This is a genomic window from Mycobacterium sp. NGS64, assembly GCF_059812245.1.
In genome coordinates, this window is sequence record NZ_JCALCI010000007.1 from 57,672 (window position 1) to 114,507 (window position 56,836).

Genomic DNA, 56,836 nt, shown 5'->3' on the forward strand with positions numbered 1-56,836 from the left:
TCGGCGCGATCATCGGGGCCGCACCGCAGGGTCTGGTGCCGATGCCGCGGCCTATCCCGCCCACGCCGGCGTTCCCGCCGCCGGCCGCGCCGCCGCCGGCCGTCGGGGCGCCGCTGCCTCCGGTGGAGGTCCCGCCGCCCGCCCCGCCGCCACCACCCCCGCCGCCGGTGACGATCACCCTCGTTCCGCCACCGCCACCGCCGCCGCCCCCACCGCCTCCACCCCCCGAGGCCGGCGCGATGGCTCCCTCCAATGGACCGCCCGACCCGCAAACCGAGGACGAACCCGCGGTTCCGCCGCCCCCGCCGGGAGCACCCGACGGGGTGGTCGGGGTGGCCCCGCACGCGACCATCATCTCGATACGCCAGTCGTCACGAGCCTTCGAGCCGGTGAATCCCGCTCCGGCGGACCCGAATTCGGATGAGAAGGTCAAAGCCGGCACCCTGAATACTCTGGCCCGTGCCGTCGTCCACGCGGCGAACATGGGCGCCAAGGTGATCAACATCTCGGTGACCTCGTGTCTGCCCGCGGCGTCCTCGACCGACCAGCGGGCGCTTGGCGCCGCACTCTGGTACGCGGCGACCGTCAAGGACGCAGTGATCGTCGCCGCGGCCGGCAACGACGGGGAAGGCGGCTGCGACAACAACCCGATGTACGACCCGCTGGACCCGGCGGATCCGCGGGACTGGCACCAGGTAAAGGTGATCTCGTCGCCGTCGTGGTTCTCCGACTACGTCCTCTCGGTGGGCGGCGTCGACGCCGGCGGAGCGCCGATCGACAAGAGCATGTCGGGTCCGTGGGTCGGTGTGGCGGGGCCCGCGACGCACATCATGGGCCTATCGCCCCAGGGCGGCGGACCGGTCAACGCCTACCCACCGTCCCGGCCGGGCGAAAAGAACATGCCGTTCTGGGGCACCAGCTTCTCGGCGGCGTACGTCAGCGGCGTCGCGGCGCTGGTTCGCGCGAAATACCCTGAGCTGAGCGCACATCAGGTCATCAACCGGATCGTGCAGTCGGCCCATAACCCGCCCGCCGGCGTCGACAACAAGGTGGGCTACGGCCTGGTGGATCCAGTCGCCGCGTTGACGTTCAACATCCCTCCCGGCGACAAGATGCCCCCGGGCGCGCAAACCCGCGTGATCACGCCGGCCGCACCCCCGCCGCCCCCGGATCATCGGGCGCGCAACATCGCGATCGGCTTCCTCGGTGTCGTCATCGCCGGTGTGTTGGTCGCGGCGATCAGCGCGCGACTGCGGAGGGCGCGATGAGGTCGCGCTTGACGGGCTTCAACCCGGGCAGCAACCGGCGGGTCGTCGGGATACTGGTGGTGTTCCTTCTGGCGCTGGCCGGTTGGGCGGTCGGCGGTTACGTCGGCGCCGCGGTGGCCGCGGTGCTGGGCGTCGCGGTGGTGTTCGTGCCGTGGCGGGGGCAGCCGACGTGGTCATGGGCGGTCCTGTGGCGGCGGGGTCGGCGGCCGATCTCTTGGAGTGAGCCAATCACGGTGGCCAGCAACCGATCCGGAGGCGGAGTGCGCGTCGAAGACGGCGTGGCGGTGGTGGCCGTGCAGCTGCTCGGCAGGGCACACCGGGCCACTACGGTGACAGGCTCGGTGAGCGTCGAGACCGAGAACGTGATCGATGTCGTCGACCTGTTGCCGCTGCTGCAGCACCCGCTGGGCCTGCAGCTCGACTCGATCAGCGTGGTCTCGATCGGGTCGCGGTGCGGCAACGTGGGCGACTACCCGCGGGTCTATGACGCGGAGATCGGCACCCCGCCCTACGCGGGCCGCCGCGAAACATGGTTGATCCTGCGGTTGCCGGTGATCGACAACACCGATGCCTTGCGGTGGCGCACAACCCTTGGCGCTACGGCCATTTCGGCGGCTCAACGCATCGCCGGATTGCTGCGTTGCCAGGGTTTGCGCGCCAAGGTCGCCACCGCGACGGATCTCACCGAGCTCGATCGTCGGCTGGGCTGGGATGCGGTGTCCGGCACGACGCAAAAGTGGAAGGCCATCCGCGGTGAGGCAGGGTGGAGGACGACGTACGCCTACCCGGCCAATGCGATCAACTCCCACGTGCTCGCGCAGGCGTGGACGCTACGCGCCGATGAGGTCATCCAAAACGTGACGGTGTATCCGGATGGGGAGTGCACCGTCACGGTCACGGTGCGCACACCGACGCAGGCGCCGAGCCCGCCGAGCGTGGTCCTGCGCCGCCTCAACGGCGAGCAGGCCGCCGCGGCGGCCGCCAACATGTGCGGCCCGCGCCCGTTCCTGCGGGGACTGCGGCGAACTCCGTTGCCGCAGAGCCTGATCCTGGAAATCGGGCCGTCGGGGGTGTTGGTGGGCAAGTTGAGCAACGGCGACCGACTGATGATTCCCGTCACCGATGCCGGGGAGTTGTCACGGGTGTTCGTCGCCGCCGACGACGCGATCGCCAAGCGGATCGTGATCCGCACCGCCGGCGCCGGCGAGCGGGTGTGCGTGCATACCCGCGACCTGAAGCGTTGGGCCAGCGTGCGGATGCCGGTGGTCAGCGTCGTCAGCACCCCGCGGCCGGCGCCGCGCACCACCGTCAGCGTCGTCGAGCTCGCGCGTCCGGACGCCAGGGACGTCGCGATCTCGCCCGCGCCGCGGCCGGCCACCGTGATCACCGTCGCGCCGGCCGGCACCGCGCTACCGGACGGTCACGGGCATGCGTTCGAGGTAGCCATCCAGCAGGTGAGTGGTGCGACGGTGCGAGTGACCGCGGCCGGCGAGACATGGCTGGTGGACATGGACCTGTTCCGTGCGGAGAACCGCTATGTCAACCTCGAGTCGGTCGCGATGTCGTTCGCGACCTAGCCAGGACGGTGCAGACAATGGGGGACTTGCTCACGGCGCGTAGGCATTTCGACCGCGCCATGGCGATCAGGGACCGGCAGGGGCCCGCCGCGGCGCTGCCGGAGTTCATCGCCGCCACCGAAGCCGACCCGTCGATGGCGGACGCCTGGCTTGGCCGGATTGCCTGCGGCGACAACGATCTGGCCTCGCTGAAGCGGCTCAACCATCATCGCGAATGGCTGCACCGGGAGACCACCCGGATCGGCCGCACGCTCGCTGCCGAGATGCAGTTGGGCCCCTACATCGGCATCACGGTCACCGACGCGTCCCAGGTGGGGCTGGCGCTGTCCTCGGCGCTGACGATCGCCGGCGAATACGCGGAGGCGGACAAGCTTTTGGCCAACCGCGAGCTGCTCGACTCGCGGGTCAACTACCAGTGGCATCAGCTGGCGCGAGCTTTCCTGATGTATGCGACGCAGCGCTGGTCGGATGTGTTGCTGACGGCAGCGGAAGAGCTGCCGCCGCAGGCGATCATCATGTCGGCGGTGACGGCGTCGATCTGCGCGCTCGCCGCGCATGCCGCCGCACACCTCGGGCAGGGCCGGGTGGCGCTGGACTGGCTGGATCGCGTCGACGTGATCGGCCAGAACACGTCGTCGAGCCGGTTCGGCGCCGAGGTGTTGACCGCCTCGATCGGCCCGGCCGACATTCCGCTGCTCGTAGCGGATTTGGCGTACGTGCGCGGCATGGTGCACCGCCAGCTGCACGAGGAGGACCGCGCCCAGATCTGGCTGTCCAAGGCGACCATCAACGGGGTGCTGACCGATGCGGCGAAGGCCGCGCTGGCCGACCCGAATCTGCAGCTGGTCGTAACCGACGAGCAGGCCATCGCCAGCCGCACCGACAAGTGGGACGCCTCGACGGCGAAAAGCCGCGAGCAACTGGACGACGCCGACGCGGCCGAGCGGCGCGCCGAGCTCCTGGCCGAGGGCCGGCGGCTGTTGGCCAAACAGGTGGGCCTGGCTGCGGTCAAGCAGGCGGTGTCGGCGCTGGAGGACCAGCTCGAGGTGCGCATGATGCGCCTCGAGCACGGGCTACCGGTGGAGGGACAGACCAACCACATGCTGCTGGTTGGTCCACCGGGAACCGGCAAGACGACCACCGCCGAGGCGCTGGGCAAGATTTACGCCGGGATGGGCATCGTGCGCCACCCCGAAATCCGGGAGGTCCGCCGGTCCGACTTCTGCGGCCACTACATCGGGGAGTCCGGGCCCAAGACCAACGAGCTGATCGAAAAGTCGCTCGGCCGAATCATTTTCATGGACGAGTTCTACTCGCTGATCGAACGCCACCAGGACGGCACACCCGACATGATCGGCATGGAGGCCGTCAACCAACTGCTCGTCGCATTGGAAACCCATCGATTCGACTTCTGCTTCATCGGGGCCGGCTACGAGGATCAGGTAGACCAATTCCTCACGGTCAACCCGGGTTTGGCGGGCCGGTTCAACCGCAAGCTGCGATTCGAGTCGTACTCTCCGGCCGAGATCGTGGAGATCGGGCAACGCTACGCCAACCCGCGGGCCAGCCTGCTCGACGACGGCGCCCGGGAGGCGTTCTTGGCGGCGGCCACCACGATCCGCAACTACACCACTCCCGGCGGTCAGCACGGGATCGACGCCATGCAGAACGGCCGGTTCGCCCGCAACGTCATCGAGCGCGCCGAGGGGTTCCGCGATACCCGGGTCGTCGCCCAGAAGCGGTCGGGCCGGCCCGTGACCGTCGAGGACCTGCAGATCATCACCGCCGCCGACATCGAGGCGGCCGTGCGCAGCGTGTGTTCGGACAACCGCGACATGGCCGCCATCGTCTGGTAGCCGGCTGCCGACACCGGCCGCTACCCGACGAAGTCCGCGCTGTCCGGAAACCTGCCGGTGGCCTGGAAGATGACCCGCCTGGCGATTTCGACGGCGTGGTCGGCGAAGCGTTCGTAGAACCTGCCCAGCAGGGTCGCATCGACCGCGGCGGCCACGCCGTGTTGCCATTCGCGATCCATCAGCTCGGTGAACAGCTCGCGATGCAGGTCGTCCATCGCGTCGTCTTCGACGTTGATGAGGCGAGCCTTTTCGGGGTCACCGGTGCGCAACACCTCTTCGGCGGCACTGCCCAATCCGACTGCCACGCGGCCCATCTCAGCGAAATAGCCGTTGGCCTGTTCGGGCAGCACGTGTTCGGGATGACGGCGGCGAACGATCTTTGCGACGTGGGCGGCCAGGCCGCCCATTCGTTCGACGTCGGCGCAGAGCCTGATCGCGGTGACCACGGCTCGGAGGTCGCCGGCCACCGGCGCTTGCAGGGCAAGCAGCACGAACGCTGAGTCTTCGGCGGCGCCGCTCATCTTGGCGAGCTCGCCCTTCTCGGCGATGACCTTTTCGGCCAGCGCAAGGTCGGCCTGCAGTAGGGCCTGGGTGGCGTCCTGCATCGAAGCGCCGGCCATTGCGCACATATCGGCGAGCTGCTCATTGAGGGCGGCTAGCTGCTCGTGGTAGGCCGTGCGCATTGCCCTAGGTTACGTCCGGCCAGGTTACGCGGGTGTTCGGGGTTAGCTTCGCCAGGGACCGGACGGCAAGCTCGGACAGGGATGCGGCGAGACAGGTTGCGACGGGTCCCGATTGGACTCGGCGCGCAGGTCAGCCCGCGCCGCGATTGCGTCGTTCGCTCAGAAACTTTGACCAGGACGGCATCTCGGGATGCCGCTGGAGGAGGGCCCGTCGTTGGCGCTCGGTCATGCCGCCCCAGACACCGAATTCCACCCGGCTGTCCAACGCTTCCGCTAAGCACTCCTGCATGACCGGGCAGCGGCGGCAAACCGCCGCGGCCTCGCGCTGCGCGGCACCCCGGACGAAGAGTGTGTCGGGGTCGATGGTCCGGCAGAGGGCTCTGGACACCCAACTTGTCTCTTCCGCCGCCGCCGCCGCGCTGCGCAGCGCCCCTCGGGAAACCCCACCTTGCCGCCTTCGACCGGCTTCTTGTGATCCTGACATCGGCCTTCTCCCCGGCTCAACATCCCTCACCGCAACAGAACATGCTGCCCTGATTCCCGGGAGGTCACCGCTGAAAACCCGGCAATGCAGCGATTCGTCTGCTTGCAATGTAGCCGTTCCCTGCAGTTGGCGTGCGGTTACCGCGGGCGGATCAGCGAAGTCGTGTCGAAGGGCTGACGAGGGATGAATCGACCCACCGGACAAGGGATCAGGCGTGGAGCCGGGTGACCAGGACGTCTACGGACTGGGCGACGGCCTGCCGGGGTGGGCGATCGGGTCGATGGCCTCTCGCCGACACACAGCGCGAGAAAATCAACGGGATTTCTCGCGCTGTTTGACGTTCGGCTCGAACCGGAATACGGCGACGCGGCCCGCCAGTGCCTCGAATTCGTCGGCGGTTCCGTCGCGCACCATCCCCGAGCGCTTCGCGAACGCCACCCCGACGGGCACCTCGGTGGCGAACGCCCGCAGCACCGGACGCGCCTCGTCGGCGTCGAGTTCGATAATCCTGACCTCGCGCGAGCGTCGGCCCCGGCTCAGCGTGCCGCTGCCCGCGGCGCGGGCGTTGGCCGCCCAGTCGGCACCGGGGTAACCGGCCACCACATAGAGGCCGCCGCGAAATTCGAAGGGTGTCATCGGCGTGCGGCGCCGCTGACCCGACTTGCGACCGGGCACCGTCAGCACCATGGCGGGCCCGGTGGGGATCCCCAACCGCTGGACCGCCATCATCACCTTGTTCATGGGCTTGAGGTAGCGCGGCGGGCGTGGTTCGGACACGTCAGGCTCCTTTCGCTTGGGCGAACAGGTCACGGTGCTCCGAAACCCAATGCGCGATCGGCGTCGCCGGCCGGCCGAGGATCTTCTCCACGTCGTGGGTGACCAGCGCGGGCTTGTCGAGCGTCTCGGCCAGCATGGCGATGTAGGCGTCGGCGAAGTCGGCGCCGAACCCGATGGCGATGAACCGCTGCCGCACCACTTCCGTCGGCGCCTCCTGGTAGCGCAGCGACCGACCGAGGACGTCGCCGATCGCCGCGGCCAGCTCGGAGTTGGTGAACGCCTGCGGACCGGTCAGCGGGATCCGCTGGCCGACAAGGTCATCGGTGAGCAACGCGCGCGCCGCCACCGCCGAGATGTCGCTCTCGACGATCGGTGCCGTCGACGCCGCCGCGTAAAGTCCGGCCACCACATCCCCGGCGCGGATCTGCGCCCCCCACATGCCGGCGAAATTGGTCACGAAGACCGACGGCCGCAGGCTCACCCACTCCAGACCGGATTCGACGGCGAGCTGTTCGACCTCTTTGTTGCGGTCACCGCGAAAACGCGACGGCTGCCGCGAGAAGTCGTCGTCGGCGTTGATCGCCGACAGCGCAACCAGCTTGGTGACTCCCGCGCGCCCACATTCCGCGACCACCCGGGACAGGTCCGGGCCCAGCGCGCGGGAATTGAGGAAGACGGCCGAGGCGCCCGGGAGCGCGTCGGAAGCCGAGCGGACCGCCTCGACGCCGGCCGGAAGCCCGGCGGCATCGGGTGCGCGGGTTACGGCGCGGACGTGGGCGCCCGCGGCTAGGAGTTCGGCAACGAGCGGGCGCCCGACGTTGCCCGTCGCTCCGGTTACGACGATCGTCATGGGGAGGGTCCTTCCGTGAGGTTTCAGTGCTGCACCAAGGACGGCCCCGGGGGTGGGAAAGTTACAGTCGAAACACGTAACTTTTTGCGGAACCAAATCGTCGAAGGTTCATGAGCCAGTCGCAGTCGTCCAGCGACCAGGTCGCCGAGGCCTGGCGCAGTAATCGCCCGTATCTGGTGAATCTCGCGTATCAGATGCTCGGCGACGTCGGCGACGCGGAAGACGTTGCGCAGGAAGCCTTCTTGCGCCTCTCGCGTGCCGATTTGAACGAGATCGACGACGTCCGCGGCTGGCTGACCGTGGTGGCGAGCCGGATCTGCCTCGACCAGCTGCGTTCGGCGCGCGCCCGCTACGAGCGGCCGGGCGAGGTCGAGCCGCAGCCGGCGTCGCCGCGCCTGGACCCGGCCGACCGGGTCACCCTCGACGACGAGGTTCGTACCGCCTTGCTGGAGGTCTTACGCCGGCTCAGCCCCGGTGAGCGGGTCGCGTTCGTGCTGCACGACGTGTTCGGCGTCCCGTTCGACACCATCGCCGAGACGGTGGGCCGTCCCGTCGGCACCTGCCGTCAGCTGGCGCGGCGCGCACGCAGCAAATTCACTGTGGCGCAACCGAAATTAAACGAGGTGGCCCCAGCCGAGCACCAGCTCGTCACGGAGAAGTTCATCACCGCGTGCGCCAACGGCGACATCGCCGCATTGACCGCGGTGCTGGACCCGACGGTCTGGGGGGTGGGCACGGTCCTGGCCGAGCCGGCGCCGCCCCCGCAGATCAACCACGGGCCGGACGCGGTGGCCACCAACCTGCTGCGCTATCTCGGCCCGGAAGTGACCCTGGTCGTCGGGCCCGCGGGAGGACCCGCGGTGTTGGCCTTCGTCGACCGCCGGCTCTTCGCGTCGATCGTGCTGACGATTCGCGGTCGCCTGGTGACGAAGATCGAGGCCATCGCCGATCCGTGGGCGCGCCTGGGTGCCGGTCAGCGGCCTTAGTGCGCCGCACGGGGTGGCCGGGCGGCGAAATACCCCGCGACCGTCGCCGTGACCTCGAGAAACCTGCGCCGGGCCGCCGGGGACATCTCGCGGTCCACATCGATGACGCCGCCCGGCCGTAGGTGGGGATCGAAGGGCACCTCGACCACCGGCTGCCCGTGTTCGACGAATTCGCGCGCCAGCAGCTCCCGGGTGCGTTTGTCCGCGTGGCCGTCGGAGTCGTTGAGCACCACGATGGTGCGGCGCAGCAGGCCCGTCAGGCCCCTCTCCGACAGCCATTCCATGGTCCGCGCGGCCGCGGATGCCCCGTCCGCCCACGGCGAGGACACCACGATCAGCGCATCCAGGTCGCGCAGCACCTCCTGGGTCACCGGCGCGTCCATGGTCGAGCCGCAGTCGATGACCGAGACCGTGAAGTGGTGGTCCAACCGCAGCGCGGCCTCCCGGTAGATCGCGGAGTCGAGCACCCGGCGCGGCCCGGACGCCGGCTCGCCGCCGAGCACGTGCAGGCCGGCGGAGTTACGGCCAAGGCGCCCAACCACATCCGCGAACGACCGCAGGTTCTTGTCGGCGGTCAGTTCCCAAAAGGAGCCGGCCGATCGCGGATCGATTCGGCTGCTCAACCGGCCGAACGCGGTGTCGGCGTCGATCGCCACCACATGGTCTTGGCGGCGCAGCTCGGCGAAAAGCGATCCGACGCTGGCGGCCACCGATGTCTTGCCCACCCCGCCCTTGCCCAGCACGCCGACCTTGTAGTTGCCGTGCAGGGGGGTTCGGATGGCCGCCTCGTACTGAGCCTCCTGGCGCTGCGCGGGCGACGGGCCCAGCCTGACCAGGCCGAAGGTGGCCAGCCGCAGGACGCGTCGCCAGCCACGCTCGGGTAGTTCCGCCGCGGCGGTCGGTGCGGGCTGCTGTGGCGGCGGGACCGGGGGAGGGGCCGGGCGGGGCGGCGGATGGGGCGGACCCGCGGGGCGCTGCGGCGCCGCGGGTGGGCGCGGCGCCGCGGGTGGCGGAGGCGGCGCGGGCCGGGGCGGCTGTGGTCGCGGCGCCGGCGGACCGGCTGTTGCCGGGCTCGAGCCGGGTGGGGGCGGGGGAGCGGGTGGGCGTGCGGCGGGCGCACCGGGCTGGTCGGGCTGCAGACGGTCCCGCAGGAATTCGTCGCGCTCGTTCATGGGCTCCTCGAGTGCCGGACCGGTACCCGTCCAGTATCGGCCACCGGCCGCCGGCGGACCTTCACCCGGTGTGCGCAAACTTTCGCGCGATCGGCCACCGCCCGGCTGCGATTCGGTCCGCCGACCGCTGAGCACGCGGGTGAGTAGGACCGGCGCGGACCCCGCGGCACGTGGGCGCCATCACAGCAAACTTGGCCGAATTGGTGATCACCCCCGCCGGTCGGCTAGAATCGACGCCGGGGTCGGGACAGTCGAAGCCCAAAACTCCCATGTCGGCGCCGTCGTCGACCGCCCGCCGCGACGAATTTACGCCGCCGCCGGTTGCCGGTTAGACTTAACGAAGTTGGCATGTCAGGCGGGTATTGTCATATCGTTTTACGACTTGTCGAAACCAGCTTCAGGCCACCGTTCAGCGCTGCACGGACGAATCTCCAACAACGGATCATCCCGCCTGGGGCACAGCCTATCGGCAAGACCGAAGGGGCCAACGGGTCCGAGACCCGCAACCCTCTCGGGTTGCGGCCCCACCGGAGCCGCTCGTAACGGCAGCGAAGAACGTTTGGTGAAGGGTCAGGTGCATATGACGCCCAAGCGCGTCGGGTTATACAACCCCGCGTTCGAGCACGATGCGTGCGGGGTAGCCATGGTCGTCGATATGCACGGCCGCCGCAGCCGCGACATCGTCGACAAGGCGATTACCGCGCTGCTCAACCTCGAACACCGGGGTGCCCAGGGTGCCGAGCCGCGCAGCGGTGACGGCGCCGGCATCCTGATTCAGGTTCCGGATGCGTTCCTGCGCGAGGTCGTGGAGTTCGAGTTGCCCCCCGCGGGCAGCTACGCCACCGGCATCGCGTTCCTGCCGCAGTCCTCCAAGGACGCCGCGGCCGCGTGCGCGGCGGTGGAGAAGATCGCCGAATCCGAGGGCCTGCAGGTGCTGGGCTGGCGGAACGTCCCCACCGACGACTCGTCGCTGGGCGCGCTGTCGCGCGACGCGATGCCGACCTTCCGGCAGGTGTTCATGACGGGCGACTCCGGCATGGCGCTGGAGCGGCGGGCCTACGTGGTGCGCAAGCGCGCCGAGCACGAACTGGGGACCAAGGGCCCGGGACAAGACGGCCCCGGTCGCGAAACCGTTTACTTCCCAAGCCTTTCCGGCCAGACATTCATCTACAAGGGCATGCTGACCACCCCGCAGCTCAAGGCGTTTTACCTTGACCTGCAAGACGATCGGCTGACGAGCGCGCTGGGCATCGTGCACTCCCGCTTCTCCACCAATACCTTCCCGTCCTGGCCGCTGGCACATCCCTTCCGTCGCATCGCGCACAACGGCGAGATCAACACCGTCACCGGCAACGAGAACTGGATGCGGGCCCGCGAGGCGCTGATCAAGACCGACCTCTTCGGGGACGACGTGGAGAAGTTGTTCCCGATCTGCACCCCGGGCGCGTCCGACACGGCGCGCTTCGACGAGGCACTCGAGCTGCTGCACCTGGGCGGCCGCACCCTGGCGCACGCGGTGCTGATGATGATTCCCGAAGCGTGGGAACGCAACGAGTCGATGGACCCCGCGCGGCGGGCGTTCTATCAGTACCACGCTTCGCTGATGGAGCCGTGGGACGGCCCCGCGTCGATAACGTTCACCGACGGCACCATCATCGGAGCCGTGCTGGACCGAAATGGCTTGCGCCCCTCCCGGATCTGGGTCACCGACGACGGCCTGGTGGTGATGGCCTCCGAGGCCGGCGTGCTCGACCTGGACCCGGCCAGGGTGGTCCGCCGGATGCGGCTGCAGCCCGGCCGGATGTTCCTGGTGGACACCGCGCAGGGCCGCATCGTCGCCGACGAGGAGATCAAGGCAGAACTGGCCGCCGAGCATCCCTACCAGGAGTGGCTGGACAAGGGCCTGGTTCCGCTCGACGACCTGCCGCAGGGCGAGTACGCCCGGATGCCGCACGAGCGACTCGTCAAGCGCCAGTTGACCTTTGGCTACACCTACGAGGAACTCAACCTGTTGGTGACGCCGATGGTGCGCTCCGGTGCCGAGCCGATCGGCTCGATGGGCACCGACACCCCGGTCGCCGTGCTGTCCCAGCGCCCGCGGATGCTCTACGACTACTTCCAGCAGCTGTTCGCGCAGGTGACCAACCCGCCGCTGGACGCTATCCGCGAGGAGGTGGTGACCAGCCTGCAGGGCACCACCGGCGGCGAGCGCGACCTGCTCAACCCCGACGAGTTCTCCTGTCACCAGATCGTGCTGCAGCAGCCGATCCTGCGTAACCACGAGCTGGCCAAGCTGGTCAACCTCAACCCGGACGACAAGGTCAACGGCCGCCCACACGGCATGCGGTCCAAGGTGATTCCCTGCCTGTACCCGGTCGCCGAGGGCGGCGCCGGGCTGACCGCCGCGCTCGAGGAGGTGCGCGCGCAGGCATCCGCCGCGATCGCCGACGGCGCGCGGGTCATCATCCTGTCCGACCGCGGCTCCGACGAACAGCTGGCGCCGATCCCGTCGTTGCTGGCGGTGGCGGCGGTGCACCACCACCTGGTGCGCGACCGGACGCGCACCCACGTCGGCCTGGTGGTCGAGACCGGTGACGCCCGCGAGGTGCACCACATGGCGGCGCTGGTCGGGTTCGGCGCGGCGGCGATCAACCCGTATCTGGTGTTCGAGTCGATCGAGGACATGCTCGACCGCGGGGTCATCGACGGGATCGACCGCGACAAGGCGCTGAACAACTACGTCAAGGCGGCTGGCAAGGGCGTGCTGAAAGTGATGTCCAAGATGGGCATTTCGACGCTGGCCTCCTACACCGGCGCGCAGCTGTTCCAGGCCGTCGGCATTTCCGAGGACGTGCTCGACGAGTACTTCACCGGGCTCTCCTGCCCGACCGGCGGGATCACCCTGGAGGACATCGCCGCCGACGTCGCCGCCCGCCACAAGCTGGCCTTCCTCGACCGGCCCGACGAGCGCGCCCACCGCGAGCTCGAGGTCGGCGGGGAATACCAGTGGCGCCGGGAGGGCGAGTACCACCTGTTCAACCCGGAGACCGTGTTCAAGCTGCAGCACGCCACCCGCACGGGGCAATACAAGATCTTCAAGGAATACACCCGCCTCGTCGACGACCAGAGCGAGCGGCTGGCGTCGCTGCGCGGGCTGCTGAAGTTCCGCGGCGACGTGCGGCCTCCCGTCCCGCTGGAAGAGGTCGAGCCCGCCAGCGAGATCGTCAAGCGCTTCTCCACGGGGGCAATGAGTTACGGCTCGATCTCCGCCGAGGCGCACGAGACGTTGGCGATTGCGATGAACCGCCTCGGCGGCCGGTCCAACAGCGGCGAGGGCGGCGAGGACGTCAAGCGATTCGACCGCGACCCGAACGGGGACTGGCGCCGCAGCGCGATCAAGCAGGTCGCCTCCGCCCGCTTCGGGGTGACCTCGCACTACCTGACCAACTGCAGCGACATCCAGATCAAGATGGCTCAGGGCGCGAAACCCGGTGAGGGCGGCCAGCTTCCGGGCCACAAGGTGTACCCGTGGGTGGCCGAGGTGCGGCACTCCACGCCCGGCGTCGGGTTGATCTCGCCGCCGCCGCACCACGACATCTACTCCATCGAGGACCTGGCGCAGCTGATCCACGACCTGAAGAACGCCAACCCGGCCGCGCGCGTGCACGTCAAGCTGGTCTCCGAAAACGGGGTGGGCACCGTCGCCGCCGGTGTTTCCAAGGCGCACGCCGACGTGGTGCTGATCTCGGGGCACGACGGCGGCACCGGCGCGACGCCGCTGACGTCGCAGAAGCACGCGGGCGCCCCGTGGGAGCTCGGACTGGCCGAAACGCAGCAGACCTTGCTGCTCAACGGGTTACGTGACCGGATCGTGGTCCAGGTGGACGGGCAGCTCAAGACCGGCCGCGACGTGATGATCGGGGCGCTGCTCGGCGCCGAGGAATTCGGCTTCGCCACCGCCCCGCTGGTGGTGGCCGGCTGCATCATGATGCGGGTGTGTCACCTCGACACCTGCCCGGTCGGCGTCGCCACCCAGAACCCGGTGCTGCGCGAGCGGTTCACCGGCAAGCCCGAGTTCGTCGAGAACTTCTTCATGTTCATCGCCGAAGAGGTGCGGGAGTACATGGCGCAGTTGGGCTTCCGCACCTTCAACGAGGCCGTCGGCCAGGTGGGGTCGCTGGACACGACGCTGGCGCGGGCGCACTGGAAGGCCCACAAGCTGGACCTGGCGCCGGTGCTGCACGAGCCGGAGTCGGCGTTCATGAACCAGGACCTGTACTGCAGCTCGCGGCAGGATCATGGCCTGGACAAGGCGCTCGACCAGCAGCTGATCGTGATGAGCCGCGAGGCGCTGGACTCCGGCAAGCCGGTCCGGTTCTCCACCACGATCAGCAACGTCAACCGCACGGTGGGCACCATGCTCGGCCACGAGCTGACGAAAGCGTATGGGGGCCAGGGCCTGCCGGACGGAACTATCGACATCACCTTCGACGGGTCGGCCGGCAACAGCTTCGGCGCCTTCGTGCCGAGGGGCATCACGCTGCGCGTGTACGGCGACGCCAACGACTACGTCGGCAAGGGGCTGTCGGGCGGCCGGATCGTGGTGCGGCCGTCGGACAACGCGCCGGCCGACTATGTCGCCGAGGACAACATCATCGGCGGCAACGTGATCCTGTTCGGCGCCACCAGCGGGGAGGCCTACCTGCGCGGCGTCGTCGGCGAACGGTTTGCGGTACGCAACTCCGGCGCCCACGCGGTGGTCGAGGGCGTCGGCGACCACGGCTGCGAATACATGACCGGAGGCAAGGTCGTGATCCTCGGCCGCACCGGCCGCAACTTCGCGGCGGGCATGTCCGGCGGCGTGGCCTACGTATACGACCCGGAGGGCGAATTGCCGAACAACCTCAACGCCGAAATGGTCGAGCTCGAGGCGCTCGACGAGGACGACCTGGAGTACCTGCGGGGCACCATCCAGGCGCACGTCGATGCCACGGATTCCGCTGTCGGCCAGCGCATCCTCGCCGACTGGCCCGGCCAGCACCGGCACTTCGCCAAGGTGATGCCGCGCGACTACAAGCGCGTGCTGCAGGCAATCGCCGAGGCGGAGCGCGACGGCATCGACGTCGACAAGGCGATCATGGCGGCCGCGCATGGCTGACCCCACCGGCTTCCTGAAATACACACATCGGGAACTGCCGAAGCGCCGGCCTGTCCCGCTGCGACTGCGCGACTGGAACGAGGTCTACGAAGACTTCGACGACGAGACCCTGCGCCATCAGGCAACCCGTTGCATGGATTGCGGTATTCCGTTCTGCCACAATGGATGTCCGTTGGGCAATCTGATCCCCGAATGGAACGACCTGGTGCGCCAGGGCCGTTGGCGCGACGCGATCGAACGGCTGCACGCCACCAACAACTTCCCGGACTTCACCGGCCGGCTGTGCCCGGCCCCGTGCGAGCCGGCGTGCGTGCTGGGCATCAACCAGGATCCGGTGACGATCAAGCAGATCGAGCTGGAAATCATCGACCACGCCTTCGACGAAGGCTTCGTGGTGCCGCTGCCCCCGGACAAGCTGACCGGAAAGACCGTCGCCGTGGTGGGTTCCGGCCCCGCGGGCCTGGCCGCCGCCCAGCAACTGACCCGCGCCGGCCACAGCGTGACCGTTTTCGAGCGCGACGACCGCATCGGCGGGCTGCTGCGCTACGGCATCCCGGAATTCAAGATGGAAAAGCGCGTCCTGGACCGGCGGCTGGACCAGATGCGGGCCGAGGGCACCGAGTTCCGTGCCGGCGTCAACGTCGGGGTCGACATCACCGTCGAACAGTTGCGCGGCGACTTCGACGCGGTGGTGCTGGCCGGCGGCGCCACCGCCTGGCGCGACCTGCCCATCCCCGGCCGGGAGCTGGACGGCATCCACCAGGCGATGGAGTTCCTGCCCTGGGGCAACCGCGTCCAGGAGGGCGACGACGTCCTGGGTCCCGACGGCGAACCGCCGATCACCGCCAAGGGCAAGAAGGTCGTCATCATCGGCGGCGGTGACACCGGGGCCGACTGCCTGGGCACCGTGCACCGGCAGGGCGCGATCGCGGTGCACCAATTCGAGATCATGCCGCGTCCGCCGGAGGCGCGCGCCGAGTCGACCCCGTGGCCGACCTATCCGCTGATGTACCGGGTGTCATCGGCGCACGAAGAGGGCGGCGAGCGGGTGTTCTCGGTCAACACCGAGGAGTTCGTGGGCAAGGACGGGCACGTGACCGGCCTCAAGGCTCACGAGGTCACCATGCAGGACGGCAAGTTCGTCAAAGTCGAGGGCACCGACTTCGAGCTCGAGGCCGACCTGGTGTTGCTGGCGATGGGATTCGTCGGCCCCGAGAAGGAGGGCCTGCTCACGGATCTCGGCGTGAAGCTCACCGAGCGCGGCAACGTCGCGCGCGGCGCCGACTTCGACACCTCCGTCCCCGGCGTCTTCGTTGCCGGCGACATGGGTCGCGGCCAGTCATTGATCGTTTGGGCGATTGCTGAGGGCAGGGCTGCGGCGGCGGGGGTCGACCGGTTCCTGATGGGTTCGACGGCGCTTCCGGCGCCGATCAAGCCCACCGCGGCCCCGCTGACGTAGTCACATCAGTCACACCAGAAACAGAAGAATTCAATTCGGCGTTTCTGCCCACGTTTGCCAGACGATTGTTGTCTAATGGTTCGTTGTGGGCCTCATCGGGTAGCAGTTACGGGGGGTGTCCCGCAGGAACGGACCGATCGCAGGAGTGGTCACTGTGCATGTCAACCCAATGCCCCGATCGAGGATGGGGCGAATCGCCTGGTCATGGTTGCGTCACCCGGTAAAGAGCCGCGAGTTCCCCGCAAAGCATGAACGTCTGATCACCGCCGAAGAGCTGATGCTGTTCGGGGTGTGAGCACCAGGCTCACGCGCCGGCGGCGCACAATTTAGTTTGCTCGGCATGAGGCCGGCAAAGCGACCTCACTTATCTCTCACTTATCCAGCAGTCCGGAATCGCGAATCGCCTCCGCCAACGGCTCCAGCACGGCGGGGTCGTGCGGCGGGGGAAGGTAGACGATGCCGAGGTCCAGCCCTTCGGCACCCAGCGCCGCCGCGTCCTCGATGACCTTTTTGTAGTTGAGGTCCGGCTCCAGGCGCAGGTGCGCCGACAGGGTGATCTCCTTCGGGTCGCGCCCGATGTCCGCACAACGGGCGACCAGCACGTCGCGCTTCTGCGCGAACACCTCGGGCGGACCGCCAACGAAGTTCCAGTGCTGGGCGTAGCGCGCGGTGATCGGCAGCGTGCGCTTCTCGCCGCTACCGCCGATGCAGATCGGCGGGTGCGGGCGCTGCACGCCCTTGGGCTCGTTGCGGGCGCCCTTGAGTTGGTAGTACTTGCCGGCGAAGTCGGTCGTCTCTTCGCTCAGCAGGCTGATCAGCACCTGGCAGGCTTCCTCGAACCGGTCGAAGCGCTCCCGGACGGAGCCCAGCTCGATGCCGTAGGCGCCCGACTCCTCCTCGTTCCAACCCGCGCCGATGCCGAGCTCGAGGCGCCCGTTGGAGATGACGTCGAGCGCGGCGGCCATGTTCGCCAGCACGGCGGGGTGGCGGTAGTGGATGCCGGTGACGAGGGTGCCCAGCCGCAGCCGCTTGGTCGCCTGCGCCAGCGCGGTCAGCGTCGTCCACCCCTCGAGGCAGGGCCCGCTGCTGTCGGAGAAAATCGGATAGAAGTGGTCGAACGTCCAGCCGGACTCGAAGACCTCGATATCGTCGGCGGCCTGCCAGACGGCGAGCATGTCGGCCCAGGTGGTGTTTTGGGGTGAGGTTTTGAACGCGAATCGCATGCAACCGACGTTAGTCGATCTTTATGAAGCGCAACTAAACTCCTCGGGACGATGACCGGCCCGCTCGGAATCGACACCAGGATCACGCTGCTGGCCGCCGGCCTGATCTTCCTGCTGGCGCTGGTTCTCGGCGTCTGGAAGTACCGCCAGATCATGACCGCCGACGATCATCGCGCCCATCCGTACGTCGACATCGCGCACCGGGCGGCGTTGCTCTATTCGTTCGCGACGCTGCTGCTCGCGGTGTTCGTCGAACTCAGCGCCTGGCCGGCGTGGGTCAACTTGACCGCGGCGGCGTCGCCGTCTTCTTTTTCGTCGCCGCCATCTTCGGCTACATCACCCACGGCGCGCGCCGCGACACCGTCAACCAATTCGAGAACCCCGGCCGCGGCCTGCAAGTGACGATGGTGCTGCTCATCGCCGGCGAGATCGGCGGCTTCGGCGTGCTGCTCGCGGGGTTCGTCGCCGGCCAATTCTCGTGAGCGGGCGGGGCACACTGGAGCCATGGACCCGGTAGCCGCGCTGCGGCAGATCGCCTATTACAAGGACCGGAGCCGCCACGACCCCCGGCGCGTGATGGCCTATCGCAACGCCGCCGACATCATCGAGGGCCTCGACGACGCCGCGCGCGAGCGGCACGGCCAGGCCAACAGCTGGCAGACGCTGCCGGGCATCGGGCCCAAGACCGCGAAGGTGATCGATCAGGCCTGGTCCGGCCGCGAACCGGACCTCCTCGTCGAATTGCGCTCGGCGGTCGAGGATCTCGGCGGCGGAGACCTCCGCGCCGCGCTGCGCGGGGACCTGCACCTGCATTCGAACTGGTCGGACGGGTCGGCGCCGATCGAGGAGATGATGGCCACCGCGTCGGCGCTGGGTCACGAATACTGCGCGCTGACCGACCACTCGCCGCGGCTGACCATCGCGAACGGCTTGTCGCCCGAGCGGTTGCGCAAGCAGCTCGACGTCATCGACGGGTTGCGCGAGCAGTTCGCGCCGATGCGCATCCTCACCGGGATCGAGGTCGACATCCTCGAGGACGGCAGCCTGGACCAGGAACCCGAACTGCTCGAGCGCCTCGACGTCGTCGTAGCGAGCGTCCATTCGAAGCTGTCGATGGATTCGGCCGCGATGACTCGCCGCATGGTGCGCGCGGTTTCCAATCCGCACGCCGACGTGCTGGGCCACTGCACCGGGCGGCTGGTCTCCGGCAACCGCGGCATCCGTCCCGAGTCGAAGTTCGACGCCGAGGCGGTGTTCACCGCCTGCCGCGAACACGGGACCGCGGTCGAGATCAACTCCCGCCCCGAGCGCCGCGACCCGCCGACCCGGCTGCTCAAGCTGGCGCTGGAGATCGGCTGCGTGTTCAGCATCGACACCGACGCGCACGCGCCCGGTCAGCTCGACTTCCTGGGTTACGGCGCCCAGCGCGCGCTGGACGTGGGCGTGCCCGCGGAACGCATCGTCAACACCTGGCCTGGCGAAAAGCTGCTGGAGTGGACGGGGTCAGTCGGGTAGCGGTCGCATGTCAGGGCTGACCGGTGCCCCCGTCATTGCCGAGGGCGCCCAAGCCGAGCCCGCCGGAGCCGCCAGCGCCGACGGCGCCCCCGTGACCTCCGTCGTTGGCACCAGGATGGCCGCCGGCGCCGCCTGCCCCGCCCCCGGCGCCGTCAGTGCCGACGACGCCAGGCGTGCTGCTCGTGTTGACAAGGCCGCCGCCGCCACCGCCGCCGCCCGTGGGGGTACCGCCGTTCCCGCCGAGAGCGCCGGCAGCCAGCGGAACGGAAGCGTTCGACGCGAAGCTTCCCGCGCCTCCCGCTCCGCCCTTGGCACCAGCGGTAGCGCCGCCCCCGCCTCCTCCGCCGCCGCCGCCCGCGGCCGCGGTCAGTTGGGCGGTGGCGCCTCCACCACCGCCGCCGCCGGCGCCGCCCGCCCCGCCGCCGGCCGCGCCGTCGCCGCCGGTGCCACCGTCGCCGCCGATCCCCAAAGCCTGCAGGGTTCCATTCGTTGTCGAGGCGGCGCCGCCGTCACCACCGGTCCCGCCGGTGCCGCCGGTGCCGCTGCCGCCTCCCGCGCCGCCGACGCCGACGTGGCCGCCCGCGCCGCCGGCGCCACCGCCACCGCCGCCGCCGGCGAAGATTTCGTTGCCGCTGACGGAGTCGGTCTGGCCGTTACCTCCGGTGCCGCCGGTGCCGCCCTGACCGCCGCCGCCCCCGGTGCCGTTGGCTCCGCCGCTCGAGTTGCCGCCGGCCCCGCCGGCGCCGCCCTGGCCGCCGATGCCGCCCTGCCCGCCGTAGGCGTGGGCGAGGGTGCCGTCGGCAAGGCCGCCGGTCCCGCCCTGACCGCCCTGACCGCCGGTACCACCATGTCCGCCGCTGCCGGCGTGGCCGAGGAACAGCCCGGGTGCGCCGCCGGCCCCACCGGCGCCGGCGTCGCCGCCGATCCCGCCGCCACCCCCGGTTCCGCCGTCGTTACCCGAGCCGTCGCCACCGGACCCGCCTTGGCCGCCCTGGCCGCCGTCACCGCCCAGGCCGCCCGTTCCGCCCCACCCGCCCAATAGGGAGTGGTTCGCCCCGCCGGCCCCGCCGGCGCCGCCGGTCCCGCCGTGCCCCCCGTGCCCGCCGGTGCCGCCAGCTGTGGGGTTGTTGAAGCCGACGCCGCCCCCGCCACCTAGGCCGCCGGCTCCACCGGCCCCGCCGGCCCCGCCGAACAGGGACAACAAGTGCCTGTTGGCCCCGCCGGCCCCGCCGGCGCCACCTTGCCCTCCGCCCCCGAGGATGCCGGGCCCGCCGTTTCCGCCGGCACCACCGGCCCCGCCGGGACCACCACCGAGGTACCCATTGACCCCGCCGGCTCCGCCGTTCCCGCCCGCGCCGCCGACCACGCCGCCGCCGCCGTTTCCACCGGCGCCGCCGTTACCGCCATGGCCCCACAGGCCCGCCGCGCCGCCCGCCCCGCCGGCCTGCCCGGCGCCGCCGGATCCACCGTTACCGCCGTCCCCGATCAGCCAGCCGCCGTTGCCGCCGGCCTGCCCGGTCCCCGGCGCCCCGTTGGCGCCATTGCCGATCAGCGGGCGCCCCGTCAGCAACTTGACCGGCCCGGGCGGCAATCCCGCGGTCAGGCTCCGCAGTTCGCCGGCCAACGCCGTCAACGGGTCGGCGTTGGCCGCCTCGACGGCCGAATATTGCCCAGCACCCGACGTCAACGACTGAACGAATTGGTCATGAAAAGCCGTCGCCTGCGCGCTGAGTGCCTGAAACTCCCGGGCGTAGCTGCCGAACAACGAGGAAATCGCAGCCGAAACCTCATCCTGTCCCGCCGCCAATAGTGATGTCGTCGAACCCGCCGCCGCCGCATTGGCGGACCTAATCGATAATCCAATGCCACTTAGATCCGACGACGCTGCGGTAACGACCTCGGGAGAGATCAGGACGAAAGACGGCATCTGCGGCTCCTCTGGGATGTGAACGGGGCGAACGAAACACAAGTAATCGAAAATCTACGCTTTCAGTTGGCGTCCGGAAGTGATTTCACCAATCGGAATGGCGTGTGGCGCCATTTTGTGGCGCCACGCTGGCCCGGGTAGTAAGCGACTGGTATAAGCGGCCGCATTCGTCATCGTGCGGCGGTCCGGAAGGGCGCCCGTTTCAAATGCCGGAGCTCGGCCGATGAACACGGATATCACACCGACTGCCCGTCGCCGCCGCCATTCCCGCCAATGATCAATGCCTCGGCACCGGAACCGGCCACGCCGGTGGCGCCGCCGTCACCGCCGAATTGGCCGACCCCACCGCCCGCGCCTCCGGTCCCGCCGAAGTCACCCTTCGCGCCGGCGACGCCAGGGACGGCGTTGGCCGGGTAGGCCCAGGCGCCGCCGCCACCGCCGCCGCCGGGGCCGGTGCCGCCGGCTCCGCCGCCACCTCCGAAAGCGAGCGGCGATGCGGTGGTGATCGCGTTACCGCCTGCGCCCCCCGCTCCGCCGGCGCCGCCGGCGTACGCGGCCCCACCGCCGCCTCCGCCGCCGCCGCCGATACCCATGTCCCCGGTCGACACCCCGAGCGCGCCACCGCCGGCACCGCCGCCACCTCCGGTGCCGCCCGCCCCGCCGTTGGGGGCACCGGCGCCACCCGCGCCGCCGTCCCCGCCGAGTCCGAGCGCGACGGGTTGACTGAGTTGCGTCGAGGCTGCGCCGCCGGTACCGCCGTCCCCGCCGGCGCCGCCGGTGCCACTACCGCCGCCGATGCCGCCGACACCGACCTGGCCGCCCTTGCCACCCGCGCCGCCGCCGCCCCCGCCGCCGCCGTAGGTGGAGTGGTTCGTGCCGGTTCCGGTCACGCCGTTCCCGCCGAAGCCGCCGTCGCCGCCGGCGCCACCGCCGCCGCCGTTGCCGTTGTGCCCGCTGCCGCTGGAATTGCCGCCGGCTCCGCCGGCGCCGCCGTGGCCACCTTGCCCGCCCTGGCCGGCCACACTGCCGAAGACGTTTCCGCTGACGTTGCCCCCGGTGCCGCCGGTACCGCCGCCTCCGCCGGTGCCGCCCGAGCCACCGCTGCCGGCCTGCCCGAAGAGTCCTCCCCCGGTGCCCCCGGACCCGCCGGCGCCGGCGGCCCCGCCGTCGCCGCCGACACCGCCGGTTCCGCCTGTCGCGGTGCCGCTTCCGCCGCCACCGCCATGTCCGCCGTGTCCGCCGTCGCCGCCGAGGCCGCCCGCGCCCGCGGCCCCGCCCAGCAACGCCTGATTGGCGCCTCCGGCTCCGCCATGGCCGCCGGCACCGCCGTGGCCACCCGGCCCGCCGGTACCGCCGGCCACGGCGTTGTCAATTCCGGCTGCGCCCTGGCCGCCGAGGCCGCCGGTGCCGCCGGCTCCGCCGGCGCCGAACAGTGAAAGCAGTTGCCGATTCGCGCCCCCGGCGCCCCCGTCTCCGCCGTGGCCGCCGGTCCCGCCGAAGAGGCTCGAGCCGCCCATCCCGCCGGCTCCGCCGGCACCGCCGGGACCACCGCCGATCCATCCGCTGGCGCCACCGGCGCCGCCGTTCCCGCCGGCGCCGCCGATCAGGGCCTTGCCGTTTCCGCCGGCCCCGCCGTCACCACCGTGGCCCCACAGTCCCGCCGAGCCGCCGGCCCCGCCGGCCTGCCCGGCCCCTCCGGACCCACCGTTGCCGCCGTTGCCGATCAGCCATCCGCCGTCGCCGCCGGCCTGCCCAGTGCCCGGCGCACCGTTGGCCCCGTTGCCGATCAGCGGCCGTCCCGTCAGCAGTTTGACCGGGCCGGGCGGCAACCCCAGGCTCTGGAACTCACCGACCAGGGCCGTCAGCGGGTCGGCGTTGGCCGCCTCGGCGGCCGCATACTGCCCGCCGCCCGAGGTCAGCGACTGCACGAATTGGTCGTGGAAAAGCGCCGCTTGTGCGCTGAGCGAATGAAACTCCTGGGCATAGCTGCCGAACACCTGAGAGATCGCGGCCGAGATCTCGTCCTGCGCCGCGGCCACCACCGACGTCGTCGAGGCCGCCGCCGTCGTATTGGCCGCCCTGAGCGCGGACCCGATCGCGTCCAAGTCCGCCGACGCGGCGGTGAGAATCTCCGGGTCTACCTGCACGAAAGAGGACATCTACGGCTCCTAATCCCTTGTGGGGCCGTAGATTAAAGTCGGCGATTTGCGAGATTCTTGCGGCTGCTCGGCTTGAACCCGCCTCGCGGACGACTTGGTTAGGGCTGCCCGGTGCCCCCGTCATTGCTGGAAAGAACCACGCCGTGCCCGCCGGAGCCGCCAACGCCAGCGGTGCCCCCGTCACCTCCGCTGTTATGGAATACACCGTTGTTGGCGCCGATGCCGCCCGTCCCCCCGGCGGCACCGTCTGTGCCGACGTTGCCGGGGAAGGAGCTCGCGTTGGCGACCGCGGCGCCGCCACCGCCGCCGCCGGTGCCGTTGCCGCCGCCGCTTCCCCCGAAACTAAGCGCAGCGGTCTGAGTGAGGTTTAACGCGGAGCCGCCGACGCCTCCATCTCCAGCGGTGCCGCTGGCGGTAGCCGCGCCGCCGCCGCCGCCCCCGCCGCCGCCCGCGGCGTTGGTCATTATCGCGGTACCGCCCGCACCTCCGCCGCCGCCGGCGCCGCCTGATCCGCCGCCGGTTGCGCCGGCACCGCCGCTGCCACCCTCACCGCCGACTCCCACAGCCTGGGGGAGACCTCCAGCCGTCGTTAAGGCGATGCCGCCGCGGCCGCCGGTCCCGCCGTCGCCGCCGGTGCCGCTGCCGCCCCCGAGCCCGCCGGCACCGACGTGGCCGCCCGTGCCGCCGGCACCACCGCCACCCCCGCCGCCGGCGAAGACCTCGTTGCCGCTGACCGGGTCGGTTTGGCCTTGACCGCCGCTGCCGCCGGCGCCGCCGTGGCCCCCGCCGCCGCCGGTGCCGTTGATTCCGCCGCTGGAGTTGCCGCCCGCGCCACCGGCGCCGCCATGCCCACCTTGGCCGCCTTGGCCGGCATAACCCTTGGCCAGGGCGCCGTCCGCGGCGCCACCGGTGCCGCCGGTGCCCCCGTCGCCCCCGGTGCCGCCTTGGCCACCGGCGCCGACCTGCCCGAGCAGGAACGCTCCATTGGTGCCGCCGGCCCCACCGGCACCGGCATCACCGCCATCGCCACCGATTCCCCCGCTGCCACCGAGAAGGGTGGGTAGGTTGTTGACGCCGTCCGCGCCGGTGCCGCCGGAGCCGCCCAGGCCGCCGTTGCCGCCCGGTCCGCCCGCCCCGGCATGCCCGCCGAGCAGCGCCAGGTTCGCGCCGCCGGCCCCACCGTGGCCGCCGGCTCCGCCATGCCCGCCAGACGCGCCTTGACCGACTACGGGACCAGGTGGGAGCACTCCGCCGTACCCCCCTGCCCCGCCCGCCCCGCCGGCCCCGCCGACGCCGCCGTTCAGCGAGAACAGCTGTCGATTGGCCCCGCCGGCGCCGCCGTCCCCGCCATGCCCGCCGCCGCCGAACGCGGCAGTGATGCCAGCGCCGCCGGCGCCGCCTGCCCCGCCTGGACCGCCGCCGAGCCAACCATTGGCTCCTCCCGCCCCGCCGTTCCCGCCTGCGGGGCTGGTGAGGGGCTTGCCGTTTCCGCCGGCCCCGCCGTCACCGCCGCGGCCCCACAGGCCCGCCGACCCGCCGGCCCCGCCCGCCTGCCCGAGCCCGCCGGATCCCCCGTTGCCGCCGTTGCCGATCAGCCATCCGCCGTCGCCGCCGGCCTGCCCAGTGCCCGGCGCACCGTTGGCGCCGTTGCCGATCAGCGGCCGTCCGGTCAGCAGCTTGACCGGCCCGGGTGGCAACCCGAGGCTCTGGATTTCACCGAGCAATGTCGTCAGCGGGTCCGCGTTGGCCGCCTCCGTGGCCGAATACTGCCCCACCCCCGACGTCAACGACTGCACAAACTGATCATGAAAAAGCGTCGCCTGGGCGCTGAGCGCTTGAAACTCCTGGGCGTAACCGCCGAACACCTGAGAAATCGCCGCCGAAACCTCATCCTCGGCCGCGGCCAATACCGATGTCGTCGAGCCTGCCGCCGCCGCGTGGGCGGATTTGATCGCCGATCCGATCTCGCTTAAATCCGACGAAGCGCTGGTGACGACTTCGGGAGATATCAGGACAAACGACATGCACGGCTCCTTTGACACAGGGAACTGCCACGAAGATCTACGGGTAGCCGAAAATCTACGCTTTCAGTTGGGAGTTTGGAAGCAGTTTCGCGTAGCAAACTGCGTCGAATTTGTTGTGGCACCGCGGTCGCATGGACGGTTCGCGAAATGGCCGACTTGCGGCAGTGCACGGCTCAAATGAACTGGGCCGGCGCGTGACGAATGCCGGATCGCGTCGGCTGATGGTTCGTTGCGTGAAGCCCTAAATAAAGCAGGCACCCGCGGAGCCCCCACCTTTTTGACTTTTGGGCCCCGCACTGCTGCGGTATTGACGACCGGCGACGCTCACGTTCAACGGCAAACTGGCAATCGACGCCGAGGCGCATATGTCGTGGCTACATAGGCAGAAATGACTCCGCGCCGTAGAAGCACAATTAGTCGGGGAGATGGGGCATTTCAAAGCCTGGGTCACGGCCGACCAATACGGCGAGAGTGAGAGCGGATTTGCCGTATCGGCGGCGCACCCGGTCGATCGCGTCGTCGATCTCGAGTCGGCCCGCGTCCTCGCCGAACGGCAGCGTCAGCTGCTGAGCGCCGCTGCGATCGATGCCCGACACCGCGAAGCCGACCAACGTCAGCCCGCGCTCCGCGATCAGGGGCGCCGCGGACGCGACGAGCTGGCGGGCGGCGGCCAGGATGGGCTGCGTCGACGAGGTGGCCCACGGCAAGGTGTGCGAGCGCGTCGCCCGGCCGAAGTCGTCGAAGCGCAGGCGCAGTACCACCGTGCGGCCGGTGCGGCCCGCCGTGCGCATCCGGGCGGTGATCCGGTCGATCAGGTTCACCACCACGGCGTCGACCTCGGCGGCCGACATGCGATTGCCCGCGCGGCCCAGCGCCCGCTGCGCGCCCACGGACCGCCGTCGCACCCCGGTGGTCACCCGGCGCCGGTCGATGTTGCGGGACAGCGCATACAGCTGGCGGCCCATCGCGGGCCCCAGCAGTGACGCCAGCGTCGACTCGCTGAGCTCGGCGACGTCGGCGACCGTCGCCAGGCCGTGCGCATGCAGCTTCTCGGCGGTCACCGCGCCGACGCCCCACAGCCGGCGCACCGGCAACGGGCGCAGGAACGCCAGCTCCTGATTGGGCGGCACCAGCAGCAGCCCGTCGGGCTTGGCCTCCTGGCTGGCCACTTTGGCGAGGAACTTCGTCCGCGCGATCCCGACGGTGATGGGCAGCCCGACGCGACTGCGCACGTCGGCCCGCAGCCGGTGCGCGATCTGGGTGGGGGTGCCGGAGACCCGGCGCAGCCCGCCGACATCCAGAAACGCTTCATCGACCGACAGCGCCTCCACGACCGGTGTGCAGTCACGGAACACCTCGAACACAGCGTCGCTGGCGCGGCTGTAGGCGTTCATCCGGGGCGGCACGACGACGGCGTGCGGGCACAGCCGCCGCGCCTGGGACCCGCCCATCGCCGTGCGGACGCCGTAGGCCTTGGCCTCGTAGCTCGCGGCCAGCACCACGCCGCCGCCGACGATCACCGGCCGGCCGCGCAACGTCGGGTCGTCGCGCTGTTCGACGGACGCGTAGAACGAATCCAGGTCCGCGTGCAGGATGGACGCATCGCACCGCACGAACATATGTTCGCACGGCGGTCCGACGGCTTAACCGGTCTGGCCGTAGATGCTGGTGACCCAGATGTGGGTGAGGGTGTCGACGACCCGGTCCTCGTCGACGGCCGGCTTCTCCGCCGCCAGCGCGGCCATCATGGTGCGTTCGTTCATCTGGTTCAGCGACGTAGCGAGGTCGGCGGCGGGAATGGTCTCCGGGGCGGCGCCGCGCGCCCGCTCCGCGGTGATCATCGCCGCGGTCTGGTCGATCCATTTCTGCATGAATCCCAGCCACACCGACCGGAGCTCGGAGCTGGTGGCCAGCGCCTCCGTCGCGGCGCGCGCCAGCGTCCGGTGCGTGCTGAACGCCGTGTAGAACGCCTTGATGCCGTTGCGCCACACGCGGCGGGGATCCTCGGGGAGGCGCTGCACGGCGCCGTCGAACTCGGAGTCGGCGCGCGCGATGACCGGCTCGAGCAGCGAGAGCAGCACGTCCTCCTTGGACTTGAAATAGAAATAGAAGGTCGGCCGCGAAAGGCCGGCGCCCTTGGCCAGGTCGTCGACCGAGATGCCGCTGAACCCCCGCTCCTCCAGCAGCCGCTCGGCGGTCGCCAGGATCGCCTGCTCACGGTCGTCACCCGAGGTGCGCAGGGCGCGGCGACCGCGGAGCGCGCGGGTTGTTCCGGCGGTAGTCACGGCCGCCACTTTACATGGAGTTGAAAGTTTCGACACACTGTTGACCACCTCAACACTGTGTTGATAGCGTGGCCACATGACTGAGCACCTCGACGTCGTCATTGTGGGAGCCGGCATCTCCGGCGTGAGCGCCGCCTGGCACCTGCAGGACCGCTGCCCGACCAAGAGCTACGCCATTTTGGAGAAGCGCGCGGCCATGGGGGGCACCTGGGATTTGTTCCGCTACCCGGGCATCCGTTCCGACTCGGACATGTACACGCTGGGTTTCCGCTTCCGTCCGTGGACCGAGCGCCAGGCCATCGCCGACGGCGGGCCGATCCTCGATTACGTCAAGGGCACCGCGGCAATGTACGGCATCGACAAGCACATCCGGCTCAACCACAGGGTGGTCAGCGCCGACTGGTCCAACGCGGAGAACCGCTGGACGCTGCAGGTCGAAAACAACGGCGCGCCAAGCACAATCACGTGCACGTTCCTGTTCTTGTGCAGTGGCTACTACAACTACGAACAGGGGTTCGCGCCGAAGTTCGCCGGCTCGGAGGATTTCCAGGGCCCGATCATCCACCCGCAGCACTGGCCCGAGGACCTCGACTACACGGACAAGAACGTCGTCGTGATCGGCAGTGGCGCGACCGCGGTCACCCTGATTCCGGCGATGGCGGAGTCGGGTGCCAAGCACGTCACGATGCTGCAGCGCTCACCGACCTACATCGTCTCGCAGCCGAAGCGGGACAAGTTGGCCGAGCGGCTCAACCGCTTGCTGCCGGAGAAGCAGGCGTACACCGCGATTCGCTGGCGGAATGTGTTGCGCCAGGCGGCGCTTTACGCGGCCTGTCAGAAGTGGCCGAAGCGGATGCGAAAGATCCTGCTCGGCTTTGTGCAGCGCCAGCTTCCCGAGGGGTACGACGTGCAGAAGCACTTCGGCCCGCATTACAACCCGTGGGACCAGCGGCTGTGCCTCGTCCCCAGCGGCGACCTCTTTCGCGTCATCCGGAAGGGCAAGGCCGACGTGGTCACCGACACCATCGACCGATTCACCCCGACCGGCATCCGGCTCAACTCTGGTCAGGAGCTGCCCGCCGACATCATCATCACCGCAACGGGTTTGAACCTGCAGCTGTTCGGCGGCGCGACCGTGACCATCGACGGGCAGCCGGTAGACCTGACCAAGACGATGGCCTACAAGGGCATGATGTTGTCCGGGCTGCCGAACATGGTCTACACCGTCGGGTACACCAATGCGTCGTGGACGCTGAAGGCCGACCTGGTGTCCGAGTTCGCGTGCCGGCTGCTGAACTACATGGACGACAACGGCTTTGACACCGTGGTCGTCGAGCACCCGGGTTCCGACGTCGAAGAGCGTCCCTTCATGGAATTCACTCCCGGCTACGTGCTCCGCTCCCTCGACGAGTTGCCCAAGCAGGGTTCACGCACGCCATGGCGGTTGAACCAGAACTACGTGCGCGACATCCGGCTGATCCGCCGCGGCAAGATCGCCGACGAGGGCCTGCGGTTCGCCAAAAACCCCGCAGTCGTGTCGGTTTAGCGCGCCGCCGCGGTGACGACGATGCCGTCGTCGTCGCTGTAGGCGATATCGCCGGGCGCGAAAGTCACTCCGCCGAGGCTGATTTCGATGTCGCGCTCCCCGGCCCCGGTCTTGCTGCTCTTGCGGGGATTGGTGCCCAGCGCCTTGATGCCGATGTCGATGCCGCGCAGCGCGGCGGCGTCACGCACGGCGCCGTTGACGACCAGGCCGGCCCAGCCGTTGGAGCGGGCCAATTCGGCGATGACGTCGCCGACGAGCGCGGTGTGCAGCGAACCGGAGCCGTCGATCACGAGTACCCCGCCGTTGCCCGGCCCCGAGAGCACCGACTTCAGCAACGCGTTGTCCTGGAAGCAGCGCACGGTGCTGATGGGCCCGGCGAATTCCGGGCGGCCGCCGAACTGGCGGAATTGAAGGTCGCAGCTGCGTACGTCGGGGCCGATGTCATCGACGAGGTCGGCGGTCGGCCGAAATGACACCGCCACCTCAGCGGCGCCGCAGCTGCCGGATCAGCAGGATCGCCAGCAGGCTGAGCGCCACGGCCACGATCAGCGGCACCGGGGATTGGCCGGGCGCGGCCGGCGGGGCCTGGGGCGCGACGGGGTTGTTGGCGCCTTCCACGGTCGATTTTGCTTGTGCGGCAGCATCTTTGGCGGCAGCGGCGAGTTCACCGTTGGTCTCGATCCGCTGCTGTATGCCGAGGGGCGGCGCCGGCGGCGCAGCTTTGGCGGGGGCCTTCTTGGCGGGCGCTTTTTTGGCAACCGCCTTTTTCGCCGGTGCCTTCTTCGCAGGTGCCTTTTTAGCGGGCGCTTTCGCCGCCTTCTTGGCGGCCTTGGCGGGAGGTTTCTTCTCCGGTGGTGTCGAAGCGCCGTCGGGTTCGCTGTTGGGTTGGTCCTGCGGGTCTGCCATGCGGCCGCTCCTTTGCAGCTCTCTAGAGTTCTTTCGCGCGGGCCGGGTTGCTTGCGTCCCATCATGCCAGGAGGCGCGGGAACGCCTCGTCGGCCAGGGCGCTCAGGGTCTGCGGCGCACCGCCCACCAGCCGCCTGCGGCGACCAGGGCCACGGCCGCCACCGCGAACGGCCATGCCGGAATGCCCCCGCCGCCGTCGGGGCCCGCCGTGGGCGGTCCGGGCGTTCCGGTGCCGGGGACCGTCAGCCGAAACGACCAGGACCCCGACACCACGTGGCCATCCGCGGACGTCACGCGGTAATTGACCGTGTAGGTCCCGGCCGGGCCGAGCGGCCGCACGCCGACGCCGACGACCGCGCCCTGCACGCTGGGTTCCCCGCTCGACCACTGGTTGCCGTCGGGTCCGACGACCGTCATGGCCGCGAACGTCGTCTGCAACCGCTCGTTGAACGTCGCAGTCACCCGGGCGGGACCGGTCGTGAGAACCGCATTGTCCGCGGGGTCGGCGGACAATCGCGCCGCGTGCGCGGACGCCGGTTGGGCGGTGAAGATCGCGGTCGACATCATGGCGGCCAGCAGCAGGCCTGCCCAGGCGGCGAGCGCCCGGCGCGTCATGCCCGGCGGCGGACCACGGCGAGGGCCACGCCCAGGACGGCCAGCGCCAGCGCCGCGCCGCCCAGCACGCGCGCGGTGGTGTCCGATGACGTCGGCCGCGCGGCCGCCGCGGGGTGGTGGTGCTCGTGCGGTGCCCCGGCCGTCGCGCCGAGCGTCAACGCGGGTACCGGGTGTTCCGGCTCACCGCCGCCGGGCAGCGGCGGCTGGTCCCACTTCACGACCGTGCCGTCGGAATACGTCTGGGTGGCCGGGAAGCTGACGGTGTCGGAGTCGGGCAGTTGCACCGAGATCCGGAACAGCGCGAATTGGTCCGGTCCGATCCCGGCGTTGGGCGCGGCGGTCCAGGTCACCGAGCGGACGGTGCCGGCCGCCGCGTCGCGGTCCAGCCTGGCCGTCCATCCGGGAACGGTTTCGGTGCTCGCCGCGGCCACGTTGGGCAGGCCGACGGTCAGCGCGGTGGTCGCCGCACCCGTGTTGGACTCGTTGGGCACCTGGAAGGTGACGATTGCCATGGCACCGCGGACCGGGTTGTCGCTGCTGGCGTGCACGTGCGCCCACGCCGCCGGGATGCCCACCGCCGAAGCGAGATAGAGCGCTGCGACCGCGATCAGGACGCGCGCGACGGTCACGTCAGTCCGAGGCGCGCCATCAGGTCCGCCTCGATGCCGTCGAGCTGCGACGAGATCGCCGCGTGCGCCGACCGTCGTCGCGCGGCCGGCATGTTCTCCGCGGCGGTGACGGCCGCCGAGAGGTCGCTGAGCCGTTCGGTGATAGCGCTGACGAACTGCTTGGTCTCGGCGTCCTTGGGCTTCTTCTCCTGCACCACCCGCAGCGACTTCTCCGACCCGGCGATCCGGGCCGACAGCTGGGCGCCCTGCCCGGAGAACTGGCCGATCTGCGCCAACGGGACGCCCAGCTGATCCGCGCGCCGCTGGTCGATCACCGCGCGGGCGGCCATGGCGCCGCGGTAGATCAGCGGCGTCAGGATGGGCGCGAGCAGCCGAGACACGGTCAGCACCCGGCGGATCCGAGTCGGCGACAGCAACTTGCCCTCCCGTGCGGTCTTGAGCTCGGCCTCGGCGACCTTCAACGCCGCGCGGTCGCTGTCCCGCTGCGATTTGATCTGTGCCTTGAGGGCCTTTTCGGCGGCGCGCCGGTCGGCCTTGAGCCGGCGGGCGTCGTTCTTGGCGGCCAGCTTGGCCTCGAGCTTGGCGCGGGCCTTGATCGCTCGGGCCTCGGCGCGACGCGTCGCGCGACTCTTTCGCTTGCGGAACAGGCCCATTGCCGGCCGCCTCCCGATAATCTCGCTGGCTTCGTCGTCCATCGCTCGCGTGTGCGCGATCCGAAAGCCAACCCTAATCGGCATGCGCCGACGACAGCCGTTCAGGTCGGGGGCGGGCCCCAGCGTCCGCTAGGCGTCCAGGTGTTCGGCGCGGCGCAGCTCCTTGACCCGCTCCACAACGTCCTGCTGCGCCTGCGGGGACAACCCGACCGCGGCCAGGGCGATGCGGCGCACACCGTCATCGCGCATCGTCGCCAGCCAGGCCAACTCCTTGTCGAGCTTCTCGTAGTACTCGTCGTCGGTGAAGTAGGCCGGCTTGATCCGGAAGAAGTTGGCCAGGGCGGCCATCGTCGCCGACGAAGGATTGGTGCGGTTGCCCGAACGTAGCTGGGACAGGTAGGGAGCCGACATCGTGATGCCCTCCGCCTTGAGTGCCGCGATCACCTCCGCCGAGGTGTGCGGCCCGCGCCCTGGTGGATACACCGTGTCGAACAAGCGATTCAGGCGGGCGGCGAACGTCGTGCTCATCGATATGACCTCCACTTGGCTGTAGAAGTGAACTATTGCCGAGGTGTATTTGCTGATCATCGTAGCTGCGGTTTCGGGCCGCATCCAGGTGCAAACCCCGGGTGGTTGGGTACCGGCATTGCTGACAGCTGCCGAATACCCACTTGACGAGCGTCTAACTAATTCGCTGGGGTGTCCACAAAATAACCGAAACTCACAGGTTATCCGCAGCGTTCGGGGTCGGGCCCGACGTGGCGGGCGGGCGGCCCCTCGAGTGGTCGCGCGCCTCGACCGGGGATGCTAGGCGATTGCACGGCAACCAGCGCGCGACGCCCGGCCGTCGCTGACATCCTTTGCTGTCAAGTCGGTGACGCGCCCGCAAAACGGGGCGCGGGTGCACCTAATTGCCCCCGGAACATACCCCTGGGGCGTTTCCGGGGTCGCGACAGCGTAGGGAAGGGGCGCCGACGGCACTCTAGCCGATGTCCGGTGACCCCCCGGCGGGTGCGGCCTCTTTCCGGCGCCGCCGCAGAGTTTGCGCCGCGGCCACGGTAGCGGCGACCAACGCGACGGCGACGGTCACCGCGACGGCGACCGAGCGCAGTCCCAGCGCGGTGTCGAACAGCATCCAGAGGCCGAACAACAGGAACAGCAGCCCGACCATCGCGTGCAGCAGCTGCTGGGGAAGACGCCGATGCAGCAACGTCCCAGCCGCGATCGCCAGTCCGTCGGCAAGAACCATCCCCAAGGTGGAGCCGAGCCAGACGCCGGTCCAGTCGTGATCGCTGGCCAACGAAACGGTCGCGAGCGACGTCTTGTCGCTCAGCTCGGCGAGCACGAAGGAGGACACCACGGTCAGCAGGGCGAAGCGGGATTCCCCCTTCGTCGAGACCGTCTCGCCGCCGGCCGTGCCCTCCCGCCAGGCCCACACGGCGAAGATCAGGAACGCGATCGCCGACGCAAACGCCATCGGGCGGGCAGGGAGAGTGGTGCCGAGGAAATGGCCGATCCACACCGTCACCCCGTGCACCAGGCAGGCGGCGATCGCCACGCCGGTGAGCACCACCCACCATCGGTAGCGCAGCGCGAAGGTCATGGTGATCAGCTGGGACCGGTCGCCGAGTTCGGCGAGGAAAACCACCCCGAGTGTTAAGAGCGTGGCGGCGAGCATGGCAGGCGACCTTTCGACACGTCGTCGGTGCCGTACGGGTCACCGAACATCGGTCGAAGGTCTCGCCCGCCGGACCCGTGGGACCGGCTCGCCGGCCGGGCTATGCGCCAGTATGTCGACTCGACGATTCGGGGCTACTCCCCTTCGCTAACGGTTCACAGGCTAGCGGGCGGGTGGGGCGAGCGCCAGGACGGCGGCCGATTTCGGCCAGCCGTATTCTGCGATTTGAATTCCCTTACGCGGCAAGCAGCATCGCCAGGATCGCCGTGTCCGGATGGCTGATCGGGTCGACGCCCACCCGGCTCACCATTGACGTGATGGTTCCGTCGGCCTCCGCCTCCACCCACGCGGCCCGGTGCTCCAGTCCGAGGTACGGCAGTCCAGGCAAGAGCACGCACCCGGACGCGGCCCCGTTGCACTCCGGCAACGAGGGCGTCGTTTCCGACGGCGGATGCAGCATCAGCAATGCAGGGGGCTGATGGTCCGCGAAATACCCTGGCTGGATGGCGGATTCGCCAAAGACGGTGCCCTCGGCCAGCACCAGGCCGACGGTGCCCGGCTCGGGCTCGTCGGGCAGCTCCTCGCGGGCACCGAACACCGTTGTGGTGGAAAGCAATCCGGGCAGCGACGCGACCCGGACCGCCACCATCAGCAGTTGGGCCCACTCCTTCGTCGAGTCGGGCCAACGCCCGGAGATCACGAACCCCTTAAGGGCACCGCGGGCATGGAAGGGTGCTACCCCTATCGGTCGATCCGACCCGGTTTCCATCTCGACCTCCGCGCGACGCCTCGTTCCGAATAACCACGCTGGTAGCTCGAATAATTAAGCATGCCTGCGCCTTCGGCGCCTTGCAACCCGACACGGGCACTGGCGTACATGTTTTCAAAGTGCCCAATTTCACGCCCGATAAACGACGGGAGCGCCGCGCGATCCGCGCGACGCTCCCGCCGTTTTCGAGATGAAGTCAGCCGGCGATCAGTCCCTGGGTTTTGGAGGTCGCGGCCGCATAGCGGTCCTGCACATCCGCCCAGTTCACCACGTTCCAGAACGCCTTGGCGAAGTCAACCTTGACGTTCTTGTACTGAAGGTAAAAAGCGTGCTCCCACATGTCGAGCAGCAGCAGCGGCACGATCCCGAGCGGGAAATTCGACTGGTGGTCGTACACCTGGAAGATCAGCAGCTTGCTACCCAGCGTGTCCCAGCCGAGCGCCGCCCAGCCCGACCCCTGCACGGTGGTGGCAGCGGCATGAAACTGCGCCCGGAAGTTGTCGAATGACCCGAACGCGTCGTCGATCGCCGCGGCGAGCTCTCCGGTCGGCTTGTCACCGCCGTTCGGGGAAAGGTTCTTCCACCAGATGGTGTGGTTGACGTGACCACCCAAGTTGAACGCCAAGTTCTTCTCGTTCAACAGGATCGCGGCGTGATCTCCCTTGGCCCGCGCCTCTTCGAGCTTCTCCAGGGCGTCGTTGGCGCCTTTGACGTAGGTGGCGTGGTGTTTGTCGTGATGAAGTTCGTTGATTTGACCGGAGATGTGCGGCTCCAGCGCACCGTAATCCCAATCCAAGTCCGGCAAGTTGTATACAGCCACTGCATTCCTTTCTTCGGTTATCGTCTTGGCGCTCCTGCGCGGGGCTGCCACGCGGCGGCCAGCCGTAATCAACCCTGCTCCATGACCGCGCGCGCCGCAAGAACGGCCGCTAGCGAGGGGTACCCGGCGAGTGTTGATTCAAGACAAGACGATGACGACGAGGACGGCGAGCAGCGCCAGCGCGACCAGCGCGGCGCGCAAGGCGGCGACGCTATAGCTGTGATTACAGGCAGGCGAGCCGGAATACGAGTTCGACGGGGCCGGCGAACCCGGACCAAACGAATGCGTGGCCATCAAGCGCCTTTCACCTGCACGTCCACCTCGCCCAAGTGAGGTGAGTCACAACGATTTTTCGTGACGGTGATCATAACCCCTCGCACTGCGGTTGGAAAACGCACTGGGTAACCGCGTGCCGGAGAAGCGCGGAGCGGGAGCGCACCAGCGATCCCGACGGGCTGATCTGAGGGTGCTTAGCGGGGCAATGCATTTCGCTCTGGTGACCGACGGGGCTGTTTATGGCACAACCGTACCACCCGCGCGTTATCCACAGATGCGGTCCGCGACAGTCGGTAAAGGCCGTGTCGATGCCGTGCATACCCAAGGTCCATTTGTGGATAAACCTGTGGAAACTGTGGATAGCCATATGCAACTGTTGGTGTTGCCGCAACCCCTTGAGGCCCCCACCGGCGGCTTGCGCGGCCTGCATTGTCGCCAGCGCTACCCTGGTCCGGTGATTCAGGTGTGCTCCCAGTGCGGCACGCGATGGAACGTGCGCGACCGGCGACGCGACTGGTGCCCACGCTGCCGCGGGGCGCTGATGGCGCCCCTGCCGGACACACCGTCAGCCGACCCGCGATGGAGTGCCGCGGGCAGCCCGCCGCCGCCCAGGCCGCCCGCGGCTCCAGCGTGGCAGCTCACGGCGCCGCGCCTGCCGCCCGGATTCCGGTGGATCGCGGTGCGTCCCGGCGCCGCGCCGCCGCAGCGGCGCGGACGTCGGCTCCTGGGACCCACGCCACGCTACGCCGTCATCCCGCGCTGGGGGTTGGCGGACCGCATCGACCAGGCGCCGGCCGCGGCGGCCGAAAAGCCTTCCCAGACAGGGCCATCCGCGCCGCTCGTGCGCACCACGTTGTTTTTGAGCGTGCTGATTCTGAGCGCGGCTGCGCTGGTGTACGTCGCACGGTATGCGCTGTTGGTGTACAACCGGAACACCCTGCTGAACTCGGTCGTCGCCGTCATCGCCGATTGGCTGGGGGTGCTGGCCAGCGTGGTGGCGATCGCGGCGGTGATCGTCTCCGGGGTCGTGCTGGTCCGGTGGCTGATCGCGCGACGGGCCGCCGCGTTCGCGCACCATGGGCTGCCGGAGCCGCGTTCCGTCCGGGCGCTGTGGGCGGGCTGCTTGGCGCCGTTCGCGAACCTGCTGTGGGCGCCGGTGTACGTCATCGAACTGGCGACCGTCGAAGAGCACTACGCCCGGGCGCAACGACCGATCGTGCAGTGGTGGATCGCGTGGTTGGTCAGCTACCTGGTTTCGATCTTCGCCATCTGCACCAGCTTCGCCACCGACGCCCAGGGCATCGCGAACAACACCGTGCTGATGGTTTTCGCCTACCTGTTCGCGGCCGTCACCGTGGCCGCGATCGCCCGGGTATTCGAAGGCTTCGAGCGCAAACCGGTAGCCCGCCCCGCGCACCGCTGGGTGATCGTCGAACCGGACCGTCCCGCAGGCCGTCCGTCGAGCGCTCCGGTTGAGTTGGAGGGGCAGGAACCGGCAGCATAGGGATATGACGTGGGCCGACGAGGTGCTCGCCGGGCATCCCTTTGTCGTTGCCCATCGCGGAGCTTCGGCCGCCCGTCCCGAACACACCTTGGCTGCCTACGATCTCGCGCTCAAGCAGGGCGCCGACGGCGTGGAATGCGACGTGCGCCTGACCCGCGACGGCCACCTCGTCTGCGTTCATGACCGCCGCCTGGACCGGACCTCGACGGGAGCCGGTTTGGTCAGCACGATGACGCTCGCTCAACTGCGCGAGCTCGAATACGGCGCCTGGCACGACAGCTGGCGCGAGGACGGCACGCACGGCGACACCAGCCTGTTGACGTTCGACGACCTCGTTTCGCTCGTCCTGGACTGGCACCGGCCGGTCAAGATCTTCGTCGAGACCAAGCACCCGGTCCGGTACGGCTCGCTGGTGGAAAACAAGCTCCTGGCCCTGCTCCATCGTTACGGCATAGCCGCGCCCGCATCCGCCGACCGCTCCCGCGCGGTGGTCATGTCGTTTTCGGCGGCGGCGGTCTGGCGCATCCGGCGGGCCGCGCCGTTGCTGCCGACGGTGTTGCTCGGCAAAACGGCTCGGTACTTGGCGAGCAGCGCGGCCACGGCCGTCGGCGCCACCGCCGTCGGGCCGTCGTTGGCGACGTTGAAGGACTATCCGCAACTGGTGGACCGCGCCGTCGCCCAGGGCAGGGCCGTCTACTGCTGGAACGTCGACGAGTACGAGGACATCGACTTCTGCCGCGATGTCGGCGTGGCCTGGCTGGCCACCCACCACCCGGGTCGCACCAAGGCCTATTTGCAGCGGGCGCGCGCCGCCGACGGCAGCATCTGATCAGCCCGGCACCGGCCCGTCGGAGGCCAATGCGTCGAACAGCCTGCCGGCGGCATCGTGGTCCCACACCACCACCGCGCCGGCGTCGCCGGTGGTGAACTCGCCGATCGGGACGGTCAGCGCGGTCGTCGGCCCGTGCAGCGCCCAGCCGAGCCGGGCCAGATCCCACACGTGGTCGCCCCGATCGACGGTCATCGCGCCCGCGGCCGTGCGGGGCACCGAGTACCAGCGCAGTGGGTCGAGCCACACGGCCGGGCTGGCGGCGCGGTGCAGCAGCGCCGACAGGAACTCGCGCTGGTTGGCCATCCGATCCAGATCCGCGCGCGGGGTGTCCCGCGTCCGGACGTACCCCAGGGCGTCGCGGCCGGACAGTTTCTGGCAGCCGGCCGGCAGGTCGATGCCGGCCAACGGGTCGTTGATCGGAGCGGTCGGGCACACAGTGATGCCGCCCAGGGCGTCGACCACGTTCGCGAATCCGCCGAATCCGATCTCGACGTAGTGATCGAGGCGCAATCCCGTCGCCCGCTCGACGGTCTCGGTCAGCAGGGGCGCCCCGCCGATCGCGAACGCCGCGTTGACCTTGTCCTTGCCATGGCCGGGAATCGGCACATACGAATCGCGCGGGATCGACACCATTGCCGCCGGTGTGCTCGACCGGAACTCGGGCACGTGTACCAGCAGGATCGTGTCCGTTCGGCTGCTGCCCACATCGCCGCCGGTCGCCAGGTCCTGCTGCTGCTCGGCGGTGAGGCCTTGCCGGCTGTCCGAGCCGACGATCAGCCAGTTCGTCCCGCGGCCGGCCGCGGGCCGGTCGACATAGTCGGTCAGCGCCTGTTCGCGGCGCAGCGCGGTGTCGAACCACATGCCTCCGCCGACGATCCCGGCGCCAGCGAGCAGCGCACCGATCAAGACGGTGAGCGCCACCGCCCGGACCCAGCGGCGCCGGCCGCGCTTGCGGCGTGCCCTCGGGCCGACCGGCCGTGGCGGGGGAGCCGACGGGGGTGCCGGGGCGGGTGGTGGCGGGGGCCGCCGCAGCGGGGTGGTCGGCGGGTCGGCGGCCGGCCCGACGGCACGACGGATCGCCTGCGGCGGCTCGGGCCGGCGCGGCGGCACCGGCCGTTGGGGCGAGCGGTCGCCGTTCACCCGGATAACGTACGTGCAGGGACTACCGGCGGGCTCGCAGCCCATTGATGAACGGGCAACCCATCAACACCCGGATGGCCTGGCGCAGCCCCGTCATGTCGTCGACCGGCTTGTGGAACGACAGCCGGACGTCGTGGTCGCCGTCGTAACCCTCGATGCGGAACCGCACGCCGTATCGGTCGAGTCCGAGCGGACGAACCTGGCCGCGGCGCACGCCCAGCGGCAGCTTCGACACCAGCCGCGCGACGACGTCGTTGTGGACAGTGTCGAGGTGCCACAGCAGGCTCGACTCGATCTCGCAGAACGGGTCGGGACGGGCGGCGAGCAGATCCGCCACGCTGACCGGCTCGGCGCCGGTGGCGTCGGTGACGACCACCGAGTCGATCTCCAGTCGCAGCAACCGGTACCGGGGCCCTCCCGCGCACGCCGCCGACCGGGGGGTCTCCACCTCTAGCAAGGCCGGATTCGGGTCCTCGGTGGCGATCAGGTCCAGCGTGTCGGTCACCGCGTCGTCCGGAACCTCCTGCAGGCGGCCGCGCACCCACACCAACGAACGGACCGGCTCGCGCACCGGCAGCGGCGCATAGTCCGTCAGCTCCAGCAGCGCCTGCGATCCGGAGATCAGGCAGTCGCGCGAGGCCGGGAGGACGACCGCGAAGGATCCGTCGGCCAGCAGGTGGTGCACCGGGGTGGCGATGGGATCCGCGCCCTCGATGGCCAGGAGCGCGCCGGCGGCCTTGGCGCAGGCGCTGCGGATGCGTTCCGCGGTCGTCGGTGCGGGGTGGCTCAGCGAAAGCATCGGACTCCTTAAGGCGAATTAGGTAAGCCTAAGTTAACTTACGACCCATCCCGTCGCAAGACCCGTTTGACGTGGCGCGCCGTTAGGGTTGGGGCGTGGTCCGCATCGCATACCTCGGCCCCGAAGGGACGTTCACGGAGGCGGCGCTGCTGCAAATCACGGCCGCCGGGCTCGTCCCCGACCAGGGACCGGGTGCCGTGCGCACGATGCCGATCGAGAGCACGCCCGCGGCGCTGAATGCGGTCCGCGACGGCGACGCCGACTACGCGTGCGTGCCGATCGAGAATTCGATCGACGGCTCGGTGACACCCACGCTGGACAGCCTGGCGATCGGCTCGCCCGTGCAGGTGTTCGCCGAGACCACCCTGGACGTGGCCTTCAGCATCGTCGTCAAGGCGGGTCTCGGCGCGGCCGACGTCCGAACGCTGGCGGCGTTCCCGGTGGCGGTGGCGCAGGTACGCCAGTGGCTGGCCGCCCACCTCCCCGGCGTCGAGCTGCGGCCGGCCTACTCCAACGCCGACGCGGCGCGCCAGGTGGCCGAGGGACAGGCCGACGCCGCGGTCACCTCGCCGCTGGCCGCCGAGCATTGGGGGCTGGGGTCGCTGGCCGACGGCGTCGTCGACGAGCCGAACGCCCGCACCCGCTTCGTCCTGATCGGGCTGCCCGGGCCGCCGCCGGCCCGCACCGGAGCGGATCGAACGTCGGTCGTCTTGCGCATCGACAACGTGCCGGGCGCGCTGCTGTCCGCGCTGGCCGAATTCGGCATCCGCGGCATCGACCTGACCCGGATCGAATCCCGGCCGACCCGAACGGAACTCGGAACCTATCTGTTCTTCGCCGATTGTGTCGGCCACATCGACGACGGCGCCGTCGCCGAGGCACTCAAGGCGCTGCACCGTCGTTGTGCGGATGTGAGATACCTGGGTTCCTGGCCGACGGGATCGGCCGCCGGGGTGCTGCCACCGCCGGCCGACGAGGCGGCGCGCTGGCTCGCGCGGCTGCGCGAAGGCAAGCCCGAGCAGAGTTTCGAGACCGGGGGGTCGGAGCGATGAGCGGTCGCCTGGTGCTGTTGCGGCACGGGCAGTCCTACGGCAACGTCGAGCGCCGGCTTGACACCCGGCCGCCTGGGGCGGAGTTGACGCCGTTGGGCCGCGACCAGGCCCGCGCGTTCGCCCGCGGCTCCGGGCGCCCGGCGATGCTCGCGCACTCCGTGGCCACGAGGGCGTCGCAGACGGCCGAGGTGATCGGCGCCGAACTCGAGATGGGCGCCGTGCAATTCACCGGCATTCACGAGGTGCAGGTCGGCAAGCTGGAAGACCGCAGCGACGACGAGGCGGTCGCGGAATTCAACGCGATCTACGAGCAGTGGCATCGCGGCGATCTTGACGTGCCCCTGCCGGGCGGGGAGACCGGCAACGACGTCCTGGACCGCTACGTGCCGGTGCTGACCGAGCTGCGGCTGCGTTACCTCGACGACGACGACTGGAACGGCGACATCGTCGTCGTCAGTCACGGCGCGGCGATCCGGCTGGCCTCCGCGGTCCTGGCCGGGGTGGATGGCAATTTCGCGCTGGACAACCACCTCGAGAACGCCGATTCGGTGGTGCTCGCCCCGATCACCGACGGGCGGTGGAGCTGCGTGCGCTGGGGGTCCTTGACGCCGCCGTTCTACCCCCAGGCCGATGCGAGCCCGGTCGCCGACGCGGTCAGCTCAAGCACCGATCCGATGGGCTGACGACTCTTCCGCACACGCGCAGCCGACGGCGTCGCAGTCGACGACGAACGTGTGCACCACCAGCTCGGGGCTGTCGCAGTCCGGCTCGGTGCATTCCCATCGGTGCAACGAATGACGAATGATGGTGCCGTGGCAGTGATCTAAGCCCGCCCGGCACTCGCGGCACTCAGCGCTCATGAACCGTTCATAACATCCGGTCCGGGCGAAATCCGGTTGCCGCGCCCGTCAGGCCCAGCCCAGTTCCTCCAGCCGGTTGTCGTCGATGCCGAAGTGGTGGGCGATCTCGTGGATCACCGTGATCGCCACCTCCTCGACGACGTCGGCGTCGGAGTCGCAGACATCCAGCAGCGCCTCGCGGTAGATCGTGATGGCATCCGGCAACGAGCCGGCGTAGTCGGAGTCGCGCTCGGTCAGCGCCACCCCTTCGTACAGCCCGAGCAGTTCGGCGTCCTCGGGGTGGCGGTCTTCGATGAGCACGACGACGTTGTCCATCGCGGCGGCCAATTCGGGCGGGATCAGGTCCAGCGCATCGGAGACAAGCTCGTCGAACCGGCGCGGATCCATCCGCACGGGCACGCGGCTAGCCCGCCGGGGCCGGGGCCGGTTCGGCCGGCGCGGGTGGCGGCGCCTCCGCCGGCGGGTTGGGCGCCGGCGGCGCCGGGTTGGCCGGTGGGGGCGCCCCGCCGTCCTGCGGGGGCGGGACGTCCTGGGGGGCCGGGGCCTGGGTTGCGGGCGCTTGCGGTTGCGTTACGACCGGCTGCTGCCCGGGCAGGTGCTGGTTGTTCGGCGGTATGGCGTCGGGCGCGGTGCTGGCCTGGGTGGGCTGGCTCGGCGCCTGAACCTGGATCGGCGGCATCGTCAGCCGCTCCTCGGGAATGTCGGGCGGGGCGATCGGCGCCTGGCCGTTGATCAGCAGCTTGCCCTTGGCGCTGTTCACCAGCGTGGCCCAGCCGCCGTTGCCCAGCGTGGCACCGATGCTGCACGCGACCTCGCGGCTGCCCGCCGACCAACTCGGCAGCGACACGGTCGGGTAGATCAGCGTCAGGGTGGTGGTGCGCAGCCTGGTCGGCGCCAGGTACGCGTCCGTCATCTTGGTGCACGCGTCCTTGATGAACCCGTCCTGGTCAGGCTCGGCGGGCAGCGGACCTTGAAACTTCTCGGCCAGGTTCACCGTGCCGGTGACTTCCATCGCGTGCGGCGTCGCGCAGTCGACCGGGACATCCGTGGGCTGGTTGATCGCCGGGTCGATGCCCAGGCAGGTGCCGGTGGGCCAGACCTTGGACTGGTCCACGTCGGCGACCTTGCCCTTGAACGCCTGCTGCTGGTTGTTGCCGCCGGGGAGTTGCAGGCCGCACAGCATGCGGCGGTCACCGGACTGGCGCCAGGCTCGGTCACCGGCCCACAGCAGGCTGACCATGAACTTGCTGTTGGGATCGAACTTGGGGCCCAGGTAGTTGTGGACCGCGGGCTCGCATTGTTCCTGGGTCATCTGCTGGATCCGCGCGGGCGACGGGGGAGCGGCACTGGGCCCGTACTCCGAGCCGGGGAAGGTCCGCATGTCGACGGATTCGGCGACCTCGAACTTGTGGTCCTCGGTGCAGTTGACGATGCTCGCCGACTCCGGGGTGGCGTCCGGCCACATCAGGCAATCGCCGCCCTTGGCGCGATTGAACGCGGCGTCGCTCTTGGTTCCGGTGCTGGGCACCGGGTCGATGTAGCCGGCCAGCCGCCCCGGGCCGCCGCCGACCGGGATCGCGGTGACCAGTCCGGCGATCAGCAGGCCGCCGAGCGCGGTCAGCAACAGCGCGCGCCGGGTCGCCGTCGCCTGCAGCCCGCGCGGCCAGCGGAAGTTGCTCGGCGGTTGTTTCGTCGCGTCGTCGCGGGAGCCGGCGTTCTCCGAACTGGAGGCGCTGGCTTCCGAAACTTCCTTCTCCGGCGCTTGCGACATCGGCTCCATTCTGACAGGGCCCCCTGAGTGACGTGACAAAAGTTATTGATGTGGTATGTGGGGCCCGCGTTGGCGGGGTGCTCTGCCATCTCGTCGGGGCCGCAAAAGTAGTGTCGGGGCCGTGATCGACCTGAAGCTGCTCCGGGAAGACCCCGATGCCGTGCGCCGTTCGCAAGTCAGCCGCGGCGAGGACCCGGCCCTCGTCGACGCCTTGCTGGCCGCCGACGCCGCGCGCCGCTCGGCGATTTCGGCCGCGGACGGCCTGCGCGCCGAACAGAAGGCCGCCAGCAAGAGCGTGGGCGCCGCGTCGCCCGAGGAACGCCCGGGCCTGCTGCAGCGCGCCAAGGAGCTCGCCGAGCAGGTGAAGGCCGCGGAGGCCGCGCAGGCCGACGCCGAGGCGGCGTTCACCGCGGCACACATGGCGATCTCGAACGTCGTCGTCGACGGGGTGCCCGCCGGCGGCGAGGACGACTACCGCGTGCTCGACGTCGTCGGCGAGCCGGCGACAATCGAAAACCCCAGGGACCATCTGGAACTCGGCGAGTCGCTGGGCCTCATCGACATGCAGCGCGGCGCCAAGGTGGCCGGCTCGCGGTTCTACTTCCTGACCGGCCGGGGCGCCCTGTTGCAGCTCGGCCTGCTGCAGCTGGCGCTGCGGCTGGCCGTCGACAACGGCTTCGTGCCGATGATCCCGCCGGTGCTGGTGCGCCCGGAGGTGATGGCGGGCACCGGATTTCTGGGCGCCCATGCCGAGGAGGTGTACCGGGTCGAGGCCGACGACCTCTACCTGGTGGGGACCTCCGAGGTCCCGCTGGCCGGCTACCACTCCGACGAAATCCTGGACCTGTCCGGCGGCCCGCGCCGCTACGCCGGCTGGTCGTCGTGCTTCCGGCGGGAGGCCGGCAGCTACGGCAAGGACACCCGCGGCATCATCCGGGTGCACCAGTTCGACAAGGTGGAGGGCTTCGTCTACTGCACCCCCGACGATGCCGAGGCCGAACATCAGCGGCTGCTGGGTTGGCAGCGCGAGATGCTGGCCCTGATCGAGGTGCCCTATCGGGTCATCGACGTGGCCGCGGGAGACCTCGGCTCGTCGGCGGCGCGCAAATTCGACTGCGAGGCATGGGTTCCCACGCAGGGGACCTACCGCGAGCTGACGTCGACGTCGAACTGCACCACGTTTCAGGCGCGCCGGCTGGCGACGCGCTACCGCGACGACAACGGCAAGCCGCAGATCGCCGCCACGCTCAACGGCACGCTCGGCACCACTCGGTGGCTGGTGGCGATCCTGGAGAACCACCAGCGGCCCGACGGGAGCGTGCGGGTGCCGGCCGCGCTGGTGCCGTTCGTGGGCACCGAGGTGCTCGAGCCCTAACCGACGTCGGCGAAGGTGGGGCTGCCCGCCTCCAGCGGCACGCGGGCGGCGCGCGCGGTGAAGCTGATCGCGTGATACCAGCCGCACAGCATGGTGAGGTCGAGAATCTCCCGCTCGTCGAATTCGTCGCGCAGCGCAGCCCACAGGGCGTCGCCGATGTCGCGGTGGTCGCACAGCGCGTCGACCGCGCGAATCAACAGCCGATCGCGCTCGGTGGCCCAGCACGGGTCGTCGGGGCTCCCATGGGTCAGGGAGCGGATCTGGCCGCGGTCCAGGCGCGCCTTTTCCGCGAAAAAGGCGATGTGCACGCCCCATTCGTACTCGCACGCACACCGCGCGCAGGTGCGGTCGATGACGATCTCGCGGTCGCGCAGCGATAGCGACAGCGCGCGGCTCAGCTCGTAGCTGCCCCACAGCGTCATGGCCTCGGTCATGGGCAGGTTGCGCACCACGGTCCGGAACAACGCGATCGGCGGCACGCCCGGCGGCATCATCTTGTCCAGCTGAACGGCCACCGCCGGCTCATAGGGGGATTCGAGTGCGCCGATCCGAGGCGTTACTATTTCCGTAACCATGAAAGACGAAACTACGTTACGGAAATCGAAACGTCAATCGGGGGTCCGTCCGGGCACCCCAGTGCGCGGGTCGACGACGGGGCGGCCGCTGATGGCCGCCCTCGACCTGCTCGGCCGGCGCTGGTCGCTGCGCATCCTGTGGGAGCTTCGGGACGGCCCGCTCGGGGCCCGCTCGTTGCGCGACCGCTGCGACGGCATGTCGCCCAGCGTTCTCTATGACCGCCTCGGCGAGCTGACGGAGGCGGGCCTCGTCGTCCAACGGGACGACCAGAGCTACGAGCTGAGCGAGGTGGGCCGCTCCCTCGGCAAGGCCCTGACCCCGCTGGAGCGCTGGGCGGCACGATGGGCCGAGACGGCTCGCTGAGTCAGGCGTGCACCGGCTCGCGGCTGCGCTCGTGGCGGCGCACCCGTTCCGCCGTGGCGAAGTACCAGGCCAGCGGGAAGGAGAAGCTGGTGAAGAAGCTGGCCACGAAGAACAACCACGGGCGCCGCACGCCGCGCCGGTAGCCGTCCACGATCGTAAACACCGGCAGCAGAATGACATTCGCGATGATGTAGTCCTGGCTACCCGAACCCGCCGCCGGGTTGCCGAACTGCTGCGCCAGGAAGTGCGGGTAGCTGGCCGGCCCCGAGACGATGCTGCCCTCGCCGTGCGCGGCGAGCACGAAGTGGATGTTGAAGTACCAGCCCAGCGCGATCGAGGCGATGCCCGCCGCGTAGTACACGAGTTCCAGCGGCGAGAACCACGGTCCGTCGGCGGGTTTGGCGTAGATCTTCGGGTTCGACGCGATAATCCAGCCGATGACGGCGATCCCGAGGATTGCGTGAATGTAGAGCCAGATCATGGGCGAAGTGTCGCTCTAGTCCCGAAGTTTTGTCAATATTGACACACCAACCCTGGGGTACCTTACTGAGCATGGTCAGGCCGGCGCAGACAGCGCGCAGCGAACGCACCCGGGAGGCGCTGATACAGGCCGCCCTGGTGCGGTTCCTCGCGCAGGGCGTCGAGGAGACGTCGGCCGAGCAGATCGCGGCGGACGCCGGGGTGTCGCTGCGGACGTTCTATCGCCACTTCCGGTCCAAGCACGATCTGCTGTTTGCCGACTACACCGGGTTGAACTGGTTCCGCGCCGCGCTGGACGCGCGTCCCGCCGACGAACCGATCATCGATTCCGTGCAGTCGGCCGTCTTCTCGTTCCCGTATGACGTTGAAGCCGTGACGAAGATTGCCGCGCTGCGGGGTGGCGAGATCGATCCCGGCCGCATCGTCCGCCACATCCAGGAAGTGCAGGCCGACTTCGCCAACGCGATCCAGGAGCAGCTGCACCGCCGTAGCTGCGCCGCGGCCGCCACGCCGGACGCCCGGCTGCGCGCCGCGGTGACCGCGCGCTGCATCGCGGCCGCGGTGTTCGGTGCGATGGAGTTCTGGATGCTCGGCGACGATCGGTCGCTGGGCGAGCTGGCGCGGGTATCCCACGTCGCGCTCGAGTCGCTGCGGGCCGGCATCACCGACGCCTGGGCCTGACCCAGGTTTCGTCATAATTGACAAAACTTCGCGGGCATGCCAGCCTCCATTCCTGGAGGGCAGGGACATGACTGAATACGACGCGATCGTCATCGGCGCGGGACACAACGGGTTGGCCGCGGCGGTGCTGCTGCAGAAGGCCGGGCTGCGAACGGTGTGCCTGGACGCCAAGCTGTATGCCGGTGGGATGGCTTCCACCGTCGAGCTTTTCGACGGGTACCAATTCGAGATCGCCGGCTCGGTGCAGTTTCCGACGGCGTCGGTGGTGGTCGAGGAACTGGGCCTGGACACCCTCGAGACGCTCGACCTGGAGGTGATGTCGGTCGCGGTGCGCGGCGTCGGTGACGATCCGCTGATCCAGTACAGCGATCCGATCAAGTTGTTCACCCACCTCAACGAGGTGCACGGCGCGGACGCCGTCAACGGGATGGCGGGTCTGATGGCCTGGAGCCAGGCGCCCACCCGGGCGCTGGGCCGGTTCGAGGCGGGGACGGAGCCCAAGACTTTCGACGAGATGTACGCCTGTGCCACCAACGAATTCGAGCGCTCGGCGATCGACGACATGCTGTTCGGGTCGGTCACCGACGTGCTGGACCGCTACCTGCCGGACCGCGAGAAGCACGGCGCGCTGCGCGGCTCGATGACCGTGCTGGCCGTCAACACCCTGTACCGGGGGCCGTCCACCCCGGGCAGCGCGGCCGCGCTGGCCTTCGGGCTCGGGGTTCCCGACGGGGACACCATGCAGATGAAGAAGTTGCGCGGCGGCATCGGCGCGCTCACCGCGCACCTCGCCCGCCTGTTGGAGAGCCTGGGTGGGGAGGTGCGGCTGCGCACCAAGGTGACCGAGATCCTGGTCGCCGACGGGCGGGTGACCGGCGTGCGCACCGAGGCGGGGGACACCGTGAGCGCTCCGGTCGTCGTCTCGAACCTCGCGCCGGACCTGACGCTCAACGAGATGATCGACCCCGCGGCGCTGCCCGCCGACATCCGCGAGCGCTACGCGGGGATCGACCACCGCGGCAGCTACCTGCAGATGCACTTCGCGCTGGACGAGGCCCCCCAGTTCGCCGCGCCGTACGAGGCGCTCAACGAGCCGGCGATGCAGGCCTCGATCGGCCTGTTCTGCACCCCGGAGGAAGTCCAGCAGCAGTGGGAGGAGGCCCGGCGCGGCATCGTGCCGGCCGACCCGACCGTGGTGTTGCAGATCCCCTCGCAGAACGATCCCGACCTGGCGCCCGAGGGCAAGCACGCCGCGTCGGCGTTCGCGCTGTGGTTCCCGATCGAGGGCGGGGCAGACTACGGCCAAACGAAGGTCGAAATGGGCCAGCGGGTCATCGACAAGATCACCCGGCTCGCGCCGAACTTCGAGCGCAGCATCATCCGGCACACCACGTTCACGCCCCGGCACATGGGCGTGATGTTCGGCGCCCCGGGTGGCGACTACTGCCACGGCCTGTTGAGCTCGGACCAGATCGGGCCGAACCGGCCGGGCCCGAGAGGCTTTCGCGGCCAACCGATCCCGATCCAGGGGCTGTACCTCGGCGGTGCCGGGTGCCACGGCGGCCCGGGAATCACGTTCATCCCCGGCTACAACGCCGCCCGCGCGGCGCTGGAGGACTTGGGCCGCTAGAGGCCGCTGCGGGCCGCTAGCCCCGCCCGGCCAGCAGTTCGTCCAGCAGTGCGACGAACTCGTCCGGGCGCGCCGGCGTGAACGCCGGGCTGGGCCAGGTCCCCGGGACGTCCAAGGTGATCAAGGTGGACTTGAACGGCCGTTGCACGTCCAGGGGCAGCCAGCGGCGCAGGTCGGAGCTGCCCCAGATGCGGAAGCGCTGCATGAACATGCCCAGCCCCTCGGCCTTGTAGCCGTCGATGGCGTCCAGCGCGATGACCTTCGACGTGCCGGAGGGAAAGTGGTAGCGGCGCAACGTGATCGCTCTGCGATCCAGCTGGACCAGGCCATCGTCGTAGGAGTGGCCGTAACTGGCGTTCATTTCTTAGCGCTCCGCAGCTCATGCCCGCGCGCGGTCAGGCAGCGGCCGTCGCCCAGCCGCCACTGCCACCCATGCAGGTTGCAGGTCAACGTGTCGCCCTCGATCACACCGAATTTCGACAGGTCGGCTTTGAGGTGGGGGCATCGGCGCTGAATCTCCCACCCGTCCATGGTGATCGACGCGGAATCGTCGTGGGTCTCGGCGAACCAGCCGTCGGCGTAGGCGATGCGTTCGTCGGTCAGGCACTTGAAGAACGTGTACAGGTACTCGTTGTAGCCGCCCACCCGCCAGGCGGAAAACCGGGTGGACAAGAAGATGGTGTTGACCCAGTCGGGTTCGTGATCGCGCAGCACGGTGCGCACCAACTCGGGCGCGATGGCGAAGCCGTAGCGGACCTTCTCGTCGGGAATCCGTTCGCGCACGGTTCTTTTCGGGAAGTCCAGGATCACCGCCTCGGGGCCGATGACCAGCTCGACGGGATAGCCGATGCCGTCGCAGATCTCGTCGCTTTGCAGCATGATCGGCTCGAACAGCGCGCGCAGTTGTTCCAGCAGCGGCTCACCCGCGGCGGGGGCCCAGCTCGCGCGCTCGGCGGCCAACACCGGAGCCATCCGCTCGGCATACTCGGCGATGTAGGCCGCTTTTCCGGTGGTGAAGATGGCCTCGACTTGGTCGTCGGGCAGCGGATGGGTCAGCGAATTCAGCGTCGAGCCGGTGAAGTCCGCGGTCGACCCGGGCATCATCAGCAGGCCGCGATCGTGCCCGTGCGTGCGCATCTGCTCGAGGAACACCACCTGGTCGGGAAATATGTTGGCCGGATCGCTGTGGTCGTCGTTGAGGTGGCGCAACTCGGGGTCCAAGAAGCACGGCGGTCCGGCCGACGGCACGACCCAGGTCGCCCCCACCTGGGCGATGTACTGACGGGCGCGGTCCATGCCGCGCTGCCTCTTTTGGCTGGCGAACGACTCCTTGGCGCGAGCCGGCATGTCGTAGACCATCGGGTACCAGATCGCCCCGGAGTACTGCAGCAGGTGCACGTCGACCTGGCCGAAGTCCGCGGCCACCACGTCCAGATCCACCGGCCGGGCGTCGTTCATGTTGAAAACCGTTGTCTCGCCGTCGGAAACGACCAGCGCCGAATCGCCGATCGGGCCGTCGGCCGGCGCGCGCAGGGCGATGATCATGATGTCGAGGTCGCCCTTGGGCCCACTGAGCCGGTGTGTGGTCGAGTCGGTGGTCTCAACAAACCGGTGAAACCCCAGCTTTTGCAGCTCGTTTCGCAGGTCGGGCACCGGGAAGTCGGGCAGCAGCACCACCGCGTCCTTGTTGACGTGCTCGCGGAGATTCTTGGCGTCGAAGTGGTCCCTGTGCAGGTGCGAGATGTACAGGTAGTCGCAGTCGCCCAGTTGGTCCCAGTCCAGCCCGCTGTTGTCCGGGAATGGGAACCAGGACGCGAAGTAGGCGGGATTGACCCAGGGGTCACAAAGGATGTTGCCCGCGCCGGTCGAGATCAGGAATCCGGCGTGGCCTACGCTCGTGACCTGCACTGATACCTTTCGGGGACGTTGGGGGTTGACGGCGTGTCAGCCCCCGAGCTTAGCGCGAGGCCGCGTCTTCGGGCGGCCTGCGTCGCCTCGCTCCAGCGCTTGAGGCGCCGCACAGCCCGGAGCACTAGGCTGAAGCGCTGTGGAACCGGTATACGGGACTGTCATCCAGCTCGCCCGCCTGGTCTGGCGCATCCAGGGTCTCAAGATCTCCGTCTCGGGCGTGGAGAACCTGCCGAAGACCGGCGGTGCCGTCATCGCGATCAACCACACCGGCTACCTGGACTTCACTTTCGCGGGGCTGCCCGCCTACAAGCAGGGCCTCGGGCGCAAGGTGCGGTTCATGGCCAAGCAGGAGGTCTTCGACAGCAAGATCACCGGGCCGATCATGCGCAGCCTGCGGCACATCTCGGTGGACCGACAGGACGGGGCGGCGTCCTACGAAGCCGCCGTCAGGAACCTCAAAGACGGTGAACTGGTGGGTGTGTATCCCGAAGCCACGATCAGCCGCAGCTTCGAGATCAAGGAGTTCAAGTCGGGGGCGGCCCGGATGGCGGTCGACGCGGGCGTCCCGATCGTTCCGCACATCGTCTGGGGCGCGCAGCGGATCTGGACCAAGGGGCACCCCAAGAAGCTGTGGCGCCCGAAGGTGCCGATCGTGGTGCTGGTCGGCGAGCCGATCGCGCCCACGCTGGGGGTCGAGGAACTGAAGGGGCTGTTGCATTCCCGGATGCAGCATTTGCTGGAGCGGGCCCAGGAACTGTATGGACCCCACCCGGCCGGGGAATTCTGGGTTCCGCGTCGGTTGGGAGGCGGTGCCCCGTCGTTAGCTGAGGCGGCCCGCATGGACGCCGAGGAGGCCGCCGAGAGGGCCGCCCGCCGCGCCCGGGCCGCCGGGCCACCACCGGAGCAGTAATGGCGGAGCCGACCTTTCGCGCGCTCGAGCTCCTGGCCCAGCTCGTCGTCCTGGCCACCGGCACGCGCATCAGCTACAGCGGGGAGGAGAACATTCCCGACCGCGGCGGGGCCGTGATCGCGATCAACCACACCAGCTACGTCGACTTTCTTCCTGCCGCATTAGCCGTGCATCGCCGCCGCCGTCGGCTTAGATTCATGATCAAAGCCGAGATGCAACAGGTGAAGGTGGTCAATTTCCTGATCAAGCACACCCGCACCATTCCCGTGGATCGTGGCGCCGGGGCGGATGCCTACGCCGTGGCCGTGCAGCGGCTGCGCGAGGGCGAGGTGGTCGGTGTCTACCCGGAGGCCACGATCAGCCGCAGCTTCGAGCTCAAGGAGTTCAAGACGGGCGCGGCCCGGATGGCCACCGAAGCCGACGTCCCGATCGTCCCGGTGATCGTCTGGGGCGCGCACCGCATCTGGACCAAGGACCATCCTCGCAACGTCGGCCGCAAGAAGCTGCCGATCAGCGTGCAGGTGGGGGCGCCGTTGTGGGCTGCCGGAGACATCGAGTCCACGAATGCGGCGCTGCGCGAATCGATGACGACGCTGCTGCACGAGGCGCAGCAGCACTATCCGCACCCCGCCGGCGCCTACTGGGTGCCGCGCCGGCTCGGCGGCGGCGCGCCGACCCTGGCCGAGGCGGCGCAGATAGAGGCCGACGAGGCGGCGGCAAGGTCGGCCAAGGGGGCCGCCCACCGTGCTCCGCATCAGCCGCGTTAGGGGGAAGGAGAGGAACATGGCAGAGCCCTTTTTCCGCTTGGCGGAGATTGTCGTTCCAGCGTTCGCCGCGATGAACGGGACCAAGCTCAATTACCAAGGCTTGGAAAACATTCCCGCGCGCGGCGGCGCCCTGATCGCGCTCAACCACACCAGCTACCTGGACTGGATGCCCGCGTCGATCGCCGCCCACGAACGCAAGCGACGGCTGCGCTTCATGATCAAAGCCGAGATGGCGGACGTGAAGGCCGTCAATTTCGTGATCAAGCACTGCCAGCTCATTCCGGTGGACCGCCGGAACGGGGAGGAAGCGTACGCGGTAGCCGTGCAGAAGCTGCGGGAGGGCGAACTCGTCGGGCTCCATCCCGAGGCCACCATCAGCCGCAGTTACGAACTCCGGGAGTTCAAGTCGGGAGCGGCCCGCATGGCGCTGGAGGCCCGGGTGCCGATCATTCCGATGATCGTCTGGGGCGCGCACCGGATCTGGCCCAAGGATCATCCAAAGAAGGTGTTCCGCAACAAGGTTCCGATCACCGTCGCCGCCGGGCGGCCGCTGGCGCCGCAGGGCAACGCCGAGCAGCTCATCGCCGCGGTGCGCCAGACGATGAACGCGATGTTGTACCGGGTGCAAGAGGAGTACCCGCACCCCGAGGGCGAATTTTGGGTGCCTCGGCGGCTGGGCGGCGCCGCGCCCACCCAGGACGATTCCCGGGCGATCCGGTTGGCCGAATTGCAGGAGCGCATCCAACGGTCCGGCACCGACGGCGTGACGCGACCGGGGCAGACCCAAAGCGGAATCCACTGAGAGAAGGCGGATTCGCTCAATGACCTTGCCGGCGCTGATCGCCTGCGACGTCGACGGCACCTTGTTCGACGAAAACGAGACGATCTCCCCGCGCACCCGTGACGCGGTGCGTGCCGCCGTCGACGCCGGGGCGCAGTTCGTGGTGGCGACCGGCCGGCCGCCGCGCTGGATACGGCCAGTGGTGGAGGCGCTCGGTTTCGCGCCAATCGCGGTGTGCGCCAACGGCGCCGTTCTGTACGACCCCGCGACCGACCGCGTGCTGTCGTCGCGAACGCTTGCCGTCGACACCCTGGCCGAGTTGGCGGAGCTCGCGACGCGCGTGATCCCGGGCGCGGGGCTGGCCGTCGAGCGGATCGGCGAACGCGCCCACGACACGGCGACGCCCCAGTTCATCAGCTCGCCGGGCTACGAGCACGCGTGGCTGAACCCGGACAATACCGAGGTGTCGATCGCAGATCTGCTGAGCGCCCCGGCGATCAAGCTGCTGATCCGCAAAGCCGGTGCCCGCAGTTCGGACATGGCCGCCGAACTCGCCAAACATGTTGGCATCGAAGGTGATATCACCTACTCGACGAACAACGGCCTGGTCGAGATCGTGCCGCTGGGGATCAGCAAGGCCAGCGGTGTGGAAGAGGTCGCCAAGCCACAGGGGATCACCAGCGACGAGGTGGTGGCGTTCGGCGACATGCCCAACGACATCCCGATGCTGCTGTGGGCGGGCCACGGTGTGGCAATGGGCAACGCACATCCCGACGTGCTGGCCGCCGCCGACGAGGTCACCACGCCCAACAGTGACGACGGCGTGGGACGCGTGCTGGAACGCTGGTGGCTTTAGCCCGCGGGCGTGATTGCCGCCGCGAGTTGTTGCGGCAGGTAGTTGACCATCAGCGGGACGAGTCCCATGAACGGCGTGCCGAAGATGGTCACGAGTAGGGGCACACCACCAGGGAACCCGCTGAAATCTACCGTGGCGGTAATCGGATGGGGCGGAACGAGAATGCCGTCGAAGGGCAGGTGCAGAGTGATCGGCAGGGTGGTGCTGACGGGGCCAATGATCGGCACTGTGACGCTTATCGGCACGGGGATCGTCATGTCCACGATGGTTTCGCCATTCAGGAAGCCGTTGGCCACCACGGCCGGGGCGTTTACCAGCGCACCGAGGGCTCCCACCGGGTCACCGGCCAACAGGGCCGTCTGAACCGCCGTCGCGCTGGTCGCGAGTCCCGTGAGCCCGGCGAGCGGCGCACCCGCCGCGGAATAGGTGATCACCAGCGGCAACCCGAAGAATGCGCTCAGCGAACCGGTTGTGGGGTTGGCCAGCGGTAAGGTGGCGGTCGCCGAAATGCTGGGAATCGTAAGCACATTGAGCACGTTGGTGAAGTTCTGCGACATCTGCTTGGGGATCGAGGGCGGCATCAGGTTGGTGAAGTACTGCGCCTCCTGCCCGGGAACGTTGGCGAGCGTGAACAGATTTCCCAGCGGGCCGACCAGGGTCGGAGTGACTACGGCACTCACCGTGGGAAGGGCTGGCGGGAAGATGCTTCCGCCCGTAATGGTGATCACCGGGGTGCCCGGGTCGGTCCCCGTCACCAGCAGATTGGCAAAGGCCTGCGCCACGTCCTGCACCGCGCCGAAGTAATTGCCGGCCAGGACGGCCTGCCAGGCCACCTGGAGCTGCGCGCCGAAAGCCGGCAGGCCGGCGATAATGCCGGTCGTCGCGGCGTAGAGGTTGGTCACGAACTCCTGGGCGAAGCCGATCTGTGTCGTGACGAACCCCTGCAGGGCCGTGACCGGGTTGAACGCCAGAAGTTGCTGGATTGCGGCCTGGATGGTCGCCGGCAGGTTCGCCAGCACGGTCGGGAAGTTCTGGATGGTGTAGGTGAGCGCCGTCGCGACCTGCTGCCAGTAACCCATCTGGTTGGCGATGACCTGGCGCAGGAACGGGAACGGGTCGGCGGCCCAGGTGCCGTAGACAGCCTGCAGGTTCGCCGAAGTCGTCGCGATCAGCTGCCCGTACGCACCGCCCGGACCCAAGGTGGCGGCCGCGCCGCCGAGCGCCTGGGCGGGGGCGTTCACCGTGCTCAGCAGGCCTTGCTCGACGTTGGCGATCTCGGTGCCCGCGTACGCCGCCGCGCTACCGTTCAAGAGGCTCACGAACTCGTCCTGAAAAGCCGCCGCCTGCGCCGCGGCGGCGTGGAATTCGCGGCCATAGGTGCCGAACACCTGTGAGATCGCCGCGGACACCTCGTCGGCGGCCGCGGCCGCGATCCCGGTGGTGGGGCCCGCCGCCGCGGCAGTGGCCTCGTCCAGGCTGGAGCGAATACCCGCCAGATTCTCGGCGGCGGTCGTCACTACTTCCGGCGCTGTGACCACGAACGACACGGCCGTCTCCCCTCGAGTCCATCCCCGACCCCGCGATTGGTGCTGCAAGCTCGAGCGTATGTGACCTAGCGCACATCCGGTCCGAAACGAACCATTCGCCCCGAAATAAGCGCGGGCTGCCCCCAGCTAGGTGGCGGTGGGGTGCGCCGGCAGCGAGAAGTGTTCGTAGGGCACCTCGGGACCGCTCGGCGATTGCAGCGGCGTCGTGATGCCGTCGACGACCTCGGTGACGTTTCCGGTGAGCCGGTCGTAGTTCAGCACCCCGTGCTGGAAATTCTGCGTAATGCGCAGCGGCTCTTGGATTTCCGCGCTGGTGGGCAACCCGAGCGGACCGCGCTCGTAGCTGAGCGAGGCCCAGGCGTCATAGATGGCGCCGGTCACCGGCTGCGCGCCGGTCTCGGGCGACCAGTACATCGCGCCCCTGGCGAAGGTCGCGAAGCGGCCGCCTTCGGCGTCGTCTTCCGGCGAGGTGGGTGCGCCTAGGACGCTGTTCATGCCGCCGATCGCGAGCCAGTGCTCGTAGATGGCGCCGCCCTGCAGCGCCTTGATCAACTCCTCCGGAGGATCGTTGAAATGCGATGCGATGTCGCGGATCTCGTCCATCAGCGCGTAGGCCGCGTTGCCGGGGCAGTCGGTGTTGCCGACGTCGCGGTGGGTGAAAATGGTCGGCAGGTTCGCGATCGCGCCGGCCGGGAAGGTGGTGTAGTGGCTACCGGCCGACTCCAGGGCCACCGTGCCCTTGGGGTCGACGCCGTCCATGCCCAGCCGCCAGCCGAGCAACCGGCCCACGGTCCGCAGCTGGATGGGGCTCGGCGGCACGTCATCGAAGTTGCCGATCATCGCCACACCCCAGGTGTTGCGGTTGAAGCCGCCGGTGTGGAAGGCCTCCACGGCCTTGGTCAGGCCCCCGGCGCTGCCCTCGAACACCTGACCGTACTTGTCGACCAGCGCGTTGTAGGCGATGTCGCACCAGCCCAGGGTCTTGCTGTGGTAGGTGTAGATCGCCTTGACGATCCCGGCCGATTCCAGCGGGGAGTAGTCGTTGCTGCCCGCGGTGTGATGGATGACGGCGGCGCGAATCCCGTTGTCGTACTGGGGACTACCGCATCGCAGCGACTCGTCGGCGCCCCACTCCGCCCGGCTGATGATGGCGGGCGGCTGGCCGGGCATCATGACCCCCGACGGCGGCGTCCACTGGGTTCTGGCCGGCGCTTGCGGCGGGGAGATGAGGATCGCTGAGATGTTCTCCGCGTAGGGCTGTTCCCTGGAAGCCGGCTTGTATCCGAGGCCTGTGTCGTTGGCCGGGGCCGGGGGCGGTTGGGTCGTCGGCGCATCGATCGGTCGCGTGACCGCGATCTGGACCGTCGTCGTGGTGCCGACGAACACCGGATCGGTGCTGCGCGGGCCCTCGGTGGCTCCGGCGCTCGCGGGTCCGGCGTCGGGGGCCGCGGTCTCGTATTCGGTCCGGTACCAGGGGCCCCAGGAGCCGTCGGGGCGCTTGGCGCGCACCCGGGTGGATGTGCCGGCTAGGTCCCCGGTGAGCGCCACCAAGGAAAACGGGGTGTCCTGGCTGACTTCGCGAACCGTGACTCCGCCCCCGAGCCCGATCAGCGGCTGCTCGGCCAATTGAGTCTCGGCCGGTCGCGGTGGTTTCGGGGCATCCCGGTCGCGCGTCGCGTCGCCGACCCAGGAGACGATGACGACCG

51 protein-coding genes and 3 pseudogenes (2 of these 54 only partly in view) are annotated in these 56,836 nt (G+C 69.4%); 21 read left to right on the top strand and 33 right to left on the bottom strand.

Features of this window, described 5'->3' with window-relative positions:
• The 3 genes in view from mycP to eccA are tightly spaced (at most 17 nt apart) and all read left to right on the top strand, a layout consistent with a single transcriptional unit that may run on beyond the window.
• Positions 1–1,268: the 3' portion of a type VII secretion-associated serine protease mycosin gene (mycP, locus tag AC5Y4S_RS24700; RefSeq protein WP_500035224.1), read on the top strand. It extends 409 nt beyond the left edge of the window; the window shows 1,268 of its 1,677 coding nt (coding positions 410–1,677); its start codon lies off the left edge, out of view; it ends in the stop codon at positions 1,266–1,268.
• Positions 1,265–2,845, top strand: coding sequence for a type VII secretion protein EccE (eccE, locus tag AC5Y4S_RS24705; RefSeq protein WP_500035225.1), 1,581 nt, complete (start codon positions 1,265–1,267; stop codon positions 2,843–2,845). The genes mycP and eccE overlap by 4 nt, the downstream gene beginning before the upstream one ends.
• 17 nt (positions 2,846–2,862) lie before the next feature.
• Positions 2,863–4,701, top strand: coding sequence for a type VII secretion AAA-ATPase EccA (eccA, locus tag AC5Y4S_RS24710; RefSeq protein ID WP_500035226.1), 1,839 nt, complete (start codon positions 2,863–2,865; stop codon positions 4,699–4,701).
• A 20-nt stretch (positions 4,702–4,721) separates the two neighbouring features.
• Here the strand turns inward: eccA and phoU are convergent, their stop codons facing one another.
• From phoU to AC5Y4S_RS24730, 4 genes are all read right to left on the bottom strand, one after another.
• Entirely contained in the window at positions 4,722–5,384 is a 663-nt protein-coding gene (gene phoU, locus AC5Y4S_RS24715) for a phosphate signaling complex protein PhoU (protein WP_500035227.1), read from the bottom strand.
• A gap of 130 nt (positions 5,385–5,514) precedes the next feature.
• Complete coding sequence (locus tag AC5Y4S_RS24720) at positions 5,515–5,868, bottom strand: WhiB family transcriptional regulator (protein WP_500035228.1); 354 nt, start codon at positions 5,866–5,868, stop codon at positions 5,515–5,517.
• Positions 5,869–6,180: 312 nt separating this feature from the next.
• A complete protein-coding gene (locus tag AC5Y4S_RS24725) occupies positions 6,181–6,645 on the bottom strand; it encodes a nitroreductase family deazaflavin-dependent oxidoreductase (protein WP_500035229.1) in 465 nt (154 codons plus the stop codon).
• Position 6,646: 1 nt separating this feature from the next.
• Positions 6,647–7,495, bottom strand: a complete 849-nt coding sequence (locus AC5Y4S_RS24730; RefSeq protein ID WP_500035230.1) for an NAD(P)H-binding protein — start codon at positions 7,493–7,495, stop codon at positions 6,647–6,649.
• Between the two features lie 110 nt (positions 7,496–7,605).
• Between AC5Y4S_RS24730 and sigI the strand changes: the two genes are divergently transcribed.
• Entirely contained in the window at positions 7,606–8,481 is an 876-nt protein-coding gene (gene sigI, locus AC5Y4S_RS24735) for an RNA polymerase sigma factor SigI (protein WP_500035231.1), read from the top strand.
• On the opposite strand, the gene AC5Y4S_RS24740 is transcribed toward sigI, so the two are convergent.
• Positions 8,478–9,653, bottom strand: a complete 1,176-nt coding sequence (locus tag AC5Y4S_RS24740; RefSeq protein ID WP_500035232.1) for a MinD/ParA family ATP-binding protein — start codon at positions 9,651–9,653, stop codon at positions 8,478–8,480. The genes sigI and AC5Y4S_RS24740 overlap by 4 nt on opposite strands.
• Before the next feature lie 580 nt (positions 9,654–10,233).
• Between AC5Y4S_RS24740 and gltB the strand changes: the two genes are divergently transcribed.
• The gene (gltB, locus tag AC5Y4S_RS24745) at positions 10,234–14,811 is read left to right on the top strand and encodes a glutamate synthase large subunit (protein WP_500035233.1); all 4,578 of its coding nucleotides are present in this window, start codon (positions 10,234–10,236) and stop codon (positions 14,809–14,811) included.
• Positions 14,804–16,270, top strand: a complete 1,467-nt coding sequence (locus AC5Y4S_RS24750) for a glutamate synthase subunit beta (protein ID WP_500035234.1) — start codon at positions 14,804–14,806, stop codon at positions 16,268–16,270. The genes gltB and AC5Y4S_RS24750 overlap by 8 nt, the downstream gene beginning before the upstream one ends.
• A gap of 371 nt (positions 16,271–16,641) precedes the next feature.
• Here AC5Y4S_RS24750 and AC5Y4S_RS24755 read toward each other — a convergent pair whose 3' ends face one another.
• Entirely contained in the window at positions 16,642–17,493 is an 852-nt protein-coding gene (locus AC5Y4S_RS24755) for an LLM class F420-dependent oxidoreductase (protein ID WP_500035235.1), read from the bottom strand.
• 21 nt (positions 17,494–17,514) lie between these two features.
• The gene (locus AC5Y4S_RS24760; RefSeq protein WP_500035279.1) at positions 17,515–17,694 is read right to left on the bottom strand and encodes a hypothetical protein; all 180 of its coding nucleotides are present in this window, start codon (positions 17,692–17,694) and stop codon (positions 17,515–17,517) included.
• Here AC5Y4S_RS24760 and AC5Y4S_RS24765 point away from each other — a divergent pair.
• Both AC5Y4S_RS24765 and AC5Y4S_RS24770 read left to right on the top strand, forming a co-directional pair.
• Positions 17,608–17,975: pseudogene (locus AC5Y4S_RS24765) on the top strand (hypothetical protein). The gene AC5Y4S_RS24760 and the pseudogene AC5Y4S_RS24765 overlap by 87 nt on opposite strands.
• Before the next feature lie 22 nt (positions 17,976–17,997).
• On the top strand, positions 17,998–19,008 hold the full coding sequence (locus AC5Y4S_RS24770) for a PHP domain-containing protein (RefSeq protein WP_500035236.1): 1,011 nt from the start codon (positions 17,998–18,000) through the stop codon (positions 19,006–19,008).
• Positions 19,009–19,018: 10 nt separating this feature from the next.
• Here AC5Y4S_RS24770 and AC5Y4S_RS24775 read toward each other — a convergent pair whose 3' ends face one another.
• From AC5Y4S_RS24775 to AC5Y4S_RS24795, 5 genes are all read right to left on the bottom strand, one after another.
• A complete protein-coding gene (locus AC5Y4S_RS24775; protein WP_500035237.1) occupies positions 19,019–20,935 on the bottom strand; it encodes a PE family protein in 1,917 nt (638 codons plus the stop codon).
• A 236-nt stretch (positions 20,936–21,171) separates the two neighbouring features.
• Entirely contained in the window at positions 21,172–23,094 is a 1,923-nt protein-coding gene (locus tag AC5Y4S_RS24780) for a PE family protein (protein ID WP_500035238.1), read from the bottom strand.
• Between the two features lie 98 nt (positions 23,095–23,192).
• Positions 23,193–25,118 (bottom strand): PE family protein, encoded by a 1,926-nt coding sequence (locus AC5Y4S_RS24785; RefSeq protein WP_500035239.1) that lies wholly within the window; start codon positions 25,116–25,118, stop codon positions 23,193–23,195.
• A 413-nt stretch (positions 25,119–25,531) separates the two neighbouring features.
• Entirely contained in the window at positions 25,532–26,737 is a 1,206-nt protein-coding gene (dinB, locus tag AC5Y4S_RS24790; protein ID WP_500035240.1) for a DNA polymerase IV, read from the bottom strand.
• Between the two features lie 24 nt (positions 26,738–26,761).
• Entirely contained in the window at positions 26,762–27,403 is a 642-nt protein-coding gene (locus AC5Y4S_RS24795; RefSeq protein WP_500035241.1) for a TetR/AcrR family transcriptional regulator, read from the bottom strand.
• A gap of 76 nt (positions 27,404–27,479) precedes the next feature.
• Between AC5Y4S_RS24795 and AC5Y4S_RS24800 the strand changes: the two genes are divergently transcribed.
• Complete coding sequence (locus AC5Y4S_RS24800) at positions 27,480–28,949, top strand: flavin-containing monooxygenase (RefSeq protein WP_500035242.1); 1,470 nt, start codon at positions 27,480–27,482, stop codon at positions 28,947–28,949.
• Here AC5Y4S_RS24800 and rraA read toward each other — a convergent pair.
• From rraA to AC5Y4S_RS24850, 10 genes and pseudogenes are all read right to left on the bottom strand, one after another.
• Positions 28,946–29,431 carry a ribonuclease E activity regulator RraA gene (gene rraA, locus AC5Y4S_RS24805; RefSeq protein ID WP_500035243.1) on the bottom strand — a complete coding sequence of 162 codons (486 nt, stop codon included), beginning with the start codon at positions 29,429–29,431 and terminating at the stop codon, positions 28,946–28,948. The two genes, AC5Y4S_RS24800 and rraA, sit on opposite strands and share 4 nt — an antisense overlap.
• Before the next feature lies 1 nt (position 29,432).
• Positions 29,433–29,855, bottom strand: a complete 423-nt coding sequence (locus AC5Y4S_RS24810) for an Rv3852 family protein (RefSeq protein WP_500035244.1) — start codon at positions 29,853–29,855, stop codon at positions 29,433–29,435.
• A 102-nt stretch (positions 29,856–29,957) separates the two neighbouring features.
• Positions 29,958–30,470 (bottom strand): copper resistance CopC family protein, encoded by a 513-nt coding sequence (locus tag AC5Y4S_RS24815; RefSeq protein ID WP_500035245.1) that lies wholly within the window; start codon positions 30,468–30,470, stop codon positions 29,958–29,960.
• The gene (locus AC5Y4S_RS24820) at positions 30,467–31,099 is read right to left on the bottom strand and encodes a YcnI family protein (protein ID WP_500035246.1); all 633 of its coding nucleotides are present in this window, start codon (positions 31,097–31,099) and stop codon (positions 30,467–30,469) included. The genes AC5Y4S_RS24815 and AC5Y4S_RS24820 overlap by 4 nt, the downstream gene beginning before the upstream one ends.
• Positions 31,096–31,752, bottom strand: coding sequence for a DUF6474 family protein (locus AC5Y4S_RS24825; RefSeq protein WP_500035276.1), 657 nt, complete (start codon positions 31,750–31,752; stop codon positions 31,096–31,098). The genes AC5Y4S_RS24820 and AC5Y4S_RS24825 overlap by 4 nt, the downstream gene beginning before the upstream one ends.
• A 129-nt stretch (positions 31,753–31,881) precedes the next feature.
• A complete protein-coding gene (locus AC5Y4S_RS24830) occupies positions 31,882–32,280 on the bottom strand; it encodes a transcriptional regulator (protein WP_500035247.1) in 399 nt (132 codons plus the stop codon).
• 484 nt (positions 32,281–32,764) lie between these two features.
• A pseudogene (locus tag AC5Y4S_RS24835) lies at positions 32,765–33,430 on the bottom strand (TMEM165/GDT1 family protein); the annotation flags it as partial.
• Positions 33,431–33,665: 235 nt separating this feature from the next.
• A complete protein-coding gene (locus AC5Y4S_RS24840) occupies positions 33,666–34,199 on the bottom strand; it encodes a peptidase (protein ID WP_067150612.1) in 534 nt (177 codons plus the stop codon).
• A gap of 196 nt (positions 34,200–34,395) precedes the next feature.
• Positions 34,396–35,019: a superoxide dismutase gene (locus AC5Y4S_RS24845; protein ID WP_499878193.1), complete on the bottom strand. Its 624-nt coding sequence runs from the start codon at positions 35,017–35,019 to the stop codon at positions 34,396–34,398.
• Between the two features lie 138 nt (positions 35,020–35,157).
• Complete coding sequence (locus tag AC5Y4S_RS24850; RefSeq protein ID WP_173817455.1) at positions 35,158–35,313, bottom strand: hypothetical protein; 156 nt, start codon at positions 35,311–35,313, stop codon at positions 35,158–35,160.
• Positions 35,314–35,749: 436 nt separating this feature from the next.
• Here AC5Y4S_RS24850 and AC5Y4S_RS24855 point away from each other — a divergent pair, with 436 nt between their 5' ends.
• Both AC5Y4S_RS24855 and AC5Y4S_RS24860 read left to right on the top strand, forming a co-directional pair.
• Entirely contained in the window at positions 35,750–36,799 is a 1,050-nt protein-coding gene (locus AC5Y4S_RS24855) for a DUF4328 domain-containing protein (RefSeq protein ID WP_500035277.1), read from the top strand.
• A 4-nt stretch (positions 36,800–36,803) separates the two neighbouring features.
• A complete protein-coding gene (locus AC5Y4S_RS24860; protein WP_068103366.1) occupies positions 36,804–37,628 on the top strand; it encodes a glycerophosphodiester phosphodiesterase in 825 nt (274 codons plus the stop codon).
• Here AC5Y4S_RS24860 and AC5Y4S_RS24865 read toward each other — a convergent pair whose 3' ends face one another.
• The gene (locus AC5Y4S_RS24865; RefSeq protein WP_500035248.1) at positions 37,629–38,771 is read right to left on the bottom strand and encodes an LCP family protein; all 1,143 of its coding nucleotides are present in this window, start codon (positions 38,769–38,771) and stop codon (positions 37,629–37,631) included.
• Positions 38,772–38,793: 22 nt separating this feature from the next.
• Complete coding sequence (locus AC5Y4S_RS24870) at positions 38,794–39,570, bottom strand: DUF2470 domain-containing protein (RefSeq protein WP_500035249.1); 777 nt, start codon at positions 39,568–39,570, stop codon at positions 38,794–38,796.
• Positions 39,571–39,665: 95 nt separating this feature from the next.
• Here AC5Y4S_RS24870 and pheA point away from each other — a divergent pair, with 95 nt between their 5' ends.
• The gene (pheA, locus tag AC5Y4S_RS24875; protein WP_500035250.1) at positions 39,666–40,622 is read left to right on the top strand and encodes a prephenate dehydratase; all 957 of its coding nucleotides are present in this window, start codon (positions 39,666–39,668) and stop codon (positions 40,620–40,622) included.
• Complete coding sequence (locus AC5Y4S_RS24880; RefSeq protein ID WP_500035251.1) at positions 40,619–41,305, top strand: histidine phosphatase family protein; 687 nt, start codon at positions 40,619–40,621, stop codon at positions 41,303–41,305. The genes pheA and AC5Y4S_RS24880 overlap by 4 nt, the downstream gene beginning before the upstream one ends.
• Here the strand turns inward: AC5Y4S_RS24880 and AC5Y4S_RS24885 are convergent.
• From AC5Y4S_RS24885 to AC5Y4S_RS24895, 3 genes and pseudogenes are all read right to left on the bottom strand, one after another.
• The gene (locus AC5Y4S_RS24885) at positions 41,282–41,482 is read right to left on the bottom strand and encodes a hypothetical protein (RefSeq protein ID WP_082964613.1); all 201 of its coding nucleotides are present in this window, start codon (positions 41,480–41,482) and stop codon (positions 41,282–41,284) included. The two genes, AC5Y4S_RS24880 and AC5Y4S_RS24885, sit on opposite strands and share 24 nt — an antisense overlap.
• Positions 41,479–41,881: pseudogene (locus tag AC5Y4S_RS24890) on the bottom strand (metallopeptidase family protein). Before AC5Y4S_RS24890 ends, AC5Y4S_RS24885 begins: the two are co-directional and overlap by 4 nt.
• A 4-nt stretch (positions 41,882–41,885) precedes the next feature.
• Positions 41,886–43,262 (bottom strand): septum formation family protein, encoded by a 1,377-nt coding sequence (locus AC5Y4S_RS24895; RefSeq protein ID WP_500035252.1) that lies wholly within the window; start codon positions 43,260–43,262, stop codon positions 41,886–41,888.
• Positions 43,263–43,374: 112 nt separating this feature from the next.
• On the opposite strand from AC5Y4S_RS24895, the gene serS reads away from it, so the two are divergent.
• Positions 43,375–44,628, top strand: coding sequence for a serine--tRNA ligase (serS, locus tag AC5Y4S_RS24900; RefSeq protein ID WP_500035253.1), 1,254 nt, complete (start codon positions 43,375–43,377; stop codon positions 44,626–44,628).
• Here serS and AC5Y4S_RS24905 read toward each other — a convergent pair.
• Positions 44,625–45,143 carry a carboxymuconolactone decarboxylase family protein gene (locus AC5Y4S_RS24905; RefSeq protein WP_500035254.1) on the bottom strand — a complete coding sequence of 173 codons (519 nt, stop codon included), beginning with the start codon at positions 45,141–45,143 and terminating at the stop codon, positions 44,625–44,627. The genes serS and AC5Y4S_RS24905 overlap by 4 nt on opposite strands.
• Before the next feature lie 58 nt (positions 45,144–45,201).
• On the opposite strand from AC5Y4S_RS24905, the gene AC5Y4S_RS24910 reads away from it, so the two are divergent.
• Positions 45,202–45,567, top strand: coding sequence for a winged helix-turn-helix transcriptional regulator (locus AC5Y4S_RS24910; protein WP_500035255.1), 366 nt, complete (start codon positions 45,202–45,204; stop codon positions 45,565–45,567).
• 1 nt (position 45,568) lies between these two features.
• On the opposite strand, the gene AC5Y4S_RS24915 is transcribed toward AC5Y4S_RS24910, so the two are convergent.
• A complete protein-coding gene (locus AC5Y4S_RS24915) occupies positions 45,569–46,048 on the bottom strand; it encodes a DUF2834 domain-containing protein (protein WP_500035256.1) in 480 nt (159 codons plus the stop codon).
• 71 nt (positions 46,049–46,119) lie between these two features.
• On the opposite strand from AC5Y4S_RS24915, the gene AC5Y4S_RS24920 reads away from it, so the two are divergent.
• Together AC5Y4S_RS24920 and AC5Y4S_RS24925 are read left to right on the top strand one after the other, a co-directional pair.
• The gene (locus tag AC5Y4S_RS24920) at positions 46,120–46,728 is read left to right on the top strand and encodes a TetR/AcrR family transcriptional regulator (protein ID WP_500035257.1); all 609 of its coding nucleotides are present in this window, start codon (positions 46,120–46,122) and stop codon (positions 46,726–46,728) included.
• Between the two features lie 67 nt (positions 46,729–46,795).
• A complete protein-coding gene (locus AC5Y4S_RS24925; RefSeq protein WP_500035258.1) occupies positions 46,796–48,358 on the top strand; it encodes a phytoene desaturase family protein in 1,563 nt (520 codons plus the stop codon).
• Between the two features lie 16 nt (positions 48,359–48,374).
• On the opposite strand, the gene AC5Y4S_RS24930 is transcribed toward AC5Y4S_RS24925, so the two are convergent.
• Both AC5Y4S_RS24930 and AC5Y4S_RS24935 read right to left on the bottom strand, forming a co-directional pair.
• Positions 48,375–48,719 carry a hypothetical protein gene (locus AC5Y4S_RS24930; RefSeq protein WP_500035259.1) on the bottom strand — a complete coding sequence of 115 codons (345 nt, stop codon included), beginning with the start codon at positions 48,717–48,719 and terminating at the stop codon, positions 48,375–48,377.
• The gene (locus AC5Y4S_RS24935) at positions 48,716–50,266 is read right to left on the bottom strand and encodes a Rieske 2Fe-2S domain-containing protein (protein ID WP_500035260.1); all 1,551 of its coding nucleotides are present in this window, start codon (positions 50,264–50,266) and stop codon (positions 48,716–48,718) included. Before AC5Y4S_RS24935 ends, AC5Y4S_RS24930 begins: the two co-directional genes overlap by 4 nt.
• A gap of 139 nt (positions 50,267–50,405) precedes the next feature.
• Between AC5Y4S_RS24935 and AC5Y4S_RS24940 the strand changes: the two genes are divergently transcribed.
• Genes AC5Y4S_RS24940 through AC5Y4S_RS24955 form a run of 4 tightly spaced genes read left to right on the top strand, consistent with a single transcriptional unit; the run spans position 50,406 to position 53,583 of the window.
• On the top strand, positions 50,406–51,179 hold the full coding sequence (locus AC5Y4S_RS24940; RefSeq protein WP_500035261.1) for a lysophospholipid acyltransferase family protein: 774 nt from the start codon (positions 50,406–50,408) through the stop codon (positions 51,177–51,179).
• Positions 51,179–51,946, top strand: a complete 768-nt coding sequence (locus AC5Y4S_RS24945; RefSeq protein WP_500035262.1) for a lysophospholipid acyltransferase family protein — start codon at positions 51,179–51,181, stop codon at positions 51,944–51,946. Before AC5Y4S_RS24940 ends, AC5Y4S_RS24945 begins: the two co-directional genes overlap by 1 nt.
• A 16-nt stretch (positions 51,947–51,962) precedes the next feature.
• On the top strand, positions 51,963–52,748 hold the full coding sequence (locus AC5Y4S_RS24950) for a lysophospholipid acyltransferase family protein (protein WP_500035263.1): 786 nt from the start codon (positions 51,963–51,965) through the stop codon (positions 52,746–52,748).
• 19 nt (positions 52,749–52,767) lie between these two features.
• A complete protein-coding gene (locus tag AC5Y4S_RS24955) occupies positions 52,768–53,583 on the top strand; it encodes an HAD family hydrolase (protein ID WP_500035264.1) in 816 nt (271 codons plus the stop codon).
• Here AC5Y4S_RS24955 and AC5Y4S_RS24960 read toward each other — a convergent pair.
• Positions 53,580–55,130: a PE family protein gene (locus AC5Y4S_RS24960; RefSeq protein ID WP_500035265.1), complete on the bottom strand. Its 1,551-nt coding sequence runs from the start codon at positions 55,128–55,130 to the stop codon at positions 53,580–53,582. The genes AC5Y4S_RS24955 and AC5Y4S_RS24960 overlap by 4 nt on opposite strands.
• A 126-nt stretch (positions 55,131–55,256) precedes the next feature.
• Positions 55,257–56,836, bottom strand: partial view of an N-acetylmuramoyl-L-alanine amidase gene (locus AC5Y4S_RS24965; protein WP_500035278.1) — the 3' portion only. 52 nt of this gene lie beyond the right edge of the window; the window shows 1,580 of its 1,632 coding nt (coding positions 53–1,632); the start codon falls outside the window, past its right edge; its stop codon occupies positions 55,257–55,259.

Coding starts and splice junctions, on each gene's coding strand:
- AC5Y4S_RS24840 (WP_067150612.1), bottom strand. CDS start 34,199: ATGGAAACCGGGTCGGATCGACCGATAGGGGTAGCACCCTTCCATGCC.
- eccE (WP_500035225.1), top strand. CDS start 1,265: ATGAGGTCGCGCTTGACGGGCTTCAACCCGGGCAGCAACCGGCGGGTC.
- AC5Y4S_RS24800 (WP_500035242.1), top strand. CDS start 27,480: ATGACTGAGCACCTCGACGTCGTCATTGTGGGAGCCGGCATCTCCGGC.
- AC5Y4S_RS24880 (WP_500035251.1), top strand. CDS start 40,619: ATGAGCGGTCGCCTGGTGCTGTTGCGGCACGGGCAGTCCTACGGCAAC.
- AC5Y4S_RS24750 (WP_500035234.1), top strand. CDS start 14,804: ATGGCTGACCCCACCGGCTTCCTGAAATACACACATCGGGAACTGCCG.
- phoU (WP_500035227.1), bottom strand. CDS start 5,384: ATGCGCACGGCCTACCACGAGCAGCTAGCCGCCCTCAATGAGCAGCTC.
- AC5Y4S_RS24925 (WP_500035258.1), top strand. CDS start 46,796: ATGACTGAATACGACGCGATCGTCATCGGCGCGGGACACAACGGGTTG.
- AC5Y4S_RS24755 (WP_500035235.1), bottom strand. CDS start 17,493: ATGCGATTCGCGTTCAAAACCTCACCCCAAAACACCACCTGGGCCGAC.
- AC5Y4S_RS24780 (WP_500035238.1), bottom strand. CDS start 23,094: ATGTCCTCTTTCGTGCAGGTAGACCCGGAGATTCTCACCGCCGCGTCG.
- AC5Y4S_RS24785 (WP_500035239.1), bottom strand. CDS start 25,118: ATGTCGTTTGTCCTGATATCTCCCGAAGTCGTCACCAGCGCTTCGTCG.
- AC5Y4S_RS24740 (WP_500035232.1), bottom strand. CDS start 9,653: ATGAACGAGCGCGACGAATTCCTGCGGGACCGTCTGCAGCCCGACCAG.
- AC5Y4S_RS24915 (WP_500035256.1), bottom strand. CDS start 46,048: ATGATCTGGCTCTACATTCACGCAATCCTCGGGATCGCCGTCATCGGC.
- sigI (WP_500035231.1), top strand. CDS start 7,606: ATGAGCCAGTCGCAGTCGTCCAGCGACCAGGTCGCCGAGGCCTGGCGC.
- AC5Y4S_RS24810 (WP_500035244.1), bottom strand. CDS start 29,855: ATGGCAGACCCGCAGGACCAACCCAACAGCGAACCCGACGGCGCTTCG.
- AC5Y4S_RS24870 (WP_500035249.1), bottom strand. CDS start 39,570: ATGCTTTCGCTGAGCCACCCCGCACCGACGACCGCGGAACGCATCCGC.
- AC5Y4S_RS24945 (WP_500035262.1), top strand. CDS start 51,179: ATGGCGGAGCCGACCTTTCGCGCGCTCGAGCTCCTGGCCCAGCTCGTC.
- AC5Y4S_RS24885 (WP_082964613.1), bottom strand. CDS start 41,482: ATGAGCGCTGAGTGCCGCGAGTGCCGGGCGGGCTTAGATCACTGCCAC.
- AC5Y4S_RS24770 (WP_500035236.1), top strand. CDS start 17,998: ATGGACCCGGTAGCCGCGCTGCGGCAGATCGCCTATTACAAGGACCGG.
- AC5Y4S_RS24720 (WP_500035228.1), bottom strand. CDS start 5,868: ATGTCAGGATCACAAGAAGCCGGTCGAAGGCGGCAAGGTGGGGTTTCC.
- dinB (WP_500035240.1), bottom strand. CDS start 26,737: ATGTTCGTGCGGTGCGATGCGTCCATCCTGCACGCGGACCTGGATTCG.
- AC5Y4S_RS24830 (WP_500035247.1), bottom strand. CDS start 32,280: ATGAGCACGACGTTCGCCGCCCGCCTGAATCGCTTGTTCGACACGGTG.
- AC5Y4S_RS24775 (WP_500035237.1), bottom strand. CDS start 20,935: ATGCCGTCTTTCGTCCTGATCTCTCCCGAGGTCGTTACCGCAGCGTCG.
- AC5Y4S_RS24950 (WP_500035263.1), top strand. CDS start 51,963: ATGGCAGAGCCCTTTTTCCGCTTGGCGGAGATTGTCGTTCCAGCGTTC.
- AC5Y4S_RS24910 (WP_500035255.1), top strand. CDS start 45,202: ATGAAAGACGAAACTACGTTACGGAAATCGAAACGTCAATCGGGGGTC.
- AC5Y4S_RS24730 (WP_500035230.1), bottom strand. CDS start 7,495: ATGACGATCGTCGTAACCGGAGCGACGGGCAACGTCGGGCGCCCGCTC.
- AC5Y4S_RS24920 (WP_500035257.1), top strand. CDS start 46,120: ATGGTCAGGCCGGCGCAGACAGCGCGCAGCGAACGCACCCGGGAGGCG.
- AC5Y4S_RS24955 (WP_500035264.1), top strand. CDS start 52,768: ATGACCTTGCCGGCGCTGATCGCCTGCGACGTCGACGGCACCTTGTTC.
- AC5Y4S_RS24815 (WP_500035245.1), bottom strand. CDS start 30,470: ATGACGCGCCGGGCGCTCGCCGCCTGGGCAGGCCTGCTGCTGGCCGCC.
- AC5Y4S_RS24895 (WP_500035252.1), bottom strand. CDS start 43,262: ATGGAGCCGATGTCGCAAGCGCCGGAGAAGGAAGTTTCGGAAGCCAGC.
- eccA (WP_500035226.1), top strand. CDS start 2,863: ATGGGGGACTTGCTCACGGCGCGTAGGCATTTCGACCGCGCCATGGCG.
- gltB (WP_500035233.1), top strand. CDS start 10,234: ATGACGCCCAAGCGCGTCGGGTTATACAACCCCGCGTTCGAGCACGAT.
- AC5Y4S_RS24825 (WP_500035276.1), bottom strand. CDS start 31,752: ATGGGCCTGTTCCGCAAGCGAAAGAGTCGCGCGACGCGTCGCGCCGAG.
- AC5Y4S_RS24850 (WP_173817455.1), bottom strand. CDS start 35,313: ATGGCCACGCATTCGTTTGGTCCGGGTTCGCCGGCCCCGTCGAACTCG.
- AC5Y4S_RS24860 (WP_068103366.1), top strand. CDS start 36,804: ATGACGTGGGCCGACGAGGTGCTCGCCGGGCATCCCTTTGTCGTTGCC.
- AC5Y4S_RS24930 (WP_500035259.1), bottom strand. CDS start 48,719: ATGAACGCCAGTTACGGCCACTCCTACGACGATGGCCTGGTCCAGCTG.